54 protein-coding genes (2 of these 54 cut by a window edge) are annotated in these 57,671 nt (G+C 40.4%); 17 read left to right on the plus strand and 37 right to left on the minus strand.

Features of this window, described 5'->3' with window-relative positions; all coding sequences use genetic code 11:
* Positions 1-482, plus strand: the 3' portion of a protein-coding gene (locus ABJF57_RS04510; protein WP_462230788.1) for a hypothetical protein. 76 nt of this gene lie to the left of the window's left edge; 482 of the gene's 558 nt are visible here — the last part of the coding sequence; its start codon lies off the left edge, out of view; its stop codon occupies positions 480-482.
* A 15-nt stretch (positions 483-497) separates the two neighbouring features.
* Here the strand turns inward: ABJF57_RS04510 and ABJF57_RS04515 are convergent, their stop codons facing one another.
* Positions 498-1,106: a DUF4136 domain-containing protein gene (locus ABJF57_RS04515; protein WP_462230786.1), complete on the minus strand. Its 609-nt coding sequence runs from the start codon at positions 1,104-1,106 to the stop codon at positions 498-500.
* Between the two features lie 154 nt (positions 1,107-1,260).
* The gene (locus ABJF57_RS04520) at positions 1,261-2,502 is read right to left on the minus strand and encodes a cystathionine gamma-synthase family protein (RefSeq protein ID WP_462245101.1); all 1,242 of its coding nucleotides are present in this window, start codon (positions 2,500-2,502) and stop codon (positions 1,261-1,263) included.
* Between the two features lie 134 nt (positions 2,503-2,636).
* Between ABJF57_RS04520 and ABJF57_RS04525 the strand changes: the two genes are divergently transcribed.
* Positions 2,637-3,107 carry an Lrp/AsnC family transcriptional regulator gene (locus tag ABJF57_RS04525; protein WP_462230782.1) on the plus strand — a complete coding sequence of 157 codons (471 nt, stop codon included), beginning with the start codon at positions 2,637-2,639 and terminating at the stop codon, positions 3,105-3,107.
* Here ABJF57_RS04525 and ABJF57_RS04530 read toward each other — a convergent pair.
* The 8 genes from ABJF57_RS04530 to ABJF57_RS04565 all read right to left on the minus strand — a co-directional run bounded on the left by ABJF57_RS04530 (position 3,084) and on the right by ABJF57_RS04565 (position 14,347).
* Positions 3,084-4,892, minus strand: a complete 1,809-nt coding sequence (locus tag ABJF57_RS04530; protein ID WP_462236020.1) for a tetratricopeptide repeat protein — start codon at positions 4,890-4,892, stop codon at positions 3,084-3,086. The genes ABJF57_RS04525 and ABJF57_RS04530 overlap by 24 nt on opposite strands.
* A 382-nt stretch (positions 4,893-5,274) precedes the next feature.
* Positions 5,275-6,951: an Ig-like domain-containing domain gene (locus tag ABJF57_RS04535; protein WP_462230778.1), complete on the minus strand. Its 1,677-nt coding sequence runs from the start codon at positions 6,949-6,951 to the stop codon at positions 5,275-5,277.
* Complete coding sequence (locus ABJF57_RS04540; protein WP_462230776.1) at positions 6,948-7,817, minus strand: class I SAM-dependent methyltransferase; 870 nt, start codon at positions 7,815-7,817, stop codon at positions 6,948-6,950. Before ABJF57_RS04540 ends, ABJF57_RS04535 begins: the two co-directional genes overlap by 4 nt.
* The gene (gene mnmG / locus ABJF57_RS04545) at positions 7,817-9,682 is read right to left on the minus strand and encodes a tRNA uridine-5-carboxymethylaminomethyl(34) synthesis enzyme MnmG (protein ID WP_462230774.1); all 1,866 of its coding nucleotides are present in this window, start codon (positions 9,680-9,682) and stop codon (positions 7,817-7,819) included. Before mnmG ends, ABJF57_RS04540 begins: the two co-directional genes overlap by 1 nt.
* 61 nt (positions 9,683-9,743) lie before the next feature.
* Positions 9,744-10,166 carry an rRNA maturation RNase YbeY gene (gene ybeY, locus ABJF57_RS04550; RefSeq protein ID WP_462230772.1) on the minus strand — a complete coding sequence of 141 codons (423 nt, stop codon included), beginning with the start codon at positions 10,164-10,166 and terminating at the stop codon, positions 9,744-9,746.
* Entirely contained in the window at positions 10,167-10,568 is a 402-nt protein-coding gene (locus ABJF57_RS04555) for an ATP-binding protein (protein ID WP_462232022.1), read from the minus strand.
* Complete coding sequence (locus ABJF57_RS04560; protein WP_462230770.1) at positions 10,564-13,950, minus strand: DUF4175 family protein; 3,387 nt, start codon at positions 13,948-13,950, stop codon at positions 10,564-10,566. The genes ABJF57_RS04555 and ABJF57_RS04560 overlap by 5 nt, the downstream gene beginning before the upstream one ends.
* A gap of 40 nt (positions 13,951-13,990) precedes the next feature.
* Positions 13,991-14,347, minus strand: coding sequence for a hypothetical protein (locus ABJF57_RS04565; RefSeq protein WP_462230768.1), 357 nt, complete (start codon positions 14,345-14,347; stop codon positions 13,991-13,993).
* Between ABJF57_RS04565 and ABJF57_RS04570 the strand changes: the two genes are divergently transcribed.
* The gene (locus tag ABJF57_RS04570) at positions 14,346-15,035 is read left to right on the plus strand and encodes a ComF family protein (protein ID WP_462230766.1); all 690 of its coding nucleotides are present in this window, start codon (positions 14,346-14,348) and stop codon (positions 15,033-15,035) included. The genes ABJF57_RS04565 and ABJF57_RS04570 overlap by 2 nt on opposite strands.
* Before the next feature lie 53 nt (positions 15,036-15,088).
* Here the strand turns inward: ABJF57_RS04570 and gldJ are convergent, their stop codons facing one another.
* On the minus strand, positions 15,089-16,423 hold the full coding sequence (gene gldJ, locus ABJF57_RS04575; protein WP_462230764.1) for a gliding motility lipoprotein GldJ: 1,335 nt from the start codon (positions 16,421-16,423) through the stop codon (positions 15,089-15,091).
* A gap of 148 nt (positions 16,424-16,571) precedes the next feature.
* Positions 16,572-19,931 (minus strand): transcription-repair coupling factor, encoded by a 3,360-nt coding sequence (mfd, locus tag ABJF57_RS04580; RefSeq protein ID WP_462230762.1) that lies wholly within the window; start codon positions 19,929-19,931, stop codon positions 16,572-16,574.
* A 353-nt stretch (positions 19,932-20,284) separates the two neighbouring features.
* Here mfd and ABJF57_RS04585 point away from each other — a divergent pair, with 353 nt between their 5' ends.
* On the plus strand, positions 20,285-21,052 hold the full coding sequence (locus ABJF57_RS04585) for a S1/P1 nuclease (protein ID WP_462230760.1): 768 nt from the start codon (positions 20,285-20,287) through the stop codon (positions 21,050-21,052).
* On the opposite strand, the gene ABJF57_RS04590 is transcribed toward ABJF57_RS04585, so the two are convergent.
* Entirely contained in the window at positions 21,049-21,507 is a 459-nt protein-coding gene (locus ABJF57_RS04590; RefSeq protein ID WP_462230758.1) for a TerB family tellurite resistance protein, read from the minus strand. The two genes, ABJF57_RS04585 and ABJF57_RS04590, sit on opposite strands and share 4 nt — an antisense overlap.
* A gap of 91 nt (positions 21,508-21,598) precedes the next feature.
* Here ABJF57_RS04590 and ABJF57_RS04595 point away from each other — a divergent pair, with 91 nt between their 5' ends.
* The gene (locus tag ABJF57_RS04595; RefSeq protein WP_462230756.1) at positions 21,599-23,098 is read left to right on the plus strand and encodes a DUF4301 family protein; all 1,500 of its coding nucleotides are present in this window, start codon (positions 21,599-21,601) and stop codon (positions 23,096-23,098) included.
* Here ABJF57_RS04595 and ABJF57_RS04600 read toward each other — a convergent pair.
* The 8 genes from ABJF57_RS04600 to ABJF57_RS04635 all read right to left on the minus strand — a co-directional run bounded on the left by ABJF57_RS04600 (position 23,095) and on the right by ABJF57_RS04635 (position 29,632).
* Complete coding sequence (locus tag ABJF57_RS04600; RefSeq protein ID WP_462230754.1) at positions 23,095-23,457, minus strand: response regulator; 363 nt, start codon at positions 23,455-23,457, stop codon at positions 23,095-23,097. The two genes, ABJF57_RS04595 and ABJF57_RS04600, sit on opposite strands and share 4 nt — an antisense overlap.
* Positions 23,454-24,659, minus strand: coding sequence for a sensor histidine kinase (locus tag ABJF57_RS04605; RefSeq protein ID WP_462230752.1), 1,206 nt, complete (start codon positions 24,657-24,659; stop codon positions 23,454-23,456). The genes ABJF57_RS04600 and ABJF57_RS04605 overlap by 4 nt, the downstream gene beginning before the upstream one ends.
* Positions 24,660-24,753: 94 nt before the next feature.
* Positions 24,754-25,302: a hypothetical protein gene (locus ABJF57_RS04610; RefSeq protein ID WP_462230750.1), complete on the minus strand. Its 549-nt coding sequence runs from the start codon at positions 25,300-25,302 to the stop codon at positions 24,754-24,756.
* A gap of 130 nt (positions 25,303-25,432) precedes the next feature.
* Entirely contained in the window at positions 25,433-25,933 is a 501-nt protein-coding gene (locus tag ABJF57_RS04615; RefSeq protein WP_462230748.1) for a hypothetical protein, read from the minus strand.
* Positions 25,934-25,946: 13 nt separating this feature from the next.
* Positions 25,947-28,127 (minus strand): ribonuclease R, encoded by a 2,181-nt coding sequence (gene rnr / locus ABJF57_RS04620; RefSeq protein WP_462230746.1) that lies wholly within the window; start codon positions 28,125-28,127, stop codon positions 25,947-25,949.
* 21 nt (positions 28,128-28,148) lie between these two features.
* Positions 28,149-28,877 (minus strand): 3'-5' exonuclease, encoded by a 729-nt coding sequence (locus ABJF57_RS04625; protein ID WP_462230743.1) that lies wholly within the window; start codon positions 28,875-28,877, stop codon positions 28,149-28,151.
* The gene (locus ABJF57_RS04630) at positions 28,874-29,227 is read right to left on the minus strand and encodes a hypothetical protein (protein ID WP_462230741.1); all 354 of its coding nucleotides are present in this window, start codon (positions 29,225-29,227) and stop codon (positions 28,874-28,876) included. The genes ABJF57_RS04625 and ABJF57_RS04630 overlap by 4 nt, the downstream gene beginning before the upstream one ends.
* A 15-nt stretch (positions 29,228-29,242) precedes the next feature.
* Positions 29,243-29,632, minus strand: a complete 390-nt coding sequence (locus ABJF57_RS04635) for a hypothetical protein (RefSeq protein WP_462230740.1) — start codon at positions 29,630-29,632, stop codon at positions 29,243-29,245.
* Between the two features lie 104 nt (positions 29,633-29,736).
* Here ABJF57_RS04635 and ABJF57_RS04640 point away from each other — a divergent pair, with 104 nt between their 5' ends.
* On the plus strand, positions 29,737-30,438 hold the full coding sequence (locus tag ABJF57_RS04640) for a hypothetical protein (RefSeq protein ID WP_462230738.1): 702 nt from the start codon (positions 29,737-29,739) through the stop codon (positions 30,436-30,438).
* A gap of 1 nt (position 30,439) precedes the next feature.
* On the opposite strand, the gene lipB is transcribed toward ABJF57_RS04640, so the two are convergent.
* Both lipB and ABJF57_RS04650 read right to left on the minus strand, forming a co-directional pair.
* A complete protein-coding gene (gene lipB, locus ABJF57_RS04645) occupies positions 30,440-31,147 on the minus strand; it encodes a lipoyl(octanoyl) transferase LipB (RefSeq protein WP_462230736.1) in 708 nt (235 codons plus the stop codon).
* 5 nt (positions 31,148-31,152) lie between these two features.
* Complete coding sequence (locus tag ABJF57_RS04650; RefSeq protein ID WP_462230734.1) at positions 31,153-32,124, minus strand: type I phosphomannose isomerase catalytic subunit; 972 nt, start codon at positions 32,122-32,124, stop codon at positions 31,153-31,155.
* Positions 32,125-32,162: 38 nt separating this feature from the next.
* On the opposite strand from ABJF57_RS04650, the gene ABJF57_RS04655 reads away from it, so the two are divergent.
* From ABJF57_RS04655 to purH, 3 genes are read left to right on the plus strand one after another with little or no spacing between them, the layout of a single operon-like run.
* Positions 32,163-32,504, plus strand: coding sequence for a YraN family protein (locus tag ABJF57_RS04655; RefSeq protein WP_462230732.1), 342 nt, complete (start codon positions 32,163-32,165; stop codon positions 32,502-32,504).
* Positions 32,505-32,517: 13 nt separating this feature from the next.
* The gene (gene purN, locus ABJF57_RS04660) at positions 32,518-33,090 is read left to right on the plus strand and encodes a phosphoribosylglycinamide formyltransferase (RefSeq protein WP_462230730.1); all 573 of its coding nucleotides are present in this window, start codon (positions 32,518-32,520) and stop codon (positions 33,088-33,090) included.
* 56 nt (positions 33,091-33,146) lie between these two features.
* A complete protein-coding gene (gene purH, locus ABJF57_RS04665) occupies positions 33,147-34,670 on the plus strand; it encodes a bifunctional phosphoribosylaminoimidazolecarboxamide formyltransferase/IMP cyclohydrolase (RefSeq protein WP_462230728.1) in 1,524 nt (507 codons plus the stop codon).
* Positions 34,671-34,714: 44 nt separating this feature from the next.
* On the opposite strand, the gene ABJF57_RS04670 is transcribed toward purH, so the two are convergent.
* Both ABJF57_RS04670 and ABJF57_RS04675 read right to left on the minus strand, forming a co-directional pair.
* A complete protein-coding gene (locus ABJF57_RS04670) occupies positions 34,715-35,365 on the minus strand; it encodes a hypothetical protein (RefSeq protein ID WP_462230726.1) in 651 nt (216 codons plus the stop codon).
* Positions 35,362-35,781 (minus strand): hypothetical protein, encoded by a 420-nt coding sequence (locus ABJF57_RS04675; RefSeq protein ID WP_462230724.1) that lies wholly within the window; start codon positions 35,779-35,781, stop codon positions 35,362-35,364. Before ABJF57_RS04675 ends, ABJF57_RS04670 begins: the two co-directional genes overlap by 4 nt.
* 75 nt (positions 35,782-35,856) lie before the next feature.
* Here ABJF57_RS04675 and ABJF57_RS04680 point away from each other — a divergent pair, with 75 nt between their 5' ends.
* Entirely contained in the window at positions 35,857-37,035 is a 1,179-nt protein-coding gene (locus ABJF57_RS04680) for an ArnT family glycosyltransferase (RefSeq protein ID WP_462230722.1), read from the plus strand.
* Here ABJF57_RS04680 and ABJF57_RS04685 read toward each other — a convergent pair.
* The 6 genes from ABJF57_RS04685 to mutY all read right to left on the minus strand — a co-directional run bounded on the left by ABJF57_RS04685 (position 37,004) and on the right by mutY (position 43,209).
* Positions 37,004-37,477, minus strand: a complete 474-nt coding sequence (locus ABJF57_RS04685) for a GNAT family N-acetyltransferase (protein WP_462230720.1) — start codon at positions 37,475-37,477, stop codon at positions 37,004-37,006. The two genes, ABJF57_RS04680 and ABJF57_RS04685, sit on opposite strands and share 32 nt — an antisense overlap.
* 12 nt (positions 37,478-37,489) lie before the next feature.
* A complete protein-coding gene (gene recG / locus ABJF57_RS04690; RefSeq protein WP_462230718.1) occupies positions 37,490-39,583 on the minus strand; it encodes an ATP-dependent DNA helicase RecG in 2,094 nt (697 codons plus the stop codon).
* A 146-nt stretch (positions 39,584-39,729) separates the two neighbouring features.
* Positions 39,730-40,293, minus strand: a complete 564-nt coding sequence (gldD, locus tag ABJF57_RS04695) for a gliding motility lipoprotein GldD (RefSeq protein ID WP_462230716.1) — start codon at positions 40,291-40,293, stop codon at positions 39,730-39,732.
* A 19-nt stretch (positions 40,294-40,312) separates the two neighbouring features.
* Entirely contained in the window at positions 40,313-41,662 is a 1,350-nt protein-coding gene (gene gldE / locus ABJF57_RS04700) for a gliding motility-associated protein GldE (RefSeq protein WP_462260556.1), read from the minus strand.
* A gap of 29 nt (positions 41,663-41,691) precedes the next feature.
* The gene (locus ABJF57_RS04705) at positions 41,692-42,141 is read right to left on the minus strand and encodes a single-stranded DNA-binding protein (RefSeq protein ID WP_462230714.1); all 450 of its coding nucleotides are present in this window, start codon (positions 42,139-42,141) and stop codon (positions 41,692-41,694) included.
* A 6-nt stretch (positions 42,142-42,147) separates the two neighbouring features.
* On the minus strand, positions 42,148-43,209 hold the full coding sequence (gene mutY / locus ABJF57_RS04710; protein WP_462230712.1) for an A/G-specific adenine glycosylase: 1,062 nt from the start codon (positions 43,207-43,209) through the stop codon (positions 42,148-42,150).
* An 89-nt stretch (positions 43,210-43,298) separates the two neighbouring features.
* Here mutY and ABJF57_RS04715 point away from each other — a divergent pair, with 89 nt between their 5' ends.
* The 7 genes from ABJF57_RS04715 (at position 43,299) to lipA (ending at position 49,519) form a co-directional block, all read left to right on the plus strand.
* Positions 43,299-43,589 (plus strand): HU family DNA-binding protein, encoded by a 291-nt coding sequence (locus ABJF57_RS04715; protein ID WP_462230710.1) that lies wholly within the window; start codon positions 43,299-43,301, stop codon positions 43,587-43,589.
* Positions 43,586-44,371 (plus strand): tetratricopeptide repeat protein, encoded by a 786-nt coding sequence (locus tag ABJF57_RS04720; RefSeq protein ID WP_462230708.1) that lies wholly within the window; start codon positions 43,586-43,588, stop codon positions 44,369-44,371. Before ABJF57_RS04715 ends, ABJF57_RS04720 begins: the two co-directional genes overlap by 4 nt.
* Positions 44,372-44,517: 146 nt before the next feature.
* Positions 44,518-46,068, plus strand: a complete 1,551-nt coding sequence (locus ABJF57_RS04725) for an Rne/Rng family ribonuclease (RefSeq protein ID WP_462230706.1) — start codon at positions 44,518-44,520, stop codon at positions 46,066-46,068.
* Positions 46,069-46,230: 162 nt separating this feature from the next.
* Positions 46,231-47,442, plus strand: coding sequence for a hypothetical protein (locus tag ABJF57_RS04730; RefSeq protein WP_462230704.1), 1,212 nt, complete (start codon positions 46,231-46,233; stop codon positions 47,440-47,442).
* Positions 47,443-47,460: 18 nt separating this feature from the next.
* The gene (gene ytxJ / locus ABJF57_RS04735; protein ID WP_462230702.1) at positions 47,461-47,838 is read left to right on the plus strand and encodes a bacillithiol system redox-active protein YtxJ; all 378 of its coding nucleotides are present in this window, start codon (positions 47,461-47,463) and stop codon (positions 47,836-47,838) included.
* A 36-nt stretch (positions 47,839-47,874) separates the two neighbouring features.
* Positions 47,875-48,582 (plus strand): hypothetical protein, encoded by a 708-nt coding sequence (locus ABJF57_RS04740; RefSeq protein ID WP_462230700.1) that lies wholly within the window; start codon positions 47,875-47,877, stop codon positions 48,580-48,582.
* A gap of 55 nt (positions 48,583-48,637) precedes the next feature.
* A complete protein-coding gene (gene lipA / locus ABJF57_RS04745) occupies positions 48,638-49,519 on the plus strand; it encodes a lipoyl synthase (RefSeq protein WP_462230698.1) in 882 nt (293 codons plus the stop codon).
* Here the strand turns inward: lipA and ABJF57_RS04750 are convergent.
* From ABJF57_RS04750 to bshC, 6 genes are all read right to left on the minus strand, one after another.
* On the minus strand, positions 49,516-52,509 hold the full coding sequence (locus ABJF57_RS04750; RefSeq protein WP_462230696.1) for an ATP-binding cassette domain-containing protein: 2,994 nt from the start codon (positions 52,507-52,509) through the stop codon (positions 49,516-49,518). The two genes, lipA and ABJF57_RS04750, sit on opposite strands and share 4 nt — an antisense overlap.
* Before the next feature lie 119 nt (positions 52,510-52,628).
* Positions 52,629-53,522 carry a hypothetical protein gene (locus ABJF57_RS04755; RefSeq protein WP_462230692.1) on the minus strand — a complete coding sequence of 298 codons (894 nt, stop codon included), beginning with the start codon at positions 53,520-53,522 and terminating at the stop codon, positions 52,629-52,631.
* 33 nt (positions 53,523-53,555) lie between these two features.
* Positions 53,556-54,431 (minus strand): bestrophin family protein, encoded by an 876-nt coding sequence (locus tag ABJF57_RS04760; RefSeq protein ID WP_462230690.1) that lies wholly within the window; start codon positions 54,429-54,431, stop codon positions 53,556-53,558.
* A gap of 39 nt (positions 54,432-54,470) precedes the next feature.
* Positions 54,471-55,619, minus strand: a complete 1,149-nt coding sequence (locus ABJF57_RS04765) for a glycoside hydrolase family 3 protein (RefSeq protein ID WP_462230688.1) — start codon at positions 55,617-55,619, stop codon at positions 54,471-54,473.
* Between the two features lie 2 nt (positions 55,620-55,621).
* Positions 55,622-56,707 carry an alanine racemase gene (locus tag ABJF57_RS04770; protein ID WP_462230686.1) on the minus strand — a complete coding sequence of 362 codons (1,086 nt, stop codon included), beginning with the start codon at positions 56,705-56,707 and terminating at the stop codon, positions 55,622-55,624.
* A gap of 111 nt (positions 56,708-56,818) precedes the next feature.
* Positions 56,819-57,671: the 3' portion of a bacillithiol biosynthesis cysteine-adding enzyme BshC gene (bshC, locus tag ABJF57_RS04775; protein ID WP_462230684.1), read on the minus strand. It continues 701 nt past the right edge of the window; 853 of the gene's 1,554 nt are visible here — the last part of the coding sequence; its start codon lies off the right edge, out of view — the gene reads right to left on this strand; the stop codon is at positions 56,819-56,821.

Genomic DNA, 57,671 nt, shown 5'->3' on the forward strand with positions numbered 1-57,671 from the left:
ATAAGTATTTGCTTGATGAAGGTACAGAATACATCATCGAGAAAGCGGTAAAAAATTACGAAGGTTACCCGGCAAAAGATACTGTATTTGACTATGCAATATGCATGGATTGTGCTGAGCAAATGCGAAAGCAAATCTCGAAGGAATCCATGGAAAGCATGATGAGATATTTTCGGGATAATATGGATGTGATGACACGGCTGGAAATGCAGGAACAATCACCGGAAGAAAATCTAAAAAGCTGCATGATAAAGAGGATCGAGATCAGTAATTGCCGAGAGTATCAAATATACGCTCATTGCAAAGGTGGCAAATTAAACATGGAAAATCCACCGTACATGATCTCTGGTGAAGTGATGGAAGAGTTGCTTCCTCTTCTTTCGAATCAGACGATAGACGAGATGAATGGATTTATGAATAAACACTTCTCTCCAGATCCGTCTTTGATGGAGCCAACTCCGCCTCGGTTGATTTTAGTTTAAAAAGCCGTTGTGATATCAGCTAGCTTTTTCAAAGGCTAGTATTTTATACTCATCTAGAATTTGTATAACTGCTGATCTGATGACTCGATCGTTCTGCTCTTCGTCTTCTCCAAACACACCGGAGGCATAACCTTGCCAAATGGATTCGTTTTTTCTGCGATCAATAAAAGAGACTAAAACAGTTCCTTCGGCTAGTCTTAGATTTTTTTCATCATAATTTTCCTCTACCTGACCCTTTATCAGTTTCCTTTCATCTTCTTGACCCAGTGAATCTTCTTTAATCAAAACAGGCTGTCGTCTGAAGTTTTGACTTAACCACAATCGAAATTCAGGCTGGGCAAATCCGGTTAAGTTCATATCCTCAAAGTATACGGAGTAAATAATATAAAAATCTGGTCTTTTTTCCTTGTACTTATAACCCCAGGCCTGAAGAGTAGATGTAAGGCTTCTTTCAATTATTTCTCCATCCGCAATTTCTCCGGCAAAGCTCTGATTATCTACAAAACTGAATGTTCTATATCTATTGAATTTCCCACTATAGCTATAGTCAGAGTCTACCACGTAATCGTATGATTTGCACGAAAAAAGCACTACAGTAAGAATGAACAATGGCAACTTTTTCATAGGCTCAATTTTTTATGCTGAGAAGAAAAACAGCTCGCCTCCCAAGCATATTTAGGTGGCTATAGTCCTATAAGTTATAAAAAGTATTTCCAGTTAAAGATTTAATTGGAAGATTTAAGTCATTTATGTACTAAAATGTATTTGAACTTACATTTTAGATCTGCTCCAATGCTTGCTCAATGTCCCAAATCAGATCTTTTGAATTTTCCACACCTACTGACAACCTCACAAGATTATCTGTGATTCCATATTTCATTTTTTCTTCTGGGTCTACTCCTGCATGCGTCATGGAGGCGGGATGCTGAGCCAGCGACTCAGTGCTGCCAAGACTCACCGCCAGTTTGATCAACTTCAAGTTGTTCAAAAATTGAAAAGACTCACTTTCTCCTCCTTCCAAAATGATGGAAAGCATTGCCCCTGCTGAAGAGTACTGCTTTTTGAAAATTTCGTGCTGTCGAGTTCCAGATTTAATGGCTCCCAAATAGTGTATCGTCTTTACTTTTGGGTGATCCTTAATTGCTGTATATACATCAGCTGCATTTCTTGCTTGCTGTTCCATGCGTATTTTCAATGTTTCCAAACTTCTCAACAGCAACCAACCTGTCCATGGCCCTGCCATATTTCCGAGAAATGTTCGCATTCCCTTCACTTCTGCAATCAATTCTTTGCTTCCGAGACATGCTCCAGCTATTACATCGCTGTGCCCTCCAATATATTTTGTGGCAGAGTATAGCACTAAATCTGCTCCATGTTTAAGTGGGTGCTGCCAGATAGGTCCCATGTAAGTATTGTCAACGGCTACCAGTACTTTTTCTTCCTTAGAAAATTTATCCGCAATTGACCTGCACATATCCAAGTCGACCAAATGGTTCGTGGGGTTTGCTGGTGTTTCAACATAAATCATTTTCACGCTGGCGGAATGGCCACTATCTTGAATCATTTTCTCGATCTCCTCTTGAGATTGATCAGGGTCAAAACCTAGAACGTTAATTCCATATTTTGGTAGCACTTGCTTCACAAAGTGATCGGTACCTCCATATATAGGGTTGCTATGCACCAACAAATCTCCTGGTGATAAAAACTGTAAGAGTGCGGTGGTAATTGCTCCCATTCCACTTTCGAAAACTGCAGCATCCTCAGCTTTGTCCCAAAGTGTTAGGCGGTTTTCCAAAATTTCGAGATCAGGATTATTCAGACGGCTATAAATAAGACCTAATTCTTCCCCGTCTTCTTTTTCTCTAAGACCATAAGCCTGTTCAAAATAGGCTTTTCCTTCTTGGGCATTTTCAAAGACAAAAGTGGATGTCTGAAAGATGGGCGGTTTTATTGCTCCTTCTGATAAAGATGGCTTGAAGCCATAAGACATCATTAAACTTTCTGGGCTTAGGTTTTCCATAGTCGGTGTTTTCATCGAAAATGGATATTTAATCTATGTTTTGAAATAGAAGCAGAAAATAAATCTATTAATTTTCAAATTGATTACTTATTTTTCTTTTTTTAGACCAAAAAAAAGACTTCAATAGAATAAAAATGGATGCAACGGACCGAAAATTGATTTTACTTCTTCAGCAAGATGGAAAGCTTACAATGAAAGAGCTATCTGGAAAATTGGGATTAAGTATAACCCCAATTTATGAGCGACTAAGAAGACTGGAACGAGATGGATTAATTACGGGATATCATGCTTCTGTCGATCACAAAAAGGCAGGGTTTGGTTTCGTCGTATTTTCTTCGGTCACACTGGAATCTCACAAGGCTGAGTTTCTTTCCGAGTTTGAAACCGAGATTATCAAATTTTCCGAAGTAATGGAATGCTACCACTTGGCTGGTTCTTTTGATTTCTTGGTAAAAGTATTGGTGAAGGACATGGATGACTATGCCAGCTTTGTGAATAAGAAACTAGCGAAGTTGAATAATATCCGCCTGGTTCAAAGTATGATGGTATTAAAAAAGATCAAGCAAACAGCTGTTTTGCCCTTAATTGACGAAATCCCCTCGTAACTGGCGAAATCTTTTTCTAGCTTCAGCAACAAACATGCTTCCTGGATAATCAACCAGAAATTGTTGATACAGCGCTTTTGCTTGGTCTAAATCTTTCGCTTGTCTTTCAAAAATCTCAGCCTTTTTAAACGCTGCATCATCTGCCAAAATATCATACGAATAAGAAGTCAAAATCTGATCGAGGTATTCTATAGCTGCTTGTATGTTGCCTGATTCCAGTTCGAGTTTAGACTTCAGCCAGTAGACTTCATCAGTGATCGAATGATGATTATACTTATTCAGCATTTCGGTAAGTCGCTCGTTGGCTTCCGCTTTTTTATTTTGAAAAATTAGGAGTTCAATATTGGCAAATTCTTGCATCACCGCATCTGTGGTATCTAGTGCTGTATTGTCCGTAATGAGCATCCCAAGAGCAATCGCATCATTGGAAATTTCTCGCGTTGTATTGTTTTTCAAAATATCAAGATGGCCTTTTGCCAAAGCGAAGTTGCCAGAAAAATAATGTAACCGGGCATTCCTGAGTTTTGCATTATAACCAAGTTCATGGCTTTTGTATGCTTTTTCTACTTGCGAGTATAAAAGTGTGGCTTCCCAAGGTTCACCTCTAAGTAAATAGATGTCACCCAGATCAAGTTTACTCTGAGATATGAGTTGAATTCCGGCTCGTTGATTGCTGACCAGCTGATTCAAAAGTTGGGCTGCAAAGTCTATTTCGTCCAAATAGAATGCATGGAGGAGCGCTTTGCTTCGCAATGCTTCGAAAGCTGTTTGAGCCGGCTTAAGTTCTTCATAAAGTGACTGATATTGTTTTGCCAGTTCCCTTATTTCAAGCGGGTCAATCGGAAAGCTGTTTTTTATTTTTTGCTCTTTGGCCTGCATCCAAAATCTTCTTGCAAACTGATAATTTCGGGTTTGAGAATATTGCTTTGCGACATATTCGAAAATCTCTTCAGCATCATCATAAGCTCCATTATCTAATGCAATTCTTCCAATATCCATGCATCGATCTCCTGGCCTGTTATTTCTTTTATCGATGGCACGTGCTTGAATAAATGCACCGTAAAAATTTTTACGCTGAAGCTCTACCCATAAAAGAAGTTCGGCAAACTTCGTGTCTTCCGGGTTTTCCTGCATTTTTCTAATAAGCGTATTTTCAAGCTCTTCGAGTTCTTCTTCTTCCTGAATAAAACTTTGCAACAGATTTTTGATGTAACTGAGTCTATTTGGACTGTCGGAAGCATAATTCAAGTATTCTTCAATCATGGCAGGCTTGTCATTGACCATGCGATATATGGAGGCAAGTTCAAGCGCGTGTACGGAAGGATTATTTCTGATTTCTCTTGAATCTTGAAAAAAGAGAATAGCCTCATTATACAATTGCTCATTTGCAAGATATTGTGCAAGTATGCTTAACTGGAAAGGATTTGCTTTTGATTCTTTCCGGAGTTGTTTAATGTAACTATCCAGTTTCTCCTGATCTCCTGATTCACTATAAAGGCCGGCAAGACTTGATCTAAATTGAATATTTGATGCAAAGGTTTTAATCGACTTCAGTAAAAAACTTTCTGCTTGATCATATTCCGCCGTGGACTTAAGTAACGAAACATAGTTAGCGGCTATTAATTGGATGTTGTACGGATTTTCTGCAAGTTCTTCATATATCTGCTTCGCTTTCTCTAGATCACCTTGCAGAAAATATTCATTGGCGAGTTGAATTTGATCATGACTTTGAGCCAAAATCAAATGAACTGGAATGAGCATGTATAGTAGCAGCTTTTTTATCATAATCCGAGTAATGCACATATCTACATACCTAAATAAATAATATAAAGTTTAAATTAAAATCCTTTCCTATTATTAAGTCTGTGGATACGTGGATAAGATCTTTAGGTTTTAGTAGGAAAATAGGATTGTTTATAAGAAGGAAGATACCATTTTTAATTTAACAGGGTATCAACAATTAAATGGCTGAAAAAGAGCAAGTTGGTATTAAGTGTTGATAAGAATGAGCATGTTGATGTTATAATCTTTTTCTTCTTTATGTTATGGTAAGTTGTAGATAAGTAGGGCTTTATCAGACAAAGCGATCGAAGAAAAAAATAAGTTATAAGTATTGGAAGGTGTAGTTAAGGTTATCAACGTTTTTAGAGTAGTTATTCACAGTATTTTAAAAGGATAAGTTTAATTCGACTACCCAGTTTTCCCTAACGGAAGTTTTCTCATCTGGGATGAAAACCTCTTCTGGTTCTTCATTTTTAAGCAGGTTGCCGTGTGACCAGAAACCATCCTGATTACTATCAATCAATACCCGTATTTTGTATTCCCCGGCTTTTACGTTAGGAAAGGAAAAAACTTTCGCATTTGATTTTTGGTAAACGACTTGATCGTTTTTATTCAAGAGCTCAAACGTAAAGTGCGTTTCTTGGGTATCTAATGAAATCTTTAGCACACCTGTAGGTTTGGGGCCTGGTTTCTTTATGGGGATAGATTTTGCAGAGGATGTGTCATTTTCAATAGAAAGGAAAGCTCCATCTTCAGTGAAGATAGCAAGCGAGGGCACATTGGGCTGATTGGATGGTTTAGCTGTCGAATCTATAATCGTAGAATCTTCAATGATTAGTGTCGATAAAAGTGAGTCGATGATTAAGTCGGTGAGTTGTAAATGAATATCGATTCCTGTTCTAGTTTGATTCCATGAATGGTTGAACTCTGGAACAAAGTAAATGCTTGAGTCAGATTGAATCGAAATTTTTGTAGTGTCAAAATAGGCTATGGGTTTGGTGAAAGATAGTTGAAGGGTCTGTTGATTTCCAGTTTGTAAGTTTTGATTTTTTATGTTTTGTGAGAAAGTGGATGGTTTTCTGTTGGAGTCTACATACACGTATTTGATTGTATCTGAAATTTGGTTTCCTAAACTGTCTTGTGCTTGAATGTATGAAATGGTAGTGTCTCCGTATTGTATATTTTCTGGCTTGTACAATCTAATGATGTCATTGTTTTCTCCGACGATGTTGCTGTGAACGAAAGGATCTATGCTGTAATTGTTTACCGCTTTGTTAAACTTGATTTCAGCGTATCTTCCTACGGGTCGTGCGTTTATTAATGCAAGCGGTTTTACATTTTGAAGGAGACACCTTATGGTGCTTATTTCTGTTGCTGAATCCAAGTGTATATCTTCTTGCAGAAAACCATGAGATTCTTCGGCTGGATCAAGCAGATAATTGCCATTGTCATCATTGAAAGCAAGTATTTTGTATATACCTCTTTTGATGTAATTCATTTGAAACTTCCCTGAGTCGTTTGCTGTGGTAAAGTACATAGGCTTGTCTGCAAAGTAGTTCAAGGAGTCGGTCTTGGGATATAAGCCAACAACGTATCCTTTACCAGGCTCATGTGTTAGGAGCTCTTCTATGTTACCTTTAACAGACATACTGTCTATGGATGATCCTGTGCTAAATGCTATCGAAAGATTGATTGCTGGATTTTTTTCTGTGATATCTGATACTCCATCTGCAAAGTTGAAGTTGTAAGTTGTGGAATCTTGTAGACTGCCGTCTAGCTTGATGATTAGTTTGTTTCTTTTGGTTATGGACTTATAGTTTATGGACGTACTTGGAGTAATAATCAATTGCTGTTTGAGTTTCTCAGCAGTTATGTATTCCGAAAATTCTAATTCAATTGTGTTGCTCGTAAAGTTAGTTGTACCATTTAATGGAATGGATGAGATGAGTACGGGTGGGATGGTGTCTTTGGGACCACCTGTGGGAGCTCCAGGGTTGGCGCAGTTTTGAAAAGTAACGTCAATTGCTAACACAAATAGAATCGTGTAAATAAGTTGCTTCATTTTTGGAATATGTAGATGAGACTTGAATATTCTCCTGTGGACTTGGCTTTGTTATTTGACTTTAGTCCTGTAGTCAATGCATTAAGAATGCTTCCACCTTTGTACTTTTCGCTTAGCATGGAAACGTAGAAGGAATCAAACTTCATGGGTAGCGTTTCTTTTAGCGTGAGTTTGAATTTTTTTGCCAATTGCCTCATTGAATCCTGATCAAAGTGAGAGAGGTGTCTGGGCACGTCATAAGCCGCCCAGTATTCTTGGTAGTGCTGAGCATCCATTGAGCGATGGTTGGGAAGTGCCATAATGATGTGTCCTCCAGTTTTCAGCTTCTTGATTAGTTGTTTGATTGTGGTGTTTATATCCGCTACGTGTTCAATGACATGCCATGCAGTTATAATGTCAATTTCATCAGGACATTTAGCAATTGAGTCGAGGATGCAGGATGGGTTTTTAATATCTGCTAATTTTCGTGCTTGATCGTCGGGTTCATAGCCAAAAGCTTGCCAACCTTTTTTGCGTGCGGTTTGGACAAAATGACCGGTTCCACAGCCATAGTCAAGAACGGAGCCTTTGCGGTTAAGTATTCGATCAAGAATTGATACTTTCTGATTGAGCGTGTAGTTCCTTACTAGTTTATAGATTAAGTGTATTGGTGAGTTTGCCTTATCTGTGTGTGAGATGTATTCGTTGCTTTCGTAGTATTTCCCAAGACTAGCAGCAGCGGGTCTGGGGTTTGTGAAAACAAATCCGCATGAGGTACATTTCACGATTGCAAAGCTCTCCCCAGTGACTGAGTGATCGTCACAGATCATGTAGTTATCAAACTGCTTTTTTTTGCAGATAGGACATTCTTCTACTTTCTCGTACATTATCTACTGAGATATACCATTAATACTGAGACATCAGAAGGAGACACACCACTTATTCTGGATGCTTGTCCCAAGGTTTCTGGTTTGATTTTGTGAAGCTTCTCTTTAGCTTCTGCAGAAAGGGATGAGAGTTGGGAGTAGTCAAATGATTTCTTGATTTTGAGGTTTTCAAGGTTGCTCATTTTTTCTGAATTCTGCTGCTCTCTTTCGATATACGTCCTGTATTTTATTTGAATTTCTGTTTGCTCGATGACTTCTGGTGAATACTGATTTAGTGCTTTTTCAATTTCTCCTGAGAATATCTTGAAATCATAAATGGATATTTCTGGTCTCTTTAGTATTGTCGCCAGAGAGGACTTGTCTTTGATAGGAGCAGAAGACAGAGATGCCAATTCATTTTCTATGTCATTTGGTTTGAACTGAGTTTTGTTGAGTAGCTCAGATAGTTCTTCTGCTTGACTCTTCTTCTTATTCATTTGCTCTAACCTATCATCTGAGGCGAGGCCTATCGTGTGACTCAGTTCTGTCAACCTTAGATCAGCGTTGTCTTGACGGAGCAATAGTCTAAACTCGGCTCTGGATGTAAACATTCTGTAAGGCTCATCTGTCCCTTTGTTTATCAGATCGTCGATAAGGACACCAATGTATGCTTCATTTCTTTTGAGAATAAAAGCTTCATTATTATGAATTTTTTGATGTGCATTGATTCCTGCCATCATTCCTTGACAAGCAGCTTCTTCATACCCTGTGGTACCGTTGATCTGGCCTGCGAAATACAGGTTTTCTATTAAGTGGGTCTCAAGCGTGTTAGAAAGCTGAGTGGGAGGAAAGAAGTCGTACTCAATTGCATAGCCCGGCCGAAACATTTTTACCTTTTCGAATCCAGGTACTTTGGTTAGTGCTTTGTACTGAATGTTCTCTGGAAGAGAGGTTGAGAAACCATTGACATAAATTTCTACTGTATTCCAACCTTCGGGCTCTACGAATATTTGATGTCTGTCTCTTTCAGCGAACCTATTTATTTTATCTTCAATGGAAGGACAGTACCTTGGACCGAGACCTTGAATACGTCCTGTGAACATGGGTGATTGCTCAAATCCTGTTTGCAGGACTTCATGAACTTCCGGATTCGTATAAGTGATATGACAGCTTCTTTGTTGAGCGAGCGGTCTTGATGAGTCGAGGTAGGAAAACTTTCCTGGAATCTCATCACCTTCTTGCTCCTCCATTTTTGAGTAGTCTAATGATCGCCCATCTACTCTTGGTGGGGTTCCGGTTTTCATTCGCCCTGATTCAAAGCCTAGATCTACGAGCTGCTCTGTTATACCGGTAGCAGCTCTTTCTCCGGAGCGCCCTCCCCCAAACTGTTTTTCACCAATATGAATGAGGCCGTTAAGGAATGTTCCATTAGTGAGGATAACAGCCTTCGCCATAATCTCTAGACCTATTCCTGTTTTTACTCCTACGACACGTCCATCTTTGACAAGCAAGCCATTGACCATTTCTTGCCAGAAGTCAAGGTTTTGAATGCCTTCCAAGGATAGGCGCCACTCTTCTGCAAACCGCATTCTGTCGGATTGAGCTCTAGGGCTCCACATCGCAGGCCCCTTTGATCTATTCAGCATTCTGAATTGAATCATGGATTTATCTGTAACAACCCCTGAGTACCCGCCGAGTGCATCTATTTCTCTAATGATCTGCCCTTTCGCAATGCCTCCCATAGCAGGATTGCAAGACATATGAGCAATTGTATTCATGTTCATTGTCACCAGCAGAACACTGGAGCCCATGTTGGCTGCTGCGGCCGCAGCTTCACACCCTGCATGCCCTGCACCCACTACAATTATGTCGTATTCTTGAAGCATAAGTTTTATGTTTCACGTGGAACCTAAACCGGAACTACTCATCAATGTTTCACGTGGAACGTTATATTTTCAGCAAAGATAAACAGGCGTCCTCTTTTTCTCTCATTAGCTTTTGATCGCTTGAAGTTTTGTCGCTGAATCCAACCAAATGAAGAACGCCGTGTATCATTACACGGTGCAGCTCCTTGTCGAAACTCCCGGTTTGTGAGTCTGCATTTTCCTTAACACGGTCAATGCTGATGAATATGTCCGACTCAATAACCTTTTCTTTTTCCGAATTATCAAAAGTGATAATGTCTGTGTAGTAGTCATGGTTGAGATGTTCCTTGTTTATTTTCAGTAAATATTCGTCAGAACAAAAGATGTAGTTGATCTCATCTAACTCAAAAGAGTGCATTTGAATAACTCGGAGAACCCACTGGGAGAGGGATTGCTCGTTGATGATTTGAAATTCTACGTCTTCGCAGAAATAATTGACGCGCATTTAGGAGAGGTAGAAACTAAGCTCAGCTACTCTGCCATCTTTCTTAAAGGACACTTCATCGCAAAGGTTCTTCATTAAAAAAATCCCCCGTCCACCAGGCTTACTTAAATTCTCTGGAAGGGTGGGATCATCAAGATTTGTGTAATCAAAGCCAGCTCCTTCATCCTCAACGGTAAACTTGATCAGGGATTTCTCGAGAGCTAATTGAAGGTGCACGTTCTTTGTGCTGTTCGATTGATTGCCGTGAACAATCGCATTATTCACTGATTCAGTTACAGCAATCATGATATTGCCATAAATATCATCGTTGAGCTTATACTGATCTTTGGCATTATCAATGAAACTTTCTACTATCCTGATGTTTTCAGGAAGGGATGGAATTTGTATTTGAATGTTATCAATCATTCTCTTCTTCTGAACTTAAGCGTCTAAAATAGTCGTTTACTTCTTTTTTATAAAATGGATTTAGTTCTATTGGGATAGTTTTTAATAATTCAATCTCTTTTTTCTTCAGTTCCAGATATTTTTCAAAGCCTGGAGGAATTTCTCGTGAAATAACGGAAGGCTTATCAGCTTCTCTTTCTTCATCCATTTCTTGGTCTCTCTGCGCCTTTTCGGCTTCAAGCATTCGTGTGGCTATCTGTTTCTGACGATTGATTAACTGCTGTGTGAGTCTTTTGTTTACCAAGTCGACTTCATTTTGCTCCATCATATCAATCGCTTGTTTCATTTCGTCTCCTCCTAATCCTCCACCAGGCTTTCCATCTTGTGCCTCTTTAAGCATTTCCATCTGTCTACGGATCATTTCTTGCTCAGCGGCCATTCGTGCAAGTTCTTCAGAGAGCTCTCTTCCGGATTTTCCTGATCCTTTTAGCTCATTGATCTTTTCTCCGAGTTGATTTTGAAGTTCCTGAAGATCCGGCATGTCCTGCGGCTGATTTTTCTCTCCTCCTGAATTACCCATAGATTCAGACATGGACATTTGCATTTGTTGCATCGTATCATCCAAAAGTAACGCAAGGTTATTGATGGAAGTCATGGCAAACTGTTGACTTGTAAGCGCCCTGCCACGGTTTCTATCCTTTAAATATTCAATGGCCTCATCAATATTATCATTAATGGATCCAACCTCACGAGTGACAAAAGAGGATATCTGAACCACCTTAGAAGCTAAGGAGAGGAGACTGTCTTGAATGACCTTGGCGTCATCTTTTAGTTTAAGCTGGTTTTGGGACAATTCCAGAAACCGCGGGTCGGACTGGTTGACCTCACGCATCTCCAGCATGATTTCTTCTTGGTTAAAAGAAAGCTTGACCAGGTTGTCAAGAATATCTCTTAGCTGATCGAGATTTGCTTGCATCATTTCCATCTGCATACCTCCCTGCATTTTGGAGAGCTTCTGGCTTAAATTTTTCATTTTTTGGGCAGCGCTTTTTTGTTTCTGTTGAGTGCTCTTCGATGGTTTCTGATTGTCAGAATTCTTATTTTGCTCTTGACCTTGCTGTTCCTCCCCGCTTTGATTTTCGTTGCTCTCTTCACTTTGACTTGAACGATCCTTGCTTTCTTGATTTGAATCCTTCGCTTCCTGTTGCATTTGCTCCATGATTTCGCGCAGTTCTTTGGCAATCTGTCGCTCTTCAAGTTCAAAATCTTCCATCGCTTCTGGACGTTTCAACTCTTGATTGAGTTCTTGGACTTCATCCATCTTTTGGCGGAACTCGTCAAAATCTTCGTTTATTTCTTCCTGAGACTGAATATCTGATTCTTCGGAGGCACTTTCCTGGTTCTGGCTAAGTGTGTCTAGCTTCTGAAGGTTTAACTCCAGCGCGCTTTCCATTTTCAGCCTTTTGAAGAGCTCCAGCGCACGTTCTAAATCTCGTTCCAGGTTTTGCTCGTTTTTCTTCAACTCTTCCAGCTGTTGACTTATTTGATCAGATTGAGCGTTTTCTTTCATGAGCTCTTTTAGCTTTTCGTAAAGCTCTCTCGTTTCCTCATCCATCAACTGGTCGAGAAGCTCCTGCATTTTTTGATTCTTTTCTTGAAGCTGACTGCTCTGCTTTTGAAACTGCTTATTTGCCTTTAAGAGATCTTCATGTTGCTTTTTCAGTTTTTCAATTTCGTCGGATAGCTTTTCACGGTCTTCTATTACATCATTTAAGAGTTTCTTTTCTTGCCAGTCAAATTTTTGCTCTGACTTTAATCGTTTTTCAAGCTCTTCCAATCTCTCCGCAATTTCTTCCGCCCTTTTTTCTGTATTATCCAATTGACTTTCTACACCCTCTTGCTTTTCTGAGATGATTGAGTTTAGCTCATCTTCACTAGGAGCTTTTAGAATGAACGTGCTTGCCTTCGATACTTTGGCTCCTCTTACCCCATCATTATCAGAAACACTCATGTAAACTTCCAATGACTCGCCGGCGTTGAGGTTGAGACTGTCCAGCATCCAATGAGCGAAATAACTCTGACTTCCTGCCTTTTTGTTTATTTCTAGAGGAATCTGAGTGTATTCTTCTTGTCCTTTCTTTCTATAGTTGATATTCAGAGCAGTGAAGCCGTAATCGTCCGAAATAGAACCAGCTAGTGTGATTGACTGGTAGGTAATGGAGTCAGGAAAATACTGAGCAACAATTTCTGGAAACTCGTCTCTGACCACATCGATGGAATATGCTAATTCTGAATTGTTTTGACTGTGCTGATTAAAAAGATCGATCGCATATCCTCCGCTTTTTAATACCCGTTCCTCTACTGCAAATTCTGTTTCACTCATTCTAGAAACAGCCGCTTTTTCTCCATTTAAAGTAAACTGAGCACTATCAGTGGCCAATGTTTTTATTTCCCACAAAACGGAAGAGCCTTCCAGAAGTGTTAAATCACCGGTGTTTTCGATTGTGCGTCTTTTTCCACCGGTATATGCGGGCTCAGAGATCCTTATCAGCATAGTGACAAGGTCTGGTCGGTCATTCACCTCTATTTTGAATGGAACGGATTGAAATCCAGCAGCCTCTAGACGAAATGTTTTGGAAGACTGAAGTTTTGGAAATGTATAGGCGATTCGATCGCCAGAAAGGGTTACTAATTGTGACAACCTTTCTCCTTCGATTGATATTTTGACCTGCTGTGGTACCTGCTTTCCTTCAATTTTGAATTGAAGTATAAAATCTTCCCCTCTAAACCCTTTTAAGTTTTCATTTTCGAGGATGAAGCTGAATGGTGCCTCTGGTGTAAACTCTTTTTTGAAGTTGGCTATTCGGTTGGGACTATCGGTAAGAATTGAAGGGTTTATGAACGAGACCAGTGAAAAAGCGAAGATCACAAACATCAATGCCAGACTGTATTTTTTCACCGGTCTGAAATCAACGGCCTGTATGAAGGAAATACGCTTAAAGTCCTGGGATTTTTTATCTATTGCAGCTAGCAAAAGCTCGTTTCGCTCATGCTTACCAAGCTGAAGTGTATTTAATAGCTTGTCCTCAACTTCAGGAAAATGCTTTGAAATTTCCAAAGCTGCTTCTTCGTCACTTAAACCTTTATTCAGTTTAGTGAGCATCATGACTGGTTGTATAAACAATTGAAATGCTGAAGCTGCAAGCAGTATGATAAAACTAAAGAACAAAACAGTTCGCCCTGTTACGCCTAGCCAGAACTGATGTTCTAAGCTGCTAATTGCCAGGAAAACGATTGAGTTTACAATTAAAAACCCAAACAGGCCAAGCAAAATTTGTCGGACATAATAGCGTCTTTTGAAAGAGGCTAACTTATTTCTTATTTCTTCTAACCCACTCATCGTTCGATTGTAAACGGACAATTTCAATCAAAGGTGCATGTTACCAACCAATTTCTGCTTTGAAATATTCTAAAATCTGAATTTTTAACAACTTTTCCTGCTCAAGAAGGTCAAAACGAGGAAGTTTTTTCACTAATTTCCAGTGTGGCCATCCATCTTGGTCATGTCCTTGCAACTCATAATACCCAGCAAGCGAAAGCACTTTACATATGGCTATGTGAAGGATATCCTGTTTTTCTTCTTTTGAAAATGAGTGAGCTCCAAAGCCAAGTTCCTGCACCCCAATTAAAAAAAGTACTGCATTTAAGTCCCCAGGTCTTTTGCCAGTAACCTCTTTTATTTTATAAAGCATTTTTACCCACTCCTTTTGCAGATCCAAATCCTTTTTAAAAACCATGAGTAATCGTTATTTTCATCTTATGCTACAAGATTTTATTTCATTGATTTTTCCTCGCAACTGCGTGAATTGCGAACAGTCATTGGTTTCGCAAGAAAACTATTTATGCACAGCATGCAAAATAGACCTTCCGATTACAAATGATAATAAAAATCCTGAGAATGGGCTCTATCAGAAATTTGCATTTGAAAAAAGAATAGCATCTGCCACGTCTTACCTTTTCTTTCAACGCAAAGGAATGACTCAAAAGTTGCTACATCAGCTGAAATATAAAGGCAAAAAGGAACTTGGTTTTATTCTTGGCCAATGGTTTTCTGATTCACTCCGTAAGCTTGATGTTGATTTTATTATACCAGTTCCGTTACACAAGTCGAAAATTCGCCAGCGAGCGTACAATCAAAGTGAGCAAATTGCTAGAGGAATTGCATCGGCATTAGACATACAATTAAGGTCGGATTTGGTAATTAGGAACGTTGCGACGCAAACACAAACGATGAAATCGAAGGCGGAAAGATGGCTAAATGTAGAAAATGTTTATTCGGACATAAAAGAAGACCTTTCGGGTCAATCAGTTATGGTAGTGGATGATGTGATTACAACTGGAGCGACAGTAGGAATGCTTTGCCAGCGACTTGTGGCAGCTAATGTGGCAACAATTCATATTGCTTCCATTGCAAGAGGTAAATAAAAAAGGGCTACTCAAATAAGTAGCCCTTTAGAAAAATCTGTGAGATTTAAATCTTAAAAATTAGATCCTGCTCTAATCATGGCACATCTGAAGCCAATCGTTGATGTAGCAGAGTCCTCAAACAAATATCTTCTTGTTCCAGGAGATAACCAGTAAGCAACATCTTGCCATGATCCTCCTTTATATACTCTCAATCTCTTCATTGGTGGATTGTCTGCGTTAAATGTCTTTTGTAGACCTGACGTTTTAACCCATTCTTCTTCAGAATATGCTGCTTCTCTTCCAATGAAAGAGTAATCTCCATCGTATCCTTCTTCGGAATCTAGTACAGCATCTCTACGTGCTGGGTTAAGGTCGTCCATGTCTTGGAAAGAAAGCGGACGGTAAACGTCTTGCACCCACTCATTCACATTACCAGCCATGTTGTATAGACCAAAGTCATTTGGTGGATAGTCGTAAATGTAGGTGGTGATCATTGCACCATCATTGAGTTTTCCAGCAATACCTGCATAGTCACCATTGCCTCTTTTAAAGTTGGCAAGGAAATAACCCATGCTTTTTCCGTAAGGATTTCTTAGTGCATGACCATCCCAAGGGTATAGTCTTCTGTGTGTTTGGTTTTCATCTAGCCACTGAGTTCCAATAAGCGCTTGGGCAGCATATTCCCACTCTGCTTCTGTTGGCAGTCTATATCCAGGAAGAACAACTCCAGAGCTTAGGCCCGGTACACTTCCTGCAGATGAAGAAAGATCTCCACCTTCAGCTCCAGCAAAAGCGTCATCTCCTGAAGCAGTTCCTTCAAAATAGCCTGCATCTTCTGCAAGTTTGATGTTTACAACTGTGGTTCTCCACTTACTGTAGTTTACAGCTTGCCTCCAATTTACACCTACTACAGGGAAGTATCTGAAACCAGGATATCTATAATAATTATTTACATACGGATCATTGTATGCAAGATCTTTTGCCCAAACAGCAGTATCTGGTAGATTATTTCTCCAGTAATATTCGTCTGAGTCTTGCTTTATATAATATTCGTATTCCAGCCAGTGGATGTTTGCCACTTCAGTTTCATCCATATAGAATGAAGCCACGGTAACAGCTCTTTCCAAGTTATCGTGTGTATACACAACATCCTCTTCAAAAGAGCCAAGCACGGTTCTACCACCTTCGATAAAAATAAGGTTGGGTCCTTCTGGCTGTCCTTGATAGTCATTTACTTGAAAACCACCTTCGGCATTGAATTCCATTCCGGTAGCGGAACTAGCAAAGCCAGGGTTTTCTGCTGATGGTGCACCACTACTACCTCCAATGAGGTTACATGCACTCAAAAAAACTACAGCTAAACTAGCATAACCAGTCTGTTTAACTGCTCTCACATAATTTTTCATAACACCGTTTGAATTTGTCTTGAAACGTTTCAACGTACTAATAAACACAAATATTTCAAAAAAGCCATCGTAAGTTGGCGGATTTTAGATTAAACCTATTGATCTAATGCTAGATAGTCCCCTTTTATTGTATTATTTAATGAATATTTCACTTTGTGACAAGAGGTGAGTGCATTTGATTGATTACCTGACCGGCATTTTCAATGGACCCAATATTTTCAACACTGATCAATAATTTGTTTTTTACCTCCTTCATCTTGCTATCGTGCGGGTTGGATTTAATAAATGCCAACACATTTCCAAATCTTTCGGATTGAAAGTACTCCTGCGGCTTTTTGTCAGAGATATAGCACCGCATTTTATTTCCCTTGATGGTAACTTTCTCAAACCCAATGTGCATGGCTTTCCATCTCAGCCTTACAGTTTCAATGAGGTTGCTTACACCGCTTGGAAATGGACCGAATCGATCTTTCATCATTTTAATGAAATCTACTAGTTCTGGTTCAGATCTTAGATCGTCTAATTTGGTATAAAGCCCAAGTCGTTCTGAGATATTGCTTACATAGTTTTCAGGGATCAGCGCCTCAAAGTCTGTTTCGATATTGCAATCTTCAATCATGCTATCGATCGATTCTTTGTTTTTCAACAGGTCGTTTTCGAATAGCTGCTTATACTCACCCTCTTTCAATTCCTGCACGGCCTCATCTAATATCTTATGATACATGTCAAAGCCAATGTCATTGATGAAGCCGCTTTGCTCAGCACCAAGTAAATTTCCTGCGCCCCGTATGTCCAGATCTCGCATAGCAACTTTGAACCCATCGCCTAAATCTGAAAATTCTTCTAAGGTAGTGAGGCGTTTTCTTGCATCGCTTGTCAGTGAAGATGCAGGTGGAGTTAGCATGAAGCAATATGCCTTGGTGTTTGATCGTCCTACTCTACCTCGCATTTGGTGTAAATCTGAAAGACCAAACATGTGCGCATTATTGATAATTATCGTATTTGCGTTTGGAATGTCAAGCCCACTTTCAATGATATTGGTTGAAACCAGCACATCGTAATCCCCTTCAATAAATTTCAACATCACTTTTTCGAGCTGTGGCCCTTCCATTTGGCCATGTGCTATACCAATTTTCGAATCAGGAACAAGTTTGAAAATCATGTTTCCAATTTGTTCGATATCGCTTACACGATTGTGAACCATGAAAACTTGCCCACCTCTGCGCAACTCATGACTGACTGCATCACGGATGACTTCTTCATTGAATCCATGAATTTCAGTAGTGACCGGCCTCCTGTTTGGAGGGGGAGTAGAAATAATGGAAAGATCCCTGGCTCCCATCAGTGAAAAGTGCAGTGTCCGTGGAATGGGAGTTGCTGTCAACGTCAATGCATCTACATTCACTCGCATGTCCTTCAATCGCTCTTTGACTGTTACACCAAATTTTTGCTCTTCATCAATAACCATCAGCCCCAGGTCTTTGAATTCAATATCCTTATTCACAATTCGATGTGTACCTATTAGTATATCGATTTTCCCTTCTTTGACTTTTTTCTTTATTTCTGTGATTTGCTTGGAGGTCTTGAATCGATTGATGTATTCAATAGTCACAGGCATGTTTTCCAATCGAGATTCGAATGTTCGGTGATGCTGCATTGCCAATATGGTGGTTGGAACCAAAACGGCGACTTGCTTTCCACTATTGACGGCCTTAAACGCTGCTCGGATTGCAATTTCTGTTTTACCAAATCCTACATCTCCACATACCAATCGGTCCATGGGATGTTCCAGCTCCATGTCAGCCTTGACATCCGATGTTGCAATTGATTGGTCTGGAGTATCCTGGTACATAAATGATGATTCAAGCTCTGCCTGCAGGTAATCATCTGTCGGGAAGGCATAACCGCGAGCGGCTTTTCGTTTAGCGTATAGCTCGATCAGGTCTTTGGCTATGTCTTTGACCTTACGCTTGATTTTCTTTTTCTTATTTTCCCATTCTGGCGAGCCAAGTTTGTTGATGGATGGGGGCTCTCCTTCTTTTCCTGAATATTTTGAAATTTTATGAAGCGAGTGAAGGCTGACATAAAGCAAATCATCGTCTCGATACACTAAGCGAATGGCTTCTTGTTTGTTTGAGCCAACATCAACGGTATCTAAACCTGCGAAACGCCCGACTCCATGATCTATGTGTGTGACAAAATCTCCAGGCTGCAGTGTTTTGAGCTCCTTAAGTGTCAGCGCCTTGCTCTTCGTAAATTTTTCCTTCCCCTTGTATCTGTGAAATCGATCGAATATTTGATGATCGGTGTAGACACAGAGCTCCTCGTGATCATCAATGAAGCCTTCTCTCAGTGAGGCCGTTAAACCGTCAAAGGTTATTGCAGAATCAATTTCCTCAAAAATGGTTTCAAGTCTTTCGATTTGCTTGAATGATTCCGCAGCAATTAATTTTTGATAATCGCTTTGTTGAAGTTCCCGAAGATTGTCTGCAAGCAACGTGAAGTTCTTATGGAAAGATGGCTGAGGACGGGTGGCAAGTGTAAGCTCTTCATCTGGCTGAATGTAAAACCTCTTACCGAACTCAACCTTTCCAAACTTTTCCAGCGATTGTGTATATGAATGCTGAGTTTCAAAAAGCTGGTCGGGAGATGTAATGAGTTTTGAGTCTCCACTCATTTCTCTGATGGTCTGAAACTGCTCCTCGACTTTATGAAATGACTTATCAATGATATCAAGTGACTGTTGATAATCTTTTAGCCAGATGGTGGTGTCCTCTGGGATGTAATCCAAAAAAGACTGTCTTTCTTCACTGACAAGTTTGGTCTGGACGTTAGGAATTAGTGAAATATGGTCAAGGTCTTTAGTTGACAGTTGAGTTTCAGGATCAAACTCGCGAATCGACTCTATTTCATCACCGAATAGCTCTAATCGATAGGGAAGCTCATGTGCATAAGAGAAAACATCTATTATTCCCCCCCTTACGGAGAATTGTCCTGGCTCATAGACAAAGTCGGTTTTTTCAAAATCATAGGTCAATAGGAGTTCAGCTAAAAACTCAACATCGAGTTGTTCTCCTGGCTTGGCAGTAAATGTATTGGAGACTAACGACCTTTTATTAATCACTTTTTCTGAAAGAGCTTCAGGGTAGGTTATAATTACCAAGTTGTCTCTATCATTAAGGTCATTCAATACTTCAGCACGCTGAAGGATGTTGGAGTTTTCTATTTCTTCAAAGTGATAGGGTTTTTTGTATGAAGAAGGAAAAGAGACAAAATCATCTTCGATGAAATTTGATAAATCTGTTTGAAAGTATGAGGCTTCTTCATAATCATGCAAAACGACAAGGTGTACTCCGCCAGCCATTTTAGAAACCGAAGCGATTAGCAACGCATCATAACTTCCGGAAATTCCTTTTAGACGGAGTTGCTTTTTCTCACGAATCGTTTCTGCGATCGCTTTAACATTCGTGCTTTCTTGATACTTCTGTAATAATTTCTTCGTGTTCAAACCCGCTCTCCAAATTTTTGAATTGACAAATGTAAACTCTATGTAAGACGTAGATGGTCAAAATTTCTCAGCTTGTGAAATCAACCGATTTTCTTTGTTTATAGAATATATATGTCTGTTCATCTAAAAAATGAACTATTTCAAGATACAATTGCAACATTTCGAGGCGATAACGGGTATAAAAGATCAAGAACTTTATAATAAAATAAACTTCAAGCGTTTATTTAAAGACTTTCTTTTAGGTTAGGTTGGTGATTAGGCGTGTACCGTATTCCGGGCACGCCTTCTCTTTTTTAATACATTCTTAACTTACTCGTGCACTCAGATTTTCTTGATTCACCTATTTTTAACCCATGAAGAAATTTTCACTTGTATTGATCGCGATGGTTGTAACCTTCAATTCTTTTGGGTGGGGAGCAACCGGACATAGAATCGTTGGCTTGATTGCTGAATATCACTTGAGCAAAAAAGCGAAGAAGAATATTGAAAAGGTATTAGGCTTTGAAACGCTTGCAGAGGTGAGCAACTACATGGATTTAATCAAATCAGATGGAACATACAGACATATGTCTGCCTGGCACTATGCGACCATTCCTGAAGGGAAAACATATGCTGAAGTAGGGACTCCTGAAGAAGGAGATGTGATTGCCACGATCGAGCGATTGATGACGGAGCTGGAAACGAAAAACTTCACCGATAAAGATGAGGCTTTTGCATTGAAATGTCTGGTTCACCTGATCGGGGATATCCACCAGCCACTCCACGTTGGCAATGGAGAAGATAGAGGAGCTAACGATGTGAAACTTGATTACTTCTGGCAGAGTTCGAACCTGCACAGAGTGTGGGATAGCCAAATGATTGATGGACAAAAGTACAGTTACATGGAATATGTGAATTGGATTAATCACCCGACTAATGAACAGTTGGCTTCATGGTCATCGTTAAATGTTTTGGATTGGGCAAACGAGTCTAAGGAAGCACGCATACAATGCTATGAAACAATGCCAGCAGACAAAAAGCTTAGTTACCGGTATAACTATGACAATATGGAGTTGTTAAACCAACGCCTACTGCAAGCAGGAATTAGACTTGCCAATGCATTAAATGAAATTTATGGTTAAAGAAGTGTAAGTCGTAGCTTATTTGCGGCGTGCTCTAGATCAACAAGAGCTTCTATTGCCATCACGGTTTCCATCGGCACTTTTAGTATTTGTGCAGCATGATTTACCTGATCACGCTCATCGCTGGCATATTCTCCATCAGCACTTGACATTCTGATTGCATCATAAATGAGAAGCTTATTGAAATTAGCAAACGATTTGGTATTGAAGTCATGAAAGATTTCTTCCAAATCTCCTTCTTCAAAATCGTATTCTTCCCAATCCGCGATTATATCGTCATCAACATCGGCAGCTTTAGCACATTCCATGGTTAACCATTCTAGCTCTGGCTCAGAAACTTCTCCATCTGATCCGGCAATGGTGAGCAAAGCATATCCATATTCTCTTTGTGATGATTCAGGAACCATCGTGATTCCATAAAAGGTTGGCGCTATTTTAAATATATCTGAACTCATATTGAATTAGGTGGTATTATTTGCTATCCCAAATTAATTTGTTTTCTTCTTAAAAAGAACAATCCGGTCACCGGATTTTACATTTGCGTCCATGAAGCACGACAAGTTGTTTTCAAATAAGGATTTAGATCAGATAAAGAGGAAGGGTATTGATCCTAATCAGGTATTGGGTCAGCTAAAACAACTGGAACAAGGTTTTGCTTCTGTAAACATCTCTTCGCCGGCAGCTGTTGGCAATGGTATACTGCAATTGTCTAGTGAGGAGGTTTCATCTTTCGTTCAGAGATATGAGGAATCTGATATAGCTGTTATGAAGTTTGTGCCAGCTTCAGGTGCTGCAAGTAGAATGTTCAAAGACCTGTTTGCTTTTGCAGATGTATTTGATGGAAAAGATGAAACACTCGAAAGAACGTTCGGTGAGAAGAATGATGTTAAAAGGTTTTTCAATGCACTAGACAACTTTGCTTTTTATGAAGAGCTTAATCAACAACTTAAACAACAAAAAGGTGTTTCGATAGACGATGCCTTGAAAGCAAACAAGCACAACCTTATATTAGATACCCTATTGAATGAGCCAGGTCTGAGCTATGGTCAGCGTCCCAAAGGGCTTCTTAGTTTCCATAAATATGATAATGAAGTAAGGTCGGCTGCTCAAGAGCACTTGCAAGAGGGACTTGCCTATGCAAAAAAAAATAACCGAGTTCAGATTCATTTTACCATTTCATCGACACACCGAGCGTCTTTCGAAAAACATATTTCAAAGAGCTTAAAACAACTACCATCAGCAAATATTTCGGTCAGTTTTAGTGAACAACATCCAAGTACCGACACAATTGCCTCTACTCCTGCATTTAGACCTTTGAAGGATGAAAGTGGGAACCTGCTTTTTCGCCCAGCGGGTCATGGAGCGTTATTAAAAAACTTGAATGACTTACGCTGTGACCTCATTTTTATCAAAAATATTGATAATGTGGTCCCAGACCGATTGAAGGGGGATACAATCAAATACAAAAAGGTATTAGCAGGTGCTTTACTGTATTTTCAAGAAAAAATATTTACTCTACTGAGAGCTTCGGAAAAAGGAATGCAGATTAAAGAGGAAGGAACGTATCTGCTAAAAGAATTGGGGCTTCGAGGAGATTTTTCGGAGAAGGAAGTCTATGCATTACTCAACCGCCCGATACGTGTATGCGGAATGGTAAAAAATGACGGAGAACCAGGGGGAGGACCTTTTTGGGTAAAGAAAGATTCTTTGGAGTCTCTTCAGATTGTTGAATCTGCTCAAATTGACAAATCGGATGAAAAGCAAAGGTCTATTTTTAGAAATGGTTCACATTTCAATCCGGTTGATATTGTTTGCGGTACAAAAAATCATAAGGGAGAGCCCTTTGACTTACTAGAATATCGTGATAACGAGACAGGTTTCATTGCGGAAAAATCGTTCAATGGTAAACAAATATTAGCATTGGAACTGCCAGGTCTTTGGAATGGAGGAATGGCCAATTGGAATACCCTTTTCATTGAGGTTCCGCAAGTCACATTTAACCCCGTGAAAACAATAACAGATTTATTACAACCGGCTCATGTCTAAAGTACTTCTTTCAGCTTAGCATCAATTTCGTTGTAGTCGAAAGGTTTTTTGAAAAGGTGATTAATTTTTCTTGATTTGATTGCATTATCTATCTGATCGGTGAAATCATATCCGGTCAAGAGAAAACAAGGGATATCTAAAATCTGCGGCTTTACTTTATCTATCAGCTCAAGTCCATCCATTCCCGGCATCCGTAAGTCACTAATAATGGCATGAAGAACGTTTTTGTTTTCTTCTACGAGCTTCAAGGCATCTTCGCCGGACTCAGCAGTTAGCACATTGTAGTCTGATTCGAACCTTTTTTCAAGTACGAAGAGGTTGATCAGTTCATCATCAACAAATAAGATTGTGTTCTTCATTTCGTATTAAATGAAATTGTGAATTTAGTGCCTTTTCCTTGCTTGGAAGCGACAGTTATTTTTCCGCCATGATCTTCGATGATTTTATAAGTAATGGAAAGTCCTAGTCCTGTCCCTGTTCCGACAGGCTTAGTTGTAAAAAAGGGGTCGCTGATCTTTCTTAGGTTTTCTTTGCTTATTCCTTCTCCATCATCAATAATTTCAACTACAATCTTTTTCTTAAGTAATTTGGTGATCACAGTTACACCGCCTTTTTTGGGAATAGCCTGCTCGGCATTTGCTAGAATGTTTAGAAACGCCTGATGAAGCTTCCCCTCGTTGCCAATAATGACCAATTTATCTTTTTCAAATTTTTTGATGACCTCCCCTTTGTATTTAAGTTTTGGCTGTAACATCACCAGGCTGTTGTTAAGAATTTCATTGAGGTCACACTCTTCATTCATGGAATCTGTGCTTCTACTGAAATGGTTCAAACTGTTGACAATTACCGTTGCCCGGTTTAGGCCTTCTTTGATGACATGAATGCTTGGCGCTGCTTCGAATTTCAACTCTTTTTCATCTTTTAATCCGTCTTCCAAAATCTCTACTCCTCCTTTTATAAAGTTTAAAGGATTGTTTATTTCATGGGCCACTCCCGCAGAAAGCATACCCAATGATGCCATTTTTTCCGATTGGATAAGTTTATGAGTTGTTTCTTGAAGTTGTTTCATTGACTCTCCTATTTTTTGATTTTTGACAACAAGGGCGTTTCTGAAAAGGAAGGTATAGATGGAGACAATTGAAAAAATGAAAACAGCGCATAAGATTCCGTGAGAAAACAGCATTTCATTTGGCAGCAAATTGGTAGCAAAGCCTTGTGAGGTGAGAAAAAACATAGCGAAAAGTGAAAGCCCCGAAAGAGCCATAAACACATATCGATCAGTGATTGGACGATAAAAAAAAGCGAGAAGTGTTGGTATTATAAATTCAAGAAGCCCTGAGGATAAGACGCCTCCTGTATAGTAGATCTGATTAAAGAAAGCGAGTAGCGTTGTTGTGATGGATAGTCGAAAAAGAATAATTAGATCCACAGAAAAAAAGGAAAGGGCACTAAAAATCGCAAATAAGACAAATGCACTTAGTGTTGGGATATACAACTGTGGAATTCCAACATAATAGTAATAGAGTCCAAAGCCAAGGGTAGAAATGTAAGCTGATGCCATTAGGAATAAATAGAATCCTCGCTCTTTCCTTAAATATTTAAATGCTACCAAATGCGGCGAAATTTTTAGTGGTTCTTTTTAATGGGTTTTTATGCTAGGCTGCTTTTGCACTTTTCACGGACTCTTCCAGCAGCGCATAAATTTCGTTTATTTCTGGTGTGGGTTCTGACTGATCTGATTTTAACTGAAACAGCGTGAGCTCTTCTTTTGTGATCAGTTGTATTTTAATCGAAATTAAATGCTCCTCGACGGAGTTTCTTGCAGCGGTTGTGTATTCATCTACAAACTTTGATTGAAGGGTAATGGATGAAATCATTTTTAAAGATTGATCTTCTTGATAGTAGGTATCTATGATCGCAGTGAATGTCTTGGCGTTTAGATCAATGGTGAGGCTTGATTTTTTAGTGAAATAAATCCTTCTAATCATGATTGCGCCTAAAACTCCGCCAATCAATAGTACGCCATAAATGATGCCTGCAGAGAAGACAGGGATAGACAGAAACAAGGTCACAAACAGAAGAACAATGGGCCCCATAATTCCACTCCTACGCTTTATGGTCATTTTGTTGTCTTTAAATCGAAACGAATAGCCGTTTTCTTCCAGGAAGTGGATGGCCTCCTTACTTAGATTTGGTGATTTCATGGTTAAGTCGTTTGGTAGCCCGAAAGCTGGTCTCAATCTTAATCTAATAATAGATGAAAACGACAACTAATCTCCACTTTTCGACAAATAGGAATATGGTGAGGGTAGACTTAAAGCTGTGAAGATCTGATTATTTACCTTTTTGTATAGTTGATTCAAGAAAACGCTGAACCTCATTCATCTCTTTTGAAGGCTTGGCGTGATCTGAAATTAGCTTAAAAAGGGGGATGTGTTGTTCTGTCTTGATTTCCAATCCTATTGTAACTCGATACTCCTTACTCGTACTTTTAAATGCACTTGAGTATTCATCAACAAATTTTGAATGAATATAAACACCGGAAACATCTTTGAATGTAGCCACAGGATCTAAATCGTCAATCTTAAGTGTCCCATCTGCTTTGTTTATCTTCAATTTAAATCGGCCTTTGTTTCGTTTAATGATTGGCAAAAAAATCAAGATAGCAATGATGAGAGCCCCTAGACCAAATAGGGGTTCAATGGAAATAAAAATGACTATCCCTGCTAGGCACAAGAGGAGAATAAAAAATAATCCAATACGATCTGAAGAAGAGTGACTACAGGTGATTTGATCATCTTTTTCTTTGAAAGAGTACCCATTGCACTCTAGCATATCAAGTGTTTTTTTACTTAGCGTCATTGTTCACTAATTCTAGATCTATTGTTCTGCGATCGATATCTGTTTTGGCCACAAGAACAGTTAGTTTATCACCTAAGGTGATTATTCGTTTGTTGTTTCTTCCAATTACGCGCATCTGCTTTTCATCAAATTCATAGAAGTCGTCATCCAAATCCGCCATTCTAATCATGCCTTCGCATTTTGTTTGTATAATTTCTACAAAGATTCCCCACTCAGTAACTCCAGAGACTATTCCATCAAACTCTTGACCAAGCATGGTCTCCATAAATTCTACTTGCTTGTATTTGATGGAGGCTCTTTCCGCATCTGCTGCACGTTTTTCGCGTTCGGACGAATGCATACACAAGGGTTCGTGTTCCTCATTGCCCACATTTTTCCCTCCTTGTAAGTAATGCTCGAGGAGGCGATGTACCATTACGTCTGGGTATCTTCGAATGGGAGAGGTAAAGTGTGTATAGTGATCAAAAGCTAAGCCGAAATGACCTCTTGGGTCGGTTGTGTATTTCGCTTTTGCCATTGACCGGATGGCAAGTGACTCCAGTACGTTTTGTTCCGGTTTACCTTCGATATTTTCCATCAACTTATTTAAACTATGCGAAATACTTCCTCCGGTATCTACCTTGTGCCCAAACCTTGCTGCAAATGAAGCAAACGTGCTGAGTTTTTCAGGATCTGGATTATCATGAACCCGATACACAAAGGTTTTGCTTCCTTCATCTTTTCCTTTCTCTTTCCACTTAAAAATGTGTGTAGCCACTTCCCTATTGGCTAAGAGCATAAAATCCTCAATCATTTTGTGTGCATCTTTTCGCTCTTTTGGAATGACCTCTAAGGGCTTCCCTTTCTCGTCTAGCTTGAATTTCACCTCCACAGTTTCAAAGTTTACCGCTCCTTGCTGGAATTTCTGCTTTCTCAGCTGCTTGGCAATGTTATTGAGGATGCCAATTTCTTTGGTGAAATCACTATCTAGTCCTTCTATTCGCTCTTGAGCTTCTTCGTATGTGAACCTTCTGTCTGATTTAATGACGGTTCTTCCAAACCATTTTTTTGAAATAGCACCTTTAGTATCTATTTCGAAAACGGCGGAAAATGTGAGTTTTTCTTCATTTGGTCGTAATGAACAAAGGCCGTTGGAAAGTCTTTCAGGAAGCATTGGTATCGTACGATCAACCAAATAAACAGAAGTCGCTCGCTCAATGGCTTCTTTATCTAGTTCGGTGCCTTCTTCTACATAATGTGACACATCTGCGATATGGATTCCTATTTCATATTTATCCTTTTCAATTTCCCGTATGGACAAGGCATCATCAAAGTCTTTGGCATCAAATGGATCAATGGTGAAGGTGGTGATATCACGAAAGTCTTTCCGTTTTTTAATTTCTTCTTCTGTGATGAGGTCCGAAATCTGGTCGGCTGCTTTTTCAATTTTCTTAGGAAAACGGAAGGGTAAACCGAACTCGGCCATGATGGAATGAATTTCTGCTTCATTTTCACCTGCTTGCCCGAGGACTTCAGTGACAGTCCCTAAGGGGCTTCTGTTTTTTGCATCGTGCCATTTATCTATTTTGACCATCACCTTGTCGTTGGGCTTGGCTTTTCCGATTTTCTCGGGATATACCATGATGTCAAAATGGATATTCCTGCTGTCAGGAACGACAAAAGAGAACTTTTGAGAAATATCAATTTTCCCTACAAACTCATCTCTATTACGCTTGAGAATGCTGATTACTTTTCCTTCCGGACGATAGCCTCGACCTGCTGGTTTGGTAATGACGACATTTACTAGGTCACCATGAATGGCAAACCTGAGATCTGTTGTTTTTACCCAGATATCGTCTTCTTGATCTGGCGTAACAATGTATGCAAAATTAGGATTGACATGATCTACGGTGCCTTGCAAGTATTCGCTTTCGACATTGGTTACGAATCTTCCATCGCTCAGTCTACGAATCTTTTCTTTGCTTTCGAGACTGAAGAGTTGGCTTTTCAAGTAGTCCTTAGATTTCTTGTCTCTTAATTGCAGTTTTCTAATGAGGTCTCTATATCCATAAGACTTCCCGTCATTTACAGAGAAGAGCTCATGAAGCTTAGATTTAATTTGTTTTACGTGATTTGGTTGTTGTTTGGATCTTGATCCTAGTTTTGTTTTTCTTTTCTTTTTACTCATGTTAATTGTGTGACCGTGCGGTCATTTTACGATGTTTATCTGATCTGGATCGATCAGAGGCAAATTATTGAGGCGGAGGTAGAGCTGTGCCGTAGCGATTACGTCTTTTTGGCAATATTCCTCAATCTTCTTTAACCCATCTTTTTCTTCATAATATGTTTTTGTCACCATTGAGCCATCTAATTCTGTTTTACTGGATGGAATCCCAAAGATGCTGGTAAGCAAATCAAGAGATGTAAAACTTTTCCAGTCTCCAAACTTCCAAAGCTCCATCGTGTCGATGTGATTTACTTCCCAAGGTTTTTTCCCGGTCATGTTAAGCGACCAGGGGATTTTTATGTCGTTGATCAGCATCCGGCGACACAGGTATGGATAATCAAATTCTTTTCCATTGTGTGCACAGAGTTTTAGGTTATCCTGATCAAATTTTGATTCTATAAAATTTTTAAATGCTGTTAATAATTCTTTTTCGTTGTCCGAAGCAATTGATTTTACTCGTAAAGCGGGCTTTCCTTTAAGCTCATGATAAAATGCCATCCCTATCACGATGATTTTTCCAAACTCAGCATAAATAGCGGCACGATCGCTATACAACTCTTCGGGCGTTTTTTCATCGGAATTTCGAATAAAACCAGCTTTTCGTTCCCAATGTTTTCGAAGAGAAGGAGACATCTGTTCTACATCTTCGTTTCCTGAGACGGTTTCAATATCAATGATTAGAAAATCTTGAAAGTGATTGTTTTGCATCATCTCCTTGATTCTACCCAACCACCAATCATGAACGAAAAACCTGCGATAATTGGCCCATACATCAAAAGAAATGAGTTACCCATAGACACCATGCCAGTATAAGTTCCGATTGTAATACCTAAACCGATTAAGGTTAGGACAGCACCGACACCAACATATTCCTTTGATCTATTTCGGGTTTCTTTTACGAGAACTTTTCTTTGCATTTCGCTATCTACAAGCCTAAAAATGGTACGAATCTCTTCTTCAGGAACCTCTTTTGATTCGAGCTCCTTTCTAATTTGATCTATTTCGAAACCTGGCTTGTGGGACTCTTTAATATAATGATCTACTAGACCAGCACGACTCATAAAAAAAGTAATCTTTTAGTCATGCAAGATACCTTTCATTTCCAACTCTTCAACGAAGATGAGGTTGTCTTCTATGATCGAGTCTGGCACAAAGATAAACTTTTTGTCATAGACCTGTCCATCGATGAAGTAGCTCACCCAATATTCGTTGTTCAAATGAAAAACAGATTCGTCAATAGGCTCGACTAGCGCATATTCTCCAGAGTCAATGAAGGGAATCATGTGACGCAGGGTAGAAGTTTTCTGCGTTTCCGTTTTCGTTTCCCCGTACCCTCTGGAAGTTATCATTACGTTTTCCAGTTTCTTTTCGTTTCGATTGATGAGAAATACTCTCCACCCGTCACCTTCCTTGGTAATAACAACGTGAACGTTTTTTACTGGTGAGAAATCAATGTCCTTTTTCACAAACAGTGTTTAGTTTTTATATTAAAAAATGTGTGACTCACATCTCTTAGTTTTGCGCACTCGGAATACTTAGCAATTTTGTTCACAATCACTATTTTAGGCAAATGAATGAAAACAACCCTCAAAAGGAACGAATATTTCCTTTTGTCTGGCCTTGGAAAGGCGCAAATAATCAACGCCTTTCGGTTGGGGAATTAGTAAAGGTCAAGACTTTCTCCATCTTCTATTTAATTGCCATTTGGACAGTTATTGCCATTCTCGGGTTTGCTTCAACCAGAAACTGTGAAGGTACCTGGCAATTGGCTTTGCAATGTGAATATGCATTTTGGGTGAAAAACCTAACAGAAACCCCCCTTATCTTTTTCAGAAACCTATTCACAACACCTTTTCTTCACAATGGACTTGATCATATTTTATTCGTGTCTGTTCTTGGCTTTTTATTAATTGTACAGTCTCATGAGGCAGTTTTTGGATCTAAGAGAACAGCCTTGATGTTTCTCTCTTCTTATGTGACCGTGGCTCCTTTTTTTGCTGTTTTCTATACCGTAGGGATCGATTTTTTTCCTGATAGTGAGTTTATGCAGTTTGCATTTGTGCGAAACTGGCTTGGAGGATCAATTGGAATGTTCCAAGTGTATGGAGCTTTGGCAACACAAAGCCGGAAGCCGTGGATTATGTTGAGCGTACCGGTAATTTTTGAAATATTCAACTTGACAGTGTTAGGAATTGATCTGCATATTTCATTGATGCACGTGATGGCATCTTTTCTGGGGTTTGGAATTTCTTATTGGTTTGTGAAAAGATAAGTCAGTCTCTCAGATCCATTTCGAAAAGAGCTGAGAGGTGTTTTTTGAGTTTTTCTTCTACCTCTTTGATATCCGTTTTTTGTCCCAGCTCTTTTTCAAGAGAGGTTACGGCTTTATCCTGAATGCCGCACGGCACTATGTAGTTGAAGTACTCGAGGTTGGTGTTTACGTTGAAAGCAAAACCATGCATGGTTACCCATCGGCTGCTTTTAACACCCAAGGCACAGATTTTACGCGCCTTTTTTTCATCTTCCCAATCTAGCCAAACACCGGTGAGTCCTTTTATTCTTCCTGATACTATTCCGTATTCTTTTAAAGTTTGAATGACGGCTTCTTCGAGAAAACGCAAATACTTATGGATATCTGTAAAAAAGTGATCAAGGTCTAGAATTGGATAACCGACAATTTGTCCCGGCCCGTGATAAGTAATATCTCCACCTCGGTTGATTTTATAGAAAGTAGCTTGCTTCTTTTTTAATAAACTCGCATTTGCGAGGAGGTGATTTTTATCACCACTTTTACCGAGCGTATAGACATGAGGGTGCTCACAGAAAATCAGGTAATTTTTTGTGGCAACTTGTCTGCCATCATCCGCCTTTCTATTCGCTATTTTCTGTTCAACGGTTTCTTTGAAAAGCAGTTCTTGATAATCCCACGCTTCTTGATAATCTTTTAGACCTAAATGAATGAATTGCGTCTGCTTTGTCAATGCTTCTAAACTTCAATATAGGTTTCTAACAACTCAAGCTTATCTTCTGGTTCGATTTGATATGATTTCATGGTCGCCGGAATGAGAATTACTTCACCTAGATGGATTGCTTCACCCGCTATTTTTCCTGTCCCACCAACACCAATGTAGATTTTAAAACAATCTAAGTCCTCCCTGTCAAGAGACATGTTTTTTTCAATCACCAGTTTATTGGTATTGAAATAAGGAGAGGAGACAATGGAATTGGTTTCATTTGGAATCTCATCGTAATTACTTCTTATCCGATCAGGCTTTGAATAGTCGAGTGCATCAAGTGCCAGTCCCGTATGCAATTCTCTTTTATTACCTTCTTTATCGACACGATCAAAGTCGTAAATCCGATAGGTTATATCTGAAGTCTGCTGGATTTCAGCAATAAATAGCCCCTTGCCAATGGTGTGTACTCGACCTGCCGGGAGATAGTATACATCGCCTTTTCCTACTTCCTCCGAATTCAAAAGTTCTAGAATTCTACCCGACTGGAAATAATCAAGATACTCGACTTTATTGGTGTCTCTTGCAAAACCATTGATCAAGGTAGAGCCACTGTCTGCTTGCACAACGTACCACATTTCAGCTTTTCCGGGGCAATTGTGTCTTTTCCTTGCCAGATCATCATTTGGGTGCACTTGCACAGACAAGTCCTGGTCTGCATCAAGGAATTTTATGAGTAGAGGGAATTCTCCTCCGTAAGTTTTATAAATTTTTCCTCCAACCAATTCGTGTTTATGTTCGGCTACAATGTCGGAAAGCATTTTGCCGGAGAGCGCGCCATTTGCAACAACAGAAATATTTCCAGGCACCCCAGAAAGTTCCCAGGTTTCACCGCAATTCTCCAGCTCACCAAAATCTTTTCCGAGAATGGTTTTAATTTTCTGCCCTCCCCAAAGCTTTTCTTTGAAGATGGTTTTGAATTTAAGTGGGTATAATTCTGACATTAACTTTAATAGCTGCCCAAATGGTCAGTGTTCTTATAATGGATCGCAAAACTAAAGGTATTGAAGGTGAAGCAATAGCAAAACGTTATTATGAAAATACAGGTTGTGAAATTTTAGAAACAAATTATCGTTTCGGACGCGCTGAAATTGATTTGATAGCATTGAAAAATGAAGGTCTTTTGATATTTATTGAAGTAAAGAACAGAAGCAGGAAAGATTTTGGAGAAACGGAGACGTTTGTCTCTGAATCCCAGCAGGAGAGGATCAAAGAGGCCGCAGAGGACTATATTTTTGGAATCAACTGGAAAAAGGATATTCGCTTCGATATTGCTTGTGTGGATTCAAGTGGGAGAGTGGAGGTTTTTGAAGATGCGTTCTAGTTAGTTTTGCCAAGTGAATCAGAAAATAAACCTAACCATTCTTGCATCAGGAAGCGGAAGTAACGCAGAGAACATCGCGAAACATTTTGCGAAACATCCACAGATTCAAGTAACCAAGATTCTTTCAAATAAGTCCGAAGCATTTGTGCATGAGCGAGCAAAGAAGCTCAATGTTCCTTCTGCTACTTTTTCAAGAGAGGAGTTTAAAAATTCTTCCTTCATTGATGAGTTTCAAAAAACAGACTTCATCATTCTGGCAGGCTTTCTTTGGTTAATTCCTGAATATTTGATCCAGGCATTTCCTAATCGAATCATAAATATTCATCCCGCACTGCTGCCAAATTTTGGTGGCAAAGGGATGTATGGAAACAATGTGCATAAGGCTGTGGTGGCATCTGGTGAAAAACAATCGGGTATTACCATCCACCTGGTAAATGAGGAATATGATGAAGGAGAGATTCTTTTTCAGGCCAAATGCGAAGTAGCAAAAGAAGATACAGCAGAAGACCTTGCGAAAAAGATTCATGCATTGGAATACGAGCACTTCCCAAGAGTAATTGAGGAGTATATCCAATCTTGTAATTGATATAACCATCTACGGATGGTACCTTTGCCCACCTTGAAATAAACCGTCCATCCGACATGTCTAAAAAGAAGATTCAATCTGCCCTCATTTCCGTTTTTCACAAAGAGGGTCTAAGCCCCATTATCCATAGCTTGGACAAACTGGGAGTTACCATTTACTCGACAGGAGGTACCGAAAAATTTATTCGTGAAGAAGGGGTGGATGTGGTTCCTGTTGAAAACCTAACGGATTATCCTTCGATTTTCGGAGGACGAGTAAAAACGCTTCATCCAAAAGTTTTTGGTGGAATTCTTCATCGAAGAGCGAATGAATCTGACCTTGCAGAAGCTAAAAAATTCGAAATTCCTCCCATTGATTTAGTGATTGTGGATTTGTATCCATTTGAAGCGACTGTGGCAAGTGGAGCTTCCGAAGAAGATGTCATTGAGAAAATTGACATTGGAGGAATTGCGTTGATTCGTGCCGGTGCAAAAAATTACAAAGACGTGGTGATGGTGAGCTCCATGGAGTATTATCAGGACTTGCAGGATATCCTGGACGATCAAGGAGGCGAAACCGATGAAGAGGAGCGAAAGCTGTTCGCTGCAAAAGCATTTGCAACATCTAGCCATTATGACTCAGCTATTTTCAACTGGATGAATGCTGCTGATAAAGTGCCTGCATTCAGGTTAAGTGCTTCACCTGCCAGAGAATTGAGATATGGGGAGAACCCGCACCAAAAAGGAACTTTCTATGGTGATTTGTCAGCCTATTTTGATCAGCTGCATGGGAAAGAGATTTCTTACAATAACCTGGTGGACATTGAAGCGGCGGTTCAACTCATCGCTGAATTTCATGATACAGCATTTGGGATTTTGAAACACAACAACGCCTGCGGTATTGCCACAGGATCAACTACGAAAGAAGCCTATCAGCGAGCGTTTGCCGCAGATACAGTGTCTGCGTTTGGAGGTGTGCTGGTTTGTAACAAAGAAATTGATAAGGATACTGCTGACGAAATGAACAGCCTGTTTTTTGAAATTTTGATTGCACCATCGTTTAGCGAGGAGGCATTGGAAGTTTTGAAAGGGAAGAAGAACAGAATTCTCCTGATTCAAAAGAAACCATGGCACCAACAGACCCAATACAAGAGCATGCTCAATGGGACAATTGTGCAGGATTATGATTTGAAATCCGAAAGCAGATCTGATTTGGAAGTAAAAACCAAAAAACAGCCTACGGCTGATGAAGTAGAGGATTTACTGTTTGCATCGAAAGTATGCAAGCAATCCAAATCCAATACGATCGTCTTGGCGAAAAATGGACAACTACTTGCAAGCGGTGTAGGCCAAACATCTCGAGTAGATGCTTTGAACCAGGCAATTGAGAAAGCGGGTAATTTTGGCTTTGACCTGAATGGTGCGGTGATGGCATCCGATGCCTTTTTCCCATTCCCGGATTGTGTTGAGATTGCACAAAAAGCAGGAATCTCGGCGGTTATCCAGCCAGGCGGTTCTATCAAAGATCAGCTATCGATTGATTACTGTGATGAAAATGGGCTTGCGATGGTTATGACTGGAGTTAGGCATTTTAAGCACTAGCATTGTTCATTTTAAAACCACAGTTTTGTAATTTTTTTACAAGATTAATGTTTCCTTAATCGATACACGATACCGAGTTCTTTATTCTCCAAGCGCAGCTCATCCCACACAAATCGGGCTTTCCAGATAATTTGTTCGTTTGCGAAATTGATTTTTTGATGGCGTGTGTCAACAAGAATACTTCCTTTCTCGATGATGCTGTCATTTCTGGTAATTGCATATTCTTGATCTGAAATGTCGAATTGCATGTTATTGATTTCCTGCTCTTTTCCTTTTTCCTCAATCTTATATAATTCCCATCTTCCAGAAAGTGCTTCTATAAACTCATCAAAGGAAGGGAGCTGGTCTGCTCGAACAAACTTAAGTTCTGTGGTGCGATAGCCATATGCTAAACCTTTTAATACAAGAACTCCTTGATAGATATTCGCATTCCAACTCGTATCAAACCATTTTTTATCGGTACTTGAAAAATAAAGATCATTTTTGTTAAGTTGATATAGGCCAATCAAATCACCATTGGCTCGAGAAACAGAAAAACTTCCACTTTTTTCAAATTTTATAAAAACAGGACTTGAATCGCGGGGAATCATATCAATGCTGATGTGATCTAGTTTCCATAATCCAACAAGTTCCGGAGGTTCAGTACATGAGGTAGCCAGGAGAAAGACTAAAATAAAAGGCAGGAGTTTGGTCATCCCATAAGCGTCATCAATAATTGCACCAACTCATCTTTCTTCATATCGTTGAAATGCTTATGACGTTCATTTTCGTTCATTTCTTGTAATTTTTTTACAAAATCCTGACCTAAAACATCCATTGCATGATTTTCAGGAGCGCCGAAGATTTCGATTTCGTCAATTGCCGTATTCAGGATTTCTTTTCCTTTAAGTTTAGCGGTCTCTACTGGTTTGTAGTTCGAATTGGAATCTCGCAAAGCCCAGCTACTATAGTCTATCTTTAGCTGCTCGATTTGTTTTGCCCGCAGATCGCTTGCTCCGAAGATCCGCTGCAAGACGGTTATGGCGCTAGTTTTCCATGCTTCCAGATCGAAGTGCTCGTCTTCAAGTTTGGTGATCTGTTTTTTGAGAAGTTTAATGTATTGCGCTTTCATTTTTTGATTCTTGCTGTAAACTTCAAGTTAATCATTCGATGATTAGACACATCAGATTATTTTGCATTCTTTCTTATGCTAGACAAGAAGACAATGGAAGGGGATAATACCAAAGGCATGCTTGCTGCGGTCACTTTAGTGTACGCAGGGTTGAGCATCTATCTGTACAATACGTATGGGGTGAAGATCATGAATGATTCGCCACGCTACCTAACTTATGCTGAAAACTTATCTGGAGGGATATACTTTGACCCGCTTAATTTTTGGTACATCAGCTACGTGTTCTTTGTGGCGTTTGTGAAGTTGTTTGCGGAAAGCAATACCTACATCATCTTGGCGCAATATATTCTTGGATACGTTAGCGTGCTTGCCTTGTTTGGCGCAACTAAGCGGCTTACGGAAAATGTAAGCATTGCTTTTTTGGCTGCTATGATTTTCACCTTGTTTCCAGACAATTTAATGTGGAATTCTTATGTGCTCACAGAGGGGTTTTATTCAAGTATGATTTGTGTGGCACTCTACTTTCTGGTGACAGCTTGGAAAAACCCTACGAAGTTTAACTATTCAATACTGGTTTTGATTTTATTGATCGTATTCTTCTCCAAGCCGACATCTCCTGCGTTGTTTATTGCACTAGCCTTTCCTGTTATTTGGAGGTGGCTCAGAAACCCACCCCTCCGAGGAATAAAGCTTACCTCTCTTTTAGTGGCTGGCGTTTTATTTCTTTTTCTGGCTAACAAAATGATTAGCTCACATCGCGTGATGTTGATTTATGAGAATGGAGATATCATATTTGCCATGCACGAATTTCCGACACACCCTCATCACGACTGGATGACCATAGACATTCCCGATGATTTATATAAACCGCCTGTAGATAAACCTCTTCTTCAACAAATGGCGTCATTTGTAATTTCGAATCCGGGGTATTTCATGAAGCTCTTTTTTGGAAAAGTGGTGATGTACATTTCCCATATCCGAACGTACTGGTCATGGCCTCACAATTTGTTGATGATCGCTTTTTTATGGCCTTGTTACTTTTTCTGTTTTAGGGTTATGAAAAGGAAGCTGCTTTCTGAATCGATGATTTTTTCAGCAATCGTTTATTGCAGTATGCATACCATAGTGGTCGGGATGACCTGGGCAGATTGGGATGGGCGCTTTTTCGTGCCGATGCTGCCAGTCATTGTTTTGATCGGTTCTTTAGGGATAGCAGATTTCTTCAAAATGAATGCGAATCCTTCGTCAACTTGATTTCTAATTTAATCATATCTCTGGCTCGCTTTCCGTTCTCCATGATTGGATTCGGATAATTCTCAGCAAAGAAATTGGTAACTCGTTCAAATACTGAAAACCCCAGCTTTTTGTAAAGGGTCAATTGAGTTTTACTGGTATCTGCAGTCCCTATAATGATTCGCTGGATGTCGGAGGATTTAGCGAACTCAATGCTGTGCCGAATGAGCTTGGAGCCGACTCCACGCTTTTGAAAACCCGGATCTACAGCCACATTCATAATCTCGGAAGTATTTTCATCCATTTTCAGTGCAAGCACACCGATTACCTGATCCTTCTCTTGCGCAACAAAAACCTCAGATTGCTCAATATATCGATAGATCATTTCCTTTGACGGATCGGCCAAAAGCAATAGATCTAGTGGAATTTCTTGATTTGATACGTTGACAATAGAGAAATGCATGATTCTTCAGAATTAGGATATTCGTCCCCAATTGACGGCATTTTTGCTAAATGAATCGATATGGGATTTAATCATTCGATGATCGGGCTTTTCCAAATTTGGATCCGCCTTCAATAGTTCTTGGGCGGCTATTCGAGCAACCTTTAAGATTTCGCCATCCTTAACTAAGTCAGAAACCAATAGATCCAAAGCTCCGCTTTGACGTGTACCCATCAAATCCCCGGGACCTCTCAACTCTAGATCAACTTCTGCAATTTTGAAACCGTCCGTCGTATCAACCATCGTTCTCAGTCTTTTTCTTCCTTCTGTACTCAACTTGACGCCTGACATGAGTACGCAAAAAGACTGATCGGCTCCTCTGCCCACGCGTCCTCGAAGTTGATGCAATTGTGAAAGACCAAATCGCTCCGCATTTTCAATGACCATGATTGTCGCATTTGGCACATTAACTCCCACCTCTATTACCGTGGTAGCAACCATAATTTTGGTTTCACCTTTTACAAAGCGCTGCATCTCCCACTCTTTGTCTTCTGCCTTCATCCGACCGTGTACGATAGAAATTTGGTACTCGGGAAAGCGTCGTTGAATTCCTTCATACCCATCCATCAGGTCTTTGTAGTCTAGCGTAGCAGATTCCTCAATGAGTGGATAAACAATGTATGCTTGCCGGCCTTTTTCAATTTCCTTTTCAACGAACCCAAACATTTCTAAACGTTTGCTTTCAAAGAAGTGCTTTGTTTTAATCGCCTTTCGCCCAGCTGGGAGTTCGTCAATAACGGAGATGTCCAAATCTCCATAAAGCGTCATGGCGAGTGTTCTTGGAATCGGTGTTGCAGTCATTACAAGTACATGTGGATAGACCTCCACTGTTTTTGTCCACAGTTTTGCACGTTGAGCGACTCCAAAGCGATGCTGCTCGTCAATCACTGCAAGACCCAGATTCTTGAATTTTACTTTGTCTTCAAGCAGCGCATGTGTGCCTACTAAAATCGAAATTACACCTGACATCAATCCTTCATGAATGAGCTTACGCTCGGACTTGGGAGTTGAGCCAGTGAGGCGAGCAATGTGAATGCCCAATGGCTTTGCTTCCTCTTGCAGTCCCTTGAAGTGTTGCTCAGCAAGAATCTCCGTTGGGGCCATGAATGCACACTGAAACCCAGAACCAATCGCGATGAGCATCGAAAGAAACGCCACCATGGTTTTCCCACTACCTACATCGCCCTGAACCAACCGATTCATTTGTTGACCGGAGCGGAAGTCAGCATAGATTTCCTTCACCACTTTTTTCTGAGCACCAGTGAGCTCAAAAGGCATATAATCTTTGTAAAACGTATTCAGAAGATCGCTCTTGTTGATGACGGCTCCTCGATACTTCTCTGTTCTGGCAATTTTTAGCTTAATGAGTCGAAGTTGTACGAAGAAAAGTTCTTCAAACTTCATTCTGTTTTGAGCAAGCTGGAGATGCTGAGCTGTGCGCGGAAAGTGCATGGACACAACCGCTGTTTTCTTATCTACTAGATTGAATTGGTTGAGTAAGCCTTGTGGAAGTGTCTCATGGATGTGGTTTACAGCTTCAACCAGGAGGACTTTCATTATTCTGGAAATGAACTTACTATCCAGTCCCTTCTTTTTCATTTTCTCTGAAGTGTGATATACAGGCTGTAGATAGCCCCCCTTTGTATTCTTTTCTGTTTGTATTTCTACCTCTGGATGCGCGATGTTGAACTTTCCATTAAATAAGCTTGCTTTCCCAAAAGCGACATATTTCACACCAATGGTAAGGCTTTTCTGTATCCATTGTACGCCTTTAAACCAGATCATCTCTATACTTCCGGTCTCGTCCGCGAAAATTCCAACAAGTCTGGATTTTCTACCAACACCGATGGTCTTGAATGATTTAAATTCTCCAATGAGTTGAACGTAGGGGAGGTCATGTTGGAGCTCAGTGACCTTGTAAAACTTGCTGCGATCTTCGTGTCGGAATGGGTAATGCTGGAGGAGGTCTCCGAAAGTGAAAATCTGCAATTCTTTGTTGAGCGTTTCTCCGCGTTGGGGACCTACGCCTTTTAAATACTCAATTGATCGATCAAAGAATTGATGCATAGGGCTAAGATAATCCGTAGCATAAAAAAAGGGGCCATTCGGCTTCTCTCTAAAAATGCATACTCAATAATTAGGTTAGGTTTAGTATAGGTAGTCTAGTGCATTTTATATGTTGATAAGCAAGAGAGGTAAGTTGAAATGTTAAATCACTCTCTCCACTCCAAAGTTGTGAGCAGGTGAAGAATGTCATTCTTGAGGTAATTAATGACGGGTGAAAGGGAGTCATTTTTTGTAGCAGTACGAAAGTAAAGTGCGCCCCTGAGAAAATGGTCGGTACTATCAGAAACGTGAAATTGTGCTTGCGTCGGAACCTCTCCTTCCAGCTCTGTAAAGGAAGCAAATAGACCATTTGGCAATTCGATGATACTCTCTTCGATGGCGTATGCTTTTACGTTATGTTGTGATGTGAGCTTATATGAATCACTTAGGTATTCTCGAACAATTGAATCTGTTACCGGCTTATACGTAATCTGGATCGCAGCCTTCATTTCGGGGTAGTATAAGTTGATCCAATAGCGTTCGCTAATCCAGCTGGAGTCTCTAAGCAGTTGAGCATTTTTAGAATACTCAAAAGAATATGGAAAAGTATCTGGCAAAACCTGATAGGCAACGACGGGCAAATCAATTCTGTTGAATCCTTTCGGCTTTGGCAGGTAGTCACCACCACAAGCGATACAAAAAAATGCCAGAAGGATTGGGAGGTATTTCATGGTTCTATTTCGGCTCAAATTAATCTTCGAAACCACCAACGTTGCTCTTGTCATTATTGATATATGCTCGAATACGTTTTATGCGTCGTTGATCGACAGCCACAACGGTGAATACAAAACGACCGACCCGAATTTTTTCTCCCGCGCTTGGAAGCTTCGTATTTATCTCAAGCAATAGGCCTCCAAGTGATTCGCTCTCACCTTTCACCGTGTCAAAGACCGCACTATCAGTATTGGTGATTTTGCTGAAGTCATTGAGAGATGTTTTGCCTTCGAAGATGAATGTTTGGCTATCCAGTTTATTGTAGGCGACATCACTCTCATCGTCAAACTCATCATTAATTTCTCCTACGATCTCTTCAATTACGTCTTCCATGGTAATTAATCCGGAAGTGCCACCATACTCATCAATCACAACAGCAATGTGAACCTGCTTTTCTTGAAAATCTTTGAAAAGATCGTCGATTTTTTTGCTCTCAGGCACAAAATAGGCAGGTCTCAGGAGGCCTTGCCACTTAAAGTCCTCCTCTTCTCCAATGTGAGGCAGTAAATCTTTGATGTAAAGGATGCCCTCTACCTTGTCTACTGTTTCAGTAAATATGGGTATTCTGGAATATCCCGTCTTATTGATTTGATTCATCAGCTCATGGAAGTCCGTTTCTCGATCAATGGCTGTAATATCCATGCGCGACTTCATTACCTGCTTCACCGAAAGTGTACCGAAATTGACTATGCCTTTGAGGATTCCTTTTTCTTCCTCGGTGACATGTTCCTTTTCCACAGAGATCTCCAACGCTTGATTGATTTCTTCTACAGAGAGATTGTACCCTTTCTTTTCCATTCTTCGCTCTATCAAGCGGGTGATGTTCATAAGAAACCAGGAAATGGGCTTGAATATTTTGTAAGAAAAAAGGAGGAGCCCGGAAGTGAGCTTGGCAAAAGCTGTCCCGTTGTGGTTGGCGTATACTTTGGGAATTATTTCTCCAAAGAAAATGATCATGATCGTGATGACGGTGGTGAGGATTACGATCGTGACTCCTTGCTTACCCTGTTCACCAACGATTTGCCATGTAGCATAGGTTGAAATCGTAACAATGAAGATATTGACAAGGTTGTTTAGAATAAGAATTGTGGCCAGCAGGCGCTTTGGGTTGTGAAGCAGCAAACTTATTCGCTTTTCCTTGGTGCCGGATGACCTGTTGAAGTCCATGATTTGGTTGTGAGAGAAAGAGAAAAAAGCCACTTCCGACCCTGAAACTAATCCGGAAAGACCCAGTAATATGAGCACAACCAAGCCATTGATTAGGTAAAATGAGAATGGCATGTCTGCCATCATGCTAAGCAATACTGTGGGGAGAGGATCGTCCAAAGATGTTTCCAAAGACTATTTGGTTATGTTTAAAATGGGAGGTCATCGCTGGCATCACTTGCTGTATCCTGCACAGGTGCAGTTGGCTGTGATTCTTGCTGGCTTGTATAGTCTCCTCCTCCTTGCTGTCCTTGCGAAGAGCCACCACTTCCACCACCAAGCATGGTCATGTTGTCCCCAACAACCTCTGTGGTATATCGAGTTACTCCATCTTTTTCCCATGAGCGAGTGCGAAGTTTTCCTTCAATGTAAATCATATCGCCTTTCTTCACATACTTCTCTACTACCTCAGCCAAACCTCTCCATAACACTACGTTATGCCATTCAGTTTGTTCCCTTCGTTCGCCTGTTTGGCGATCTTTATATGTCTCAGATGTCGCTAGCGAAAAGTTTGCAACAGTCGCTCCATTTTCAAGGTGCCGTACTTCGGGATCTTTGCCAAGACGGCCAACTAAGATTACTTTATTTACTCCAGACATGTTTTTTTATTTAATACCTGCTTGACTAAGATAATTTACGATCAGCTTAGGTTTTGGCAAATTTAGCACTTCCTCAACGGAAAATGAGCTTAAAGCCGTCTTTTGACACATCGCCTCCAAATCTTTCTTTGAAATGGTGATTTCATAAAAACGAGCATGGATTTTCTGATGACTTAAAATGTGAACAAATACTTCTGACACCTCTTCCAAAAGAGGTTTTTTAAGGCACAATTCATGATTGATTCTATCCAAAACGACTTCCTCCTCAAACTCTCCTTCGATTAAAAAGAAATCATAAAGTCCATTCCAGACATCCTTTTCCGTTCGTTCCTTTAAGAGGAAAGCACCAGCAAACTTTAACACAACATAATTGAAGTGGCGATTTCTCACTTTAACTTTCCCCGTTTTCACGGGGAGAGATTTTTGAGCATTCCTATCAAAAGCATAGCAATTGGGAGAGAAATCACATTCCTGGCACTTGGGTTTCGGAGCACAAGTGGTTGCCCCGAATTCCATCATCGCCTGATTAAATGTTCCAGGACTTTTTTGAGAAATTTCTTTCTTGAGCAATGATTCGAAGATCTTTCTGGATCCACTTTTAGAGATATCTGCGGTGATGCCAAAGTAGCGAGAAGCAAATCGAAAAACATTGCCATCCACTACAGGCTCAGGTTCGTCAAAACAAATGGAGGCAATAGCGGCGGCAGTGTAGGGACCCACACCTTTTAGCTTAATTATTTCCGAATAGGAAGAAGGGAAGTTGCCATTGAGTTCTTTACTGATATACTTTGCTGTCGTGTGAAGGTTGCGTGCACGCGAGTAGTAGCCCAGACCCTGCCAAAGCCTAAGTACTTTTTCTTCAGGAGCATTTGCCAAGTCTGCGATTTTTGGAAAAGCCTCTACAAATCGCTCCCAATATGGGAGCCCCTGATCAACACGCGTCTGCTGAAGAATGATCTCGGATAACCAGACAGGGTACGGGTCTTTTGTTTTTCGCCAAGGAAGATCACGCTTTCTCTCTGTATACCAATTAATTAGCCTTTTGGTAAATGTTTTATCTTCGATCACTTAATAATTTAGAAATCCTTTTTTTATGTGAAGGTGCAAATTTAATTTTGGCCTCCCAATTTTAATACCCACCTATAAACCAGACAGTTGTGACAAAAGCTGATGTTATAAACGAAATATCGGATAAGACCGGAATAGATAAAGCAGATGTGCAAGCGTCTGTGGAAGCCTTTTTTACTGTTGTGAAAAACAACATGGCTAATGGCGAAAATGTTTACGTACGAGGATTCGGTAGTTTCGTGAACAAAAAAAGAGCAAAGAAGATTGCACGAAATATCTCAAAAAACACCGCAATTGTAATTGATGAGCACTTCATTCCCTCATTTAAGCCATCGAAAATTTTTGTAGACAAGATCAAAAAATCTTCTAAGATCAAGTGACGAGATCACAGTTAATCCTCCTTCTTGGATCTGCGGCTTTGGTAGTAATTATCTTTCAATTACCCCGTAGTGTTGTTGAAAATGAACAGCTTCAGGAAGTAGTCGAGACTGAAAGTCACTCGATGGAAATACCTCAAGAAGTTGAAAGTCAGATCAATGACTTGAGAAGATTGGTTCAAGGAGAAGAAAATGTTGATAAAAAAGCTAACTTTGCGCACTCTTTGGCTAGACGCTTCCTCGATTATGGGGTTGTGGATAGTGCGGCAAGTATTGCTGCGGACATTGAAAGATGGGAAATCATTCCTTCCAAATTAGCCGCGGATATTTATTTCACTGCTTATGAGCGATCTCCGGATCCGGAACGAGCTAAGAAATATGCAGAGAAGGCCAGAGGGGTTTTACAAAACTTGTTGGATAAAGATCCGACAAACCTTTTTTTGAAAAACAGATTAGCAATGACGCTTGTGGTTTCTGAAAACCCGATGGCTGGAATAGCCATGCTAAGAGAAGTTTTAGCTCAGGATGAAACCAACCGACAAGCAATATTAAACCTTGGCCTTTTAGCCATCCAAAGCGGACAGTTTGAAAGAGCAAAGGAACGATTTGAAAATTTGATATCATTGAATGCTGCTGACCATGAAGCAAAGCTTTACTTGGCGGTATCCATGATGGAAATAAATCAACAAAAGCAGGCTCGCTTGCTTTTGGAGGAAATTTTAGCTTCTAGAGATTCAATCCCAGCGATCAAAATGATGGCAAACGATTATCTCAATGGGCTTTAAAATATTTTAGAAACTTTTAAAAGAATAGAAATTATGCCTTGCGGTAAGAAAAGAAAGAGACATAAGATCTCCACTCACAAGAGAAAGAAGAGACTTAGAAAAAACAGACATAAGAAGAAGTAATAGGCACCCACTAAACAATCGCTATGAGTAATGAACTAATCATTAACTCAACTCGCGAGGGATGTCGTATTGCTTTACTTAAGGATAAAAGGCTAGTAGAATTTCACCAAGACGGAGGTGGTCAAACCTTCAACGTAGGTGACATTTATCTGGGATCAGTAAAGAAGGTAGTTCAAGGATTGAACGCAGCTTTTATTGATTTAGGATATGAAAAGGATGCCTTTTTACACTACTTAGATTTAGGACCTCAGGTTCAATCACTAAATAAGTTTACCAAACTTACATTGGCGAAAAAACTCAACAGCACAAGGCTGACGGGTTTTAAAACAGAGCCAGACATCAACAAGCTTGGTAAGATGAGTCAAGTCCTTACTAAAGGACAGAAGATTTTAGTACAAGTAGTAAAGGAGCCTATTTCTACAAAAGGCCCACGACTTTCATGCGAGTTGTCATTGGCAGGTAGATACCTGGTAATGGTGCCGTTTTCAAACACGGTAAACGTATCAAAAAAAATAACTGACGCAAACGAACGTAAGCGTCTTCAACGATTGATCAGCTCCATCAAGCCTGAAGGGTTTGGTGTGATTATCCGTACTGTAGCTACAGGCAAGGATGTAAAAGAGCTTGATACAGATTTACGCAACCTTGTGGATCGCTGGGATGAGGGCATGAAAGCCTTGCAAACAGCCAAAGTGCGAGACAAGGTGATTGGCGAAATGAATCGCGCCAACTCTATCCTACGAGATGTACTGAATGAAAGCTTCGATAGCATCATGGTTGATGATAAGGAGCTTTATCAGGAGATCAAAACTTTCGTCAAGGGTATTGCTCCGGACAAGGAAAAGATTCTGAAACAGTACAACGGGAAATCAAAGATTTTTGAAGCCACAGGTGTAGAAAAGCAGATGAAGACCTCCTTTGGTCAGTCTGTGAGTATGCTAAATGGTGGATATCTGATCATTGAGCATACCGAAGCGCTTCATGTCATTGATGTCAATAGTGGCAACAAGTCTAATAAAGAAGACAATCAGGAAGACACTGCGCTGAAGGTAAACCTAGATGCGGCAGATGAGATTGCACGGCAGCTAAGACTCAGGGACATGGGTGGAATCATCGTGATAGACTTCATAGATATGCGAAGGATAGAGAACAAGAAGAAGCTCTATGCCAGGATGAAAGATGCGATGAAAGATGATCGATCAAAGCACACGATTCTTCCGCTATCTAAATTTGGCCTCATGGAAATCACTCGGCAAAGGGTGAGACCAGAGCTATCCATAACCACGAAAGAATTATGCCCCAACTGTAGTGGAACAGGCAAAATTTCGGCTTCTATTCAAGTAGCAGACCAAGTGGAAAACACCATTAAGTACTTCTTTGAGTCTCAAAATGAGAAGAAGATTACAGTGGCATTGCATCCATATTTATATACTTACTTTACTGCGGGAGTTTTCTCCAGAAGGGTAAAATGGTTTATGAAATATTTCCGTTGGGTCAATATGGTAGAAGATAGTTCCAAGGCGCTAACTGAATTTGAAGTGTTAAATGCTCAAGGGGAGCCAATTCAGATATAACCGGATACGTACAGAATTTTTAGGGAACGCTTAATTACTGATAAAAATGTTTCAGAGAATTAAGCGTTCTTTTTTTACGAAACGAAAAGGAGGGTAACCAACGGAAACGACAAATTCGTTGAGATATATCTAAATTACTAACCTTTGAGTAGCACAGAGTAAATGAAACGGTTTCTTATCATATCATTTTTGATTGGCGCGGCAGTTTATACTACCGATGCACAATTGCTTGAGGATACCGATCGAAAGCTCAAGGTTAAAAAAGTAGAGCGAAAAGGCTTTCTCTTTTTTCGGAACAAAAAAAAGCCTGGTAAGAGCACGGGAATACCTAGCAATGGAAGAAGCACTTCTCCCAGATATTCAAGTGCTTCTTCACCCTTTAGGCTATCAAAAACAGCCTCTCCTCGTTACTCGCCACTGAGAGATAAACAGAAGCGCTATTCGGTTAGAACAAGATCCTCTTCTGGAGGTCTGGCCAGCTTTAAGACCAGAAAGACATCTCCTCGTTATTCAGGGAGCAATCCTTTTCGAGGAAATGACTATAAAGTTACTCCTCGCTATTCTTTTGGGAATCCTTTTCGAGGGAGCCAATACAAGACTTCACCCCGCTACTCAAGAGGAAATCCATTCAGAGCAAAGGACTATAAAATTGCACCAAGGTTTTCATCCTCAAACCCCTTCCGTGGGAGGGATTACAAAGTGAATATCCGTTATTCTCAGGGAAGTCCGTTTAGAGGTCAAGTTTACAAAGTAGCACCAAGGTACTCACCGTCAAACCCTTTTAGAGGGAGGGATTACAAGGTGAATATTAGGTATTCGAAGGGCTCACCGTTTAGAGGGAAGGATTATAAAATCACACCGCGTTATTCACAAGGAATGCCTTTTAGAAGCAAAGACTATAAAATCAACCCGAGGTACTCTCAGGGGATGCCATTTCGAAGTAAGGATTACAAAATTAACCCAAGGTACTCACAAGGAATGCCCTTCAGAGGGAAGGACTACAATGTAAAGCCTCGCTATTCAGCGGGATCACCCTTTAGAGGAGTAGATTTTAAAGTACGACCAAAATACACGGGTAGCAGAATTAGGTTTTTTGGGAATTCGAAAGAATGGGGATTGGCGAGAATTTACCAAGAATCTTCTCTTTGGGAAGGGGACATGAAAGTGGGGCGTCGACGCGTTGGAGATCAGCACCCGAGTAGTAATTACCACATGGCCATGAAGTTTAATAATCCTAAGATTAGAAAGATGTTTAGAAAGTGGAATATCTTTTGGACACGAATGAACGGGAACAAGCAAAACTCAAATGGTGTTAATGAGCGAGTAAAAGAACCCAGGTTCGATAAAAAAGAACGGGTGATCTGGAATAACTAAAAGATAGAGGATCTATAAATGTTAGGAAAACTATTTTCATCGAAAGAGGTAAAACCTCTACCCTGGACTCAGTTGAATACGATTTCACAATTGGAAGAAATTGATAGAATGTCGAATGAAAAGCCCATTCTATTGTTTAAACACAGTACCCGCTGCTCCATCAGTGCAATGGCGCTAGGTCGTTTTGAAAGATCATACGATGAGAATGCATCTTTTGATCCGTACTTTCTCGATCTCATCACCTATAGAGATCTATCCAACAAAGTTGCTGAGCGGTATGGAATCAGGCATGAATCTCCCCAAGTAATCCTGATTAGGAACGGGAAGGCAACATTCGATGCATCGCATATGGGAATTAGCTACAGTGAACTTAACATTGAAGCAGAAAAACAATAGGGATTTGCGCATTATTTTTGTTATGGAATAGCACACATGAAAAAACTCCATTTATATATTCTTCTAATTCTTCCCTTGCTAGGGTCAGCACAGCTGTTCGAAGGCGAAGAGTTTGAATATTCTTCTGAGTGGATCTGGGGAATAAACAAGAATACCAATGGAGGACTCATTGGAGGTTTAATGGTTCGCCATAGCCGAAAGAAAGGAAAAGATATCTATCAGACATTTGGATTGGAGTTGTCCAACGTAAAGCATCCAAGTGAGGCTAGATACATTGGCTTAAGTGGTGCTGGTTTTATCTATGGAAAGTCAAACTATTTGTATGCCATTCGGACGAACTATGGATTGGAGAAGCTGATGTTCAGGAAAGCGAATCAGCAAGGCGTTCAAATCAGCATGGCTGTGGCGGGAGGTCCAACGTTTGGACTGGTTACTCCCTATTATGTCTTAGGCGCAGATCAGCGGTATTCACCATTTAGTTTGATAACTCATCCTTCCCCACAAACCATTGCAGGTCCAGGTAAACTCTTTCAAGGCCTGGGTGATTCTGATTTTGCACCCGGAGTACATGCGAAAGGTTCTGTGTTTTTTGAGTTTGGAACCTATAGAAGCAATGTAGCTGGTGTGGAAGTGGGCGTTATGGTGGAGGCTTTTTCCAAAGAAATTGAACTTGTTCCTTCCCAGGCGAACAAATCAGTGTTTTCTTCTGTTTTCTTCACACTATTTTGGGGTTCCCGAAAATAGACGGGAATCTACTATTCCTGAATTAGATTTGCATTTTATATCTGAATTGTAGCGTATGATCGATTTACCTGTTGTAGATAAGCCGGAGAGAAAGAAGAAGCCGAACTGGCTAAGAGTAAAACTTCCCGTGGGGGAGAATTATGCCAAAGTCAGAAAACTGGTGGATCAACACAAGCTCCACACAATTTGCGAGAGCGGCAATTGCCCAAATATGGGAGAATGCTGGGGAGAAGGAACAGCGACATTTATGATTTTGGGAAACGTCTGTACCAGAAGCTGCACTTTTTGTGCTGTTGCCACTGGAAGACCTCCTGAGTATGATGAAGAGGAACCGAAGCGTGTAGCAGAGGCCATCAAACTTATGGGAGTAAAGCATGCGGTGCTTACTTCAGTAAACAGAGATGAGCTTAAAGACAGAGGAGCGGAGATTTGGTATCAGACCGTAGTAGAGACGAAAAAATTATCTCCGGAGACGACCATAGAAACACTAATCCCTGATGTGAAAGGAAATTGGGATGCATTATATCGAATGATCGATGGAGGACAAGAGGTGGTTTCGCATAACATGGAAACTGTCGAGAGTCTCTATCGAAGAGTACGCCCACAGGCAAAATATAACAGAAGCCTTGAGCAGATTAAGCTTACCAACGAGGCTGGGAAGCGAACAAAATCAGGGATAATGCTAGGTCTCGGTGAGACGGATGAAGAAGTGTACAAGGCGATGGATGACCTGGTAGCGTATGGTCTGCATATTCTTACTTTGGGTCAATACCTGCAACCCACAAAAAGACATATTGAAGTTGCTGAGTTTGTGCACCCTGACAAGTTTGATCACTTTCGCGAGGAGGGGTTAAGGCGAGGACTTAAGTATGTTGAGTCAGGACCGTTGGTAAGATCATCTTACCATGCAGAACGCCACGTTAACGTGCCGATTTAGAAGCGTCCACTTCCAATTATTTTTCTTAGCCAGTCGTAATAAACTGCCACAAACAACAATATGGTCATCAGCCAGATCACTATGAGGTTGAAGATGAAAGTGTCAATGTACATTCCCGCAAAATGCTTTTCCGGATAGTAGAAGTTTGTTCGAAAATCCAACGCCCCTTCAGGAAACTCATTTTTAGCATATATCGGATAAATCTTTTGAACTAGCTCATTATTAGAAACAACCACCCTTCGTTTGGCCTGAATGTTCTTCAGCATAAGGCTAACACGTTCATTTTCAAACGAATTTCTTCGGCTTATGTATTGCTGTTCCAATGCCGGGGTTTTGGTTCGCTCAGCTATAAGAGCGTCTAATTCATCTTTTGCTTTTTTCCTTCGGGTGTTATAGACAGAACGGATGGCTTCTAAGAAGGCAGCAGTTTCCCGGTAAACTTGCTCAGTTAACCCCGTCTCGGTGAGTTGATCAGTGACCAAAAGTTTATCCTCACCAAATATGCTCAACTGTTTTCTGATCTCATTTTGCAAGAGACTCAAGTTATTTGCTCTCCCACTGAATTCTTTGTTTTCGTAACAGTAATCCAAATTTTCCTGTAGGTGCTTGGTGTAGTAAACAGACTTATAGGTGTTAATGGCTATTTCGCGATCCAATGAATAATAATCCTTGTTGAAAGGGTTGTCTCTAAATTGACTCACAGCAAGTGCCTCGTATGCCCAGCGAGAGGTCATCATTTCGCCGATAAATGGTACTTTCTTGCTATTGGAAAAGGATGAATTGAGTTTGTCAAAGTCGACAACTACACCACTTAGAATAAGCTGAGGAATAATTAAAAGTGGAATTAAGATATATACCGTGATTACCGAATTGAATCCTGCAGAAATGTTTAAGCCAAGGATATTGGCAAAGCATGAAACTGAAAACAGAATAATCCAATACGATATGTTCATCCCTTGAATCCCTAAAATCCAGGAACCAACCCATACAAATAGCAAGGTCTGAACAGCAGATAGACAAAACAAGATAAGCGTTTTGGATGACAGATAGCTAAGCTTGCTTAAGTGGAGAAAAGCCTCCCTTTTAAGTATTTTTCTGTCTTTGATGATTTCCTCTGCACTAACGGTAAGCCCCATAAACAGTGCTACGATTATGCTCATGAAAAAGAACACAGGGATGTTCTCATTTTTATAAAACGTATACGTTGCATCCGTTGGTGAGTACTTTGTGATTAGCGCTAAAAGAAGTGCAAGGGCAGGTGCTTCCAGTAAGTTTATAAGCACGTATTGTCGATTGCTGATTTTTGCCAGAACATCTCGTTGCAGAAAGATTCTGGCTTGCTTCAATTTGTTTGGAAGATCCAGTGACTTCTCAGGCTTTGTCTTATCTTCTTCAATAGACTCAACCTCAATGTTATTCGTAAACTGCTCGTGCCACTGCACAGGAGAATACTTTCTTTTATTTGTGAATCGTCCGTACTCATCCACCACCTTCATTTCGATGATATTGAATATCTGCTCCGGGTTTACGTTTCCACATTCAATACATGCACTCTGATCTCTGTCGATCATCTCTACCATGTTTTTGAAATAGGTCACGGCTTTAACAGGATTGCCATAGTATATCTGATGACCTCCGGTATCGAGAATCAGGAGCTTATCAAACATTTTGAAAATCTCTGAAGATGGCTGGTGTATAACTACAAACACCATTTTCCCTCTAAGGGACAGCTCCTTGAGCAAGTCCATGATATTTTCAGAGTCTCTGGAAGAGAGCCCACTCGTTGGCTCATCAACAAAAAGAACGGAAGGCTCCCGTAACAACTCAAGGCCAATGTTTAACCTTTTTCGTTGACCACCGCTTATGGTTTTCTGAAGAGGATTTCCAACTTTCAAATCTTTCGCTTCGGTAAGACCGAGTGATTCGAGTGTGCGATTCACAAGATCATTTAAAACCGTTTTTTCAGTTTTGTCAAAGCATAATTTAGCGGCATAAAATAGGTTTTGGTATACCGTTAAATCTTCAATGAGCAAATCATCCTGGGGGACATTTCCAATGATGCCTTCCACTTCTTTGGAGCTTTTATAGATATCAATACCATTGATTCTAACCGAACCTTGACTAGGCTTTGCTGTGCCATTCAGTACATTGAAGAGTGTAGATTTCCCAGCTCCACTTCCTCCCATAATGGCAACCAATCTTCCTGTAGATTCTGCAACATTGATGTCTACAAGACCAACATTCCCATTGTCGAATTTGTAAGTGATATTTTCGGCCACAAAGGAGACATTGCTTTCTGTCACATCATCCCTCAATATCCCAACCACATCACTGTAGTAGAGACGCTCGGTCTTTTTTCCTTTAATGGAACTGCCGGTTGAAAAAACTTTGATCTTGTTGGGAGAAATCATCAGTCCGTTTAGGCTGACAATATCACCACCGTAGTACTTAAAAAAACAGGTGTCAATTTTTGGCAATTTGAAGAAGGCTAAATGACCTTTAAGCTGCTCATGAAAAATTTGTCGAGGACGATCTGCTTCTTCTGCACCTGATACGACAACAGAATAAAGGTCGGAATATTCGTTTGGATCTTTATTAACAACGAAGTGCTTTATTGAATCTACAATTTCATCTTCAAATTTGAAGTTTTTCCCTATTCGATAGAGGAGCTCTGACTCTCGCTCTGTGATTTTTTCATCCGCAATAATCAATTCCATGAGCCGAACCATTACCACCAGCTTTTGTGGTTGGGTAAGTTCGTGGTTGATGTTGGTAGTGATCTCATCGATCTGGCTGTGATCATCTTTGCCGGTATCAACCTCTTTTAAGTACTCATCAAGAATTTTTAGGTAATGCTTGGTGTCATCCCTGCTTACATTCTCATATAGAAACTCCCGAACGCTTTCTTTTTCACTTTCATCAACTTCTCCCTCCTCTTTTGCGACAATAACAAGGAGGCGTATGATAGCTTTCAGCAATTCTTCACTCATGGAGTTAGTGGTTAGGGTTGATTAGGAATGCTAAAGTTAGAACATTAGCACGATCCCTGTAAATTAAAAAAGCCGTCACTGCTTAGCAATGACGGCTTGTCGTATTTTTAATAAGCTAATTATTCAACAATTGAGCTTCTGATTCTGGATACTTCTGCTGATAAATTATCCAGGGTACTTGGCAGCAAAACAAACCCACCAGTGTTTTCTGCAATTTGTGTTTCAACTTCAGCAAGTTCTCCATCATAAATAGCTTTTACTTTTTCAAGCTCTGCAATCATGCTGTTTACCTCTGGAGTCTCAGGCACATCACTCATTACCTGCATTAGGTCATTGAGCGAAACTTTTTGGTCGATCACGATTTTTACCAAAGGCTCAAGGATCAACGTTCTTGATTCCTCAGGGAGATCGTCTGGGTATGTATTTACAATTGTGGAAGAAATGTAAACTCCTTCGATCCAGCTGCCAGCAAGAAGAAGAGCGGCACTGTTTAGCTCTTCCAACTCACTCAGTCTTTCACCAGATTTTTGCATCACTTCATTGATGATGCTAGCGAGTGAATCTTTGTTTTCCATATTCGCCTCGAAACGAGAAATCATGCCATAATCGATGGCGCCTGATACACCAACCGGAGCGGCAAGTTTCTGGCACTCACCCATATAGTCAAGTGCTAGTTCAGACTTCTCATAAGAAGTTAAGTATCCGATATCAGTAGCGTACACACCCAGATTGAGCGCTGCCTTAGATTCGTCAGTTTGATAGGATTCCATTTTATCAAGCGCATTGATAATGGTTGGATCAAACTCTGCACCAGCATTCATCAAAAGGTAGGGAACCTCAGAAGGAGGAGGTAAATCCTTTAGCACTTTAGACACGTCTGCTGCTACTTGTTCTTTTGCCGCATCGAATTCAGAGGAAGCATCTGAGGATTTTTCCTGACCACCGCCGCAAGAAGATACAAGCACGGCTGCTGATAATGCAAGTGAGGCTAGTTTAAGTTGATTCAATTTCATAATTCGAAGTTTAAAGCTTATTAGGTTGTCAAGTTAGTTATTGTTGAAAATTTCTATGATGTTCTTTTTGATTTTCACGCAAAGTTCATCGAGCGGAAGGTCATTAATATCTCTGCCGAAAGGATCTTCTATTTCTTCTGAAATAAGTTCTACGCTCATCAAAAAATAAAAGGCTACGACTACCAGAATAACTGACCAGTATCCAAACTCCCCAATGAAGGTCATCGGTAAAGTGATGCAGTAAATAAAAAGGAATTTCTTGATGAACATGCTGTAGGAGTATGGGATAGGCGTAGATTTGATACGCTCACATGCTCCTATGATATCGGTAAACCCTTTGATCTCTTTGTCAATAATGAAAAGCTTGTCTGCGGTGAGCAAGCCCCGCTTGTTTAAGTCCATCACACGCTCCATCATTATTTTATTAATGATATTGGGTCGGTGGTTGCTATTGATGATTCTTTTCTTTGATGCTTCATCAAAGAAATCCATTTCTCCCACCAAAATGCTGCTTCTCAGGTGATGCTTCATGGCAAAGGTGACATTCGGAATCATCTTTTTGAAGAAGAGTCTATCCTCCTTAGCATCTTCAGGAAGGAATGCACAAATTTTGATGGCTAATTGTCGGCAGTCGTTTACCAGCTGCCCCCATAGCTTTCTACCTTCCCACCATCTATCATATGCGGTGTTGGTTCTTAATACGAGGAACAAGCCTAGAATTACCCCTAAAATGGAGTGAAAGGCTTTGGTATCTACTATGACTATCTGGAGGACATCTATGAATAAAAAACACAGGACAGACGTAAGAACTCCGGCAAATAAAATTAAAGGGAATAGCGCCCGAATAACGTATCTGCTGTAAACATCAAAGATCAGCGAAAACCAAGATTTTGGATTGTATTGGATCATGAAAGGGTGAAGATAGTAAAATCAGGTTTTATTGAGGGCCTAGTTATACGCTCTAAGTTTATTTTTTAATGATCGGTAATAATCTTCATCACAAAGACCTGTCTCTGCTTTTAGCTTCATTATCCTCACATATGATTGATGGATACGCTCCCTCGAAATGATCCCTTCAAAGAGTAAGTCTTTGATTATGGCATGAACGGTGGTCGCGGATACTCTTTGGTGATCGAAGACATTATTGGCAAACATGAGTATATCAACCCCTGCTTCTATCGAAAGTCTGATTGCTTCTCGCAATCCGTACTCATTGTTAATGGCACCCATTTGCATATCATCCGAGATAATCACGCCATCGAAATTGAGGAAATCACGAAGCATTCCTGTTACTATTCGCCTGGAGAGCGTGGCTGGGATTTTATTGCCATCCAAAGTTTTATTTACGATGTGGGCAGTCATCACTGCTTTAACGGCACCACTATCTATCAGCGCTTTATACGGATACACTTCCTCCAACTGCCAGGTTTCTGTCACATCAGCAAGTCCTAAATGAGTATCGCTTTGGCTACTACCATGTCCCGGGAAGTGCTTCAACACTGGAACAACACCATTTTGATTGTGCTGACTTATTACTTCAAACGCCTGCTGTATTACTTCTTTGTAGTCTTCGGAATAGCTACGCTCCAACTTTCCGATCACCGGGTTTCTCGTATTGATGTTTACATCGACCACAGGTGCGTAATTCATATTGATACCGAAGCTACTTAGAATGGCTGCTGTCTGGTTTGCGTAGTATCGGGTAGAATCTAGATTGTCCAGATCTCCCAGGTACTGTGCAGAAACATTTTTGGGGAAGCCATACCTGGTTTTCATCCTGGAAACCCGACCGCCCTCTTCATCAATACTTACAAAGAGCGGTATTTGAGCATTTTTCTGAAGCGTTTCGACTAATAGCGCCAGCTCGGGTTTGGGGCTTTCGAAAAGAATGTTTTTCTCGTATAGAACCACGCCACCTACTTTTCCATTTTTTATCTCCCCGAAAATTGGCTCAGTGGAATCTACCAGGTTAAAATCACCGATTCCTATCATGATCATTTGTCCGATCATAATGTCAATGGTGTCTTTTGGCGGATCTGTTTTCGAATATCCGGTGAAGGCGAGTACAATAAGAAGCAGTGAAAGTGTTTTTTGCATTGTCAGTTTTTAGTCATTTTCTCAATTGACTCTCCCGTTGTGGAGAGGTAGTGGCCCTGCAAATCGACCGTAAGGCACGAATGTACAGGAATCACGCCAATGATGTCTCCTACTTTTACATGAGTGATTTCTTCGTCGGGTAATTTTATGATTCCATGCTCCTGAGAAAGACGGACTACATTCCCCAGAATCTTTGTGTTCCATCCTCCCTTTTCGAGTGCCACCATTTTACCAAAGCAGCGAAGGTCTTTTCCAAGCAGGTCTTTTTCTACGATCATGTCTTTGGAGAGGTGAACGCCCCCGCCGTAAATCACTACTTCATTACGTTCGGGATGAATGGCAACTACTGGGCATGCCATGCAGACGGCAATTTCCTCCACGTTGCATGAACCAATGTTGTGTTGCATCCAATCGTAGAACAGAAAATTTCCAGGTCTCAATTCATCACAAAAGGAAAAGTCTTCCATGAGGCTGCAGGATGGTGTATCTCCATAAGAGATGATTCCTCCAAATTTTTCATGGAGGTGTGTTAGTGTTTTTTTGGCGCCATCGAAAATCCACTGGATACTGTCCAAATCCCTGCATCCATAGGAGTGCCCTGCGTGTGCTAAAAATCCCCTGAACTGTAGTTTTTCAGTAGCATTAGCAATCAGGAATTGGATGAGGGACTCGTCCCGGGGATCAACGCCTGTTCGGTGCGTCCCCACGTCTACCTTTATGAAAAAACCGACGTTCTTGGTTAGGTTGGTAGTGGCATGCTCAAGACTTTCTTTGGATTCGATTAAGATGTTGAGATTGGTTTGATCACCAATTTTTGATATTTCTTCTGCCTCAAGGGGGTTGTAGGGAAAGGCAATTGTGATGTCTGACCAGTTATTTTCTGCAAAATATTTTGCCATGGAGACAGAGCTCACCGTGCATTTTTCTACTCCTTTTTCCCGATACCAGTTTCCGATTTCCGCTGAAACATGCGTTTTGAAATGAGGCCTCAAACCAGCATTTGAGTTCGCAGCTTTTGCCTGCATCTTATCAATGTTGCGAAGACATTTTTCTTTGTCTATGAGTAGTGTTGGGGTTCTTATTTCCATAGCCTGATCTAAAAATATGTCTCTAAAGTAACGATCAAATCACGGAAATAAGAACACCGCTTTTATTTAATCTTCATGGATAAACTCTTCCAAAGAAAACACGAGAGGAACCTATTCGAACAGCAGGTACATCCGGTAGTCAAATGCGTCAAAAGTTTGAAGCAAAACGCGAATGAATTCGGGATCTTTCAAATAGAAATTGAGGAAGCTGTCTTTGCGTTCTTGCAAGCTTCCCCCTGGAAAAAGCATTTCTTTGACAGCCTCTATTTGTTGCTTTTTGTCGGTATGCTCGCGCTTTTCTGCTCGAACTAGTTTCTTTTCCGCATTTTCAATGCGCTTAGCAAATGTGGTGTGCAAGGCCTCAATGTGTTGAGATAAGGTTGGATCCACTTTTTCGGCCTTCGCCTTCAGCTTACTTTCAAGTTCCTTCAAGCCTTTTAGTTCTTCGGCGTAGGACAGCTCATGAGCTGAATGGGCTTTGACCCACTTGCTATAAGCTGCTTCAGCATCCGGAAAGACATCTTTGATTGGCAATCCGGTTTTCCCCCATTTAGCAGAGGCGGTCGAAGGAACAACCAGCGCAAAGTTTCTCGGCATCAGCAAGGGGAAAGAGGTGTTGAAGTGATCAAAGACCGTTTGTAGTTGAAGCCAATAGACCGCTTCTGAGGGACCTCCAATGTATGCGAGATTGGGAAGGACAGTTTCTTGATACAGGGGACGAAGAATGACATTGGGGCTGAAAACCTCCGGCTGTTCTTTTATCAGTGTACGGATTTCTTCATCATTGAACTGGATATCTGTATCCACAACGGCAAAGCCACTATCTGTTTTTTCAATGCGTTCCCTCACGCCTTTTTTTAGATAGAAGAAATTAATTTCACGGGCATGAACCTGAGTTTTGTATCCTAGCGATTCTAATGAGGCGGAAGTCTTTGCGACTAAATTTTCAGCCGAATGATTAAAT

The organism is Ekhidna sp. (assembly GCF_039940915.1).
In the GTDB taxonomy this organism is placed as follows: domain Bacteria; phylum Bacteroidota; class Bacteroidia; order Cytophagales; family Cyclobacteriaceae; genus Ekhidna.

Excerpts from the sequence above, each read along its gene's own strand:
- ABJF57_RS04615 (WP_462230748.1), bottom strand. The coding sequence starts at position 25,933 with ATGCTAGAGTGCAATGGGTACTCTTTCAAAGAAAAAGATGATCAAATC.
- rnr (WP_462230746.1), bottom strand. The coding sequence starts at position 28,127 with ATGAGTAAAAAGAAAAGAAAAACAAAACTAGGATCAAGATCCAAACAA.
- ABJF57_RS04600 (WP_462230754.1), bottom strand. The coding sequence starts at position 23,457 with ATGAAGAACACAATCTTATTTGTTGATGATGAACTGATCAACCTCTTC.
- ybeY (WP_462230772.1), bottom strand. The coding sequence starts at position 10,166 with ATGCGCGTCAATTATTTCTGCGAAGACGTAGAATTTCAAATCATCAAC.
- recG (WP_462230718.1), bottom strand. The coding sequence starts at position 39,583 with ATGCATCAATTCTTTGATCGATCAATTGAGTATTTAAAAGGCGTAGGT.
- ABJF57_RS04610 (WP_462230750.1), bottom strand. The coding sequence starts at position 25,302 with ATGAAATCACCAAATCTAAGTAAGGAGGCCATCCACTTCCTGGAAGAA.
- ABJF57_RS04640 (WP_462230738.1), top strand. The coding sequence starts at position 29,737 with ATGAATGAAAACAACCCTCAAAAGGAACGAATATTTCCTTTTGTCTGG.
- ABJF57_RS04540 (WP_462230776.1), bottom strand. The coding sequence starts at position 7,817 with ATGTACGAGAAAGTAGAAGAATGTCCTATCTGCAAAAAAAAGCAGTTT.
- ABJF57_RS04670 (WP_462230726.1), bottom strand. The coding sequence starts at position 35,365 with ATGACCAAACTCCTGCCTTTTATTTTAGTCTTTCTCCTGGCTACCTCA.
- ABJF57_RS04625 (WP_462230743.1), bottom strand. The coding sequence starts at position 28,877 with ATGATGCAAAACAATCACTTTCAAGATTTTCTAATCATTGATATTGAA.
- ABJF57_RS04560 (WP_462230770.1), bottom strand. The coding sequence starts at position 13,950 with ATGAGTGGGTTAGAAGAAATAAGAAATAAGTTAGCCTCTTTCAAAAGA.
- ABJF57_RS04675 (WP_462230724.1), bottom strand. The coding sequence starts at position 35,781 with ATGAAAGCGCAATACATTAAACTTCTCAAAAAACAGATCACCAAACTT.
- ABJF57_RS04730 (WP_462230704.1), top strand. The coding sequence starts at position 46,231 with ATGAAACGGTTTCTTATCATATCATTTTTGATTGGCGCGGCAGTTTAT.
- ABJF57_RS04570 (WP_462230766.1), top strand. The coding sequence starts at position 14,346 with ATGAGTAATCGTTATTTTCATCTTATGCTACAAGATTTTATTTCATTG.
- ytxJ (WP_462230702.1), top strand. The coding sequence starts at position 47,461 with ATGTTAGGAAAACTATTTTCATCGAAAGAGGTAAAACCTCTACCCTGG.
- purH (WP_462230728.1), top strand. The coding sequence starts at position 33,147 with ATGTCTAAAAAGAAGATTCAATCTGCCCTCATTTCCGTTTTTCACAAA.
- ABJF57_RS04770 (WP_462230686.1), bottom strand. The coding sequence starts at position 56,707 with ATGGAAATAAGAACCCCAACACTACTCATAGACAAAGAAAAATGTCTT.
- ABJF57_RS04705 (WP_462230714.1), bottom strand. The coding sequence starts at position 42,141 with ATGTCTGGAGTAAATAAAGTAATCTTAGTTGGCCGTCTTGGCAAAGAT.
- lipA (WP_462230698.1), top strand. The coding sequence starts at position 48,638 with ATGATCGATTTACCTGTTGTAGATAAGCCGGAGAGAAAGAAGAAGCCG.
- ABJF57_RS04750 (WP_462230696.1), bottom strand. The coding sequence starts at position 52,509 with ATGAGTGAAGAATTGCTGAAAGCTATCATACGCCTCCTTGTTATTGTC.
- gldJ (WP_462230764.1), bottom strand. The coding sequence starts at position 16,423 with ATGAAAAATTATGTGAGAGCAGTTAAACAGACTGGTTATGCTAGTTTA.
- ABJF57_RS04740 (WP_462230700.1), top strand. The coding sequence starts at position 47,875 with ATGAAAAAACTCCATTTATATATTCTTCTAATTCTTCCCTTGCTAGGG.
- ABJF57_RS04725 (WP_462230706.1), top strand. The coding sequence starts at position 44,518 with ATGAGTAATGAACTAATCATTAACTCAACTCGCGAGGGATGTCGTATT.
- ABJF57_RS04595 (WP_462230756.1), top strand. The coding sequence starts at position 21,599 with ATGAAGCACGACAAGTTGTTTTCAAATAAGGATTTAGATCAGATAAAG.
- ABJF57_RS04565 (WP_462230768.1), bottom strand. The coding sequence starts at position 14,347 with ATGGTTTTTAAAAAGGATTTGGATCTGCAAAAGGAGTGGGTAAAAATG.
- ABJF57_RS04530 (WP_462236020.1), bottom strand. The coding sequence starts at position 4,892 with ATGATAAAAAAGCTGCTACTATACATGCTCATTCCAGTTCATTTGATT.
- ABJF57_RS04680 (WP_462230722.1), top strand. The coding sequence starts at position 35,857 with ATGCTAGACAAGAAGACAATGGAAGGGGATAATACCAAAGGCATGCTT.
- ABJF57_RS04535 (WP_462230778.1), bottom strand. The coding sequence starts at position 6,951 with ATGAAGCAACTTATTTACACGATTCTATTTGTGTTAGCAATTGACGTT.
- ABJF57_RS04585 (WP_462230760.1), top strand. The coding sequence starts at position 20,285 with ATGAAGAAATTTTCACTTGTATTGATCGCGATGGTTGTAACCTTCAAT.
- ABJF57_RS04515 (WP_462230786.1), bottom strand. The coding sequence starts at position 1,106 with ATGAAAAAGTTGCCATTGTTCATTCTTACTGTAGTGCTTTTTTCGTGC.
- ABJF57_RS04590 (WP_462230758.1), bottom strand. The coding sequence starts at position 21,507 with ATGAGTTCAGATATATTTAAAATAGCGCCAACCTTTTATGGAATCACG.
- gldD (WP_462230716.1), bottom strand. The coding sequence starts at position 40,293 with ATGAAATACCTCCCAATCCTTCTGGCATTTTTTTGTATCGCTTGTGGT.
- ABJF57_RS04685 (WP_462230720.1), bottom strand. The coding sequence starts at position 37,477 with ATGCATTTCTCTATTGTCAACGTATCAAATCAAGAAATTCCACTAGAT.
- mnmG (WP_462230774.1), bottom strand. The coding sequence starts at position 9,682 with ATGCTTCAAGAATACGACATAATTGTAGTGGGTGCAGGGCATGCAGGG.
- ABJF57_RS04765 (WP_462230688.1), bottom strand. The coding sequence starts at position 55,619 with ATGCAAAAAACACTTTCACTGCTTCTTATTGTACTCGCCTTCACCGGA.
- ABJF57_RS04650 (WP_462230734.1), bottom strand. The coding sequence starts at position 32,124 with ATGTCAGAATTATACCCACTTAAATTCAAAACCATCTTCAAAGAAAAG.
- ABJF57_RS04630 (WP_462230741.1), bottom strand. The coding sequence starts at position 29,227 with ATGAGTCGTGCTGGTCTAGTAGATCATTATATTAAAGAGTCCCACAAG.
- ABJF57_RS04525 (WP_462230782.1), top strand. The coding sequence starts at position 2,637 with ATGGATGCAACGGACCGAAAATTGATTTTACTTCTTCAGCAAGATGGA.
- ABJF57_RS04755 (WP_462230692.1), bottom strand. The coding sequence starts at position 53,522 with ATGAAATTGAATCAACTTAAACTAGCCTCACTTGCATTATCAGCAGCC.
- ABJF57_RS04520 (WP_462245101.1), bottom strand. The coding sequence starts at position 2,502 with ATGGAAAACCTAAGCCCAGAAAGTTTAATGATGTCTTATGGCTTCAAG.
- ABJF57_RS04655 (WP_462230732.1), top strand. The coding sequence starts at position 32,163 with ATGGATCGCAAAACTAAAGGTATTGAAGGTGAAGCAATAGCAAAACGT.
- ABJF57_RS04605 (WP_462230752.1), bottom strand. The coding sequence starts at position 24,659 with ATGGCATCAGCTTACATTTCTACCCTTGGCTTTGGACTCTATTACTAT.
- ABJF57_RS04760 (WP_462230690.1), bottom strand. The coding sequence starts at position 54,431 with ATGATCCAATACAATCCAAAATCTTGGTTTTCGCTGATCTTTGATGTT.